The organism is Thermofilum pendens Hrk 5, from assembly GCF_000015225.1.
Lineage (GTDB): Archaea > Thermoproteota > Thermoprotei > Thermofilales > Thermofilaceae > Thermofilum > Thermofilum pendens.
Genome location: NC_008698.1, coordinates 718,024 through 774,912, shown reverse-complemented (window position 1 = coordinate 774,912; position 56,889 = coordinate 718,024). Strand labels below are relative to the sequence as shown.

Genomic DNA, 56,889 nt, shown 5'->3' with positions numbered 1-56,889 from the left:
TTCTTTGCGAGCTCTCTTCTCGTCGGGCTTACCTCGAACGCGATGACCTTGCCCGCGCCCGCGGCCTTCGCGAGAGCTATGGCTGCAAGCCCTATGGGGCCTGCGCCCCAGACCGCGACGTAGGCTCCCGGTTTGAAGCCGCCTGCCCTCGTGAACATGGCGTGGTAGGCTACGCTGGTAGGCTCTACGAGGCTCCCCGCCTCGAACGCTTTGTCCTCGCTACCGTACCTGTCGAGGAGCGAGTCTATCTTCCAGGCATACTTGGCCTTGACGACTACGTAGTCTGCCATCGCGCCGTCGTGCGTGAAGCCGAGCTCGCCGAACTCGAGGTCCGCCGGGTCGTTTAGCCGCAGGCAGTGGTTGAAGTCCACGCTTCTACACGCATCGCATTCCCCGCACCAGAACATCTCCTCGCTCGTCACCATGTCTCCCGGCTTGAACGTCTTGACGTTGGTTCCTACCTTCTCGACCACGCCGCTGAACTCGTGCCCGATAACCACGGGGAACCTCGTGAGGCCGGGGTAAAGGATATAGCCTTCGCTATCCGTCTCGAGGAAGTGTATATCGGACCCGCATATGCCTACCGCCTTGACGCGTATGAGTATCTCGTCGGGCTTCGGCTCCGGTACAGGGTAGTCTGTTCTCAGCACGAGCTTCGGGTTCCGCCAGACCTTCGCCCCCTCTCTCACCTTGTGGGTCCTTATCTCGTCCTGCGTGATCTTGTAGCCGGGTCTAGGCGCAAAGTCCGCGGTCACTAAGGCTGCTCTCATCGTGGTCATTTTCCTTCGCCAAAACCCCTCTACACAAATAACCCCTTATATGCGATCCGGAAAACGTTTAAAAAGCACGCTGGTTTCTCGATATTCACACGTGTTATTCACTTCGAAATTCGCGCGTAAGTATAAGTACTTCTTCATGGCATACCTAGGGGGTTGGCATGCCTGCACGTCTGTTCAAGCTCTCGATGGTTATCGCGAATCCTAAGGCTCGCTTCGACGCTGTAGCTAGGCTGGATCCCTCAACGGCTGTTAAAGCCCTCAGCGAGCTGGGCTACGACGGCGTAGAGATCTCCGTGTTAGAGCCCGTTGAGGTAGGGGAGCTGGCGCTCCTTGCGCGTGAGCATAGCCTCGAAGTCCCCGCGGTGGGTACAGGGCTAAACTACATCCACTACGGGTTAAGCCTGACGAGCCCCGACGCGGGTGTCAGGGAAAGGGCTAGAAGAAGGATTGAGGAGATAGTTTTCGAGGCTTCTCGGAGGGAGATAAAAGGCGTAATTGTAGGCCTCATACGCGGTAGGGGTGACGAGTGGGGGGACGTCGAGGGCGCTAGGAGGCTTCTGGTGGAAGAGCTTAGGGGGCTCGCCAGGAAGGCGGGCGAGCAAGGCGTATCGCTCTTCCTGGAGCCTCTGAACAGGTACGAGTCTAGGCTCGTGAACACGGTTGAAGAGGGACTTAGGGTTCTGGAGGAGGTGGGAGAGGACAACTTGCTCCTCTTGCTGGATACTTTCCACATGAACATAGAGGAGAGGGTTATCGAGGACTCTATCCGGCTGGCGTCCGGCAGGATAGGACACTTCCACGTGGCTGACAGCAACAGGCTGGCTCCCGGGATGGGACACCTCGACTTCGTGAGAATACTCCACGCGCTGCGCGACGCGGGCTACTCCGGCTTCGTCTCTGCAGAGATCCAGGTAAAGCCCGACTTCGAGGCAGCCGCACGGATAACTATGAACACGCTTTCAACAGCCATCTCCGTTGTTTCGCAACTAAGCTAGCGCGAAAACCCTTTTCAACGCGAGGTGCGGGAGAAAAGTGAAGTTATCCGGGGGAGAAAAGTTGGCTAGGGTAATTTTCCTGGGTACTGCCGGGAGCACGTTCTCCGGAAGGAATATGCCGCCCTCACTGCTCGTCGACGGTGGGGTGCTCCTGGACTGTCCCGCGGCGTGCCCCTACGTGCTCGCAACGATGGGGCGTCTCGACGAGGTTAGGATAATTTTGCTGTCGCACCTGCACCCGGATCACTCCCTAGGCGTAGTCGAGCTTTTGTGGCACCTGTGGATCCGCGGGTCTGGTAAAAGAGTAGAAGTAGTGGGCCCTCGCGGGACGCGTAGGTTTTTCGAGAGGATGCTGGAGGTGTTGCACCCGGAGAAGTTCGAGACCATACTTTCGCACGGAGTCTTCCGGGAAATAGGCCCAGGGGATACCGTGGGCAACGCGAAGGCGTTCGAGGCTCTACATACGGTCGAAGCCCTTGCGTATAGGTTGACGGTTAGCGACCGCTCTCTCTGCTACTCGGGGGACACCTCTCCCAGCGAAAAGCTGGTAGAAGGCTTCGCGGGTTGCGACCTCTTGGTGCACGAGGCGACGTACCCGCCCGGAATGGAGGACGCGGCGCTGAGGGATGGTCACTCCACTCCAGTGCACGCGGCGACGATAGCGCTACGAGCCGGCGCGCGGAGGCTCGCGCTGGTACATCTACCCTACGCGAGGCTAGGCGACGTGGACGAGGAGTACCTCAGGGCGGCCCGCGCTATATTCAAGAACACCTTCATCCCCAAACCCTTTGAGGAGGTCACGCTCTAGGTGCGTCAACGTGGACGTAAGGCTTAGGCGCGTCGAGCCGGGCGATCTCTACTACATCGTGGAGCTAGAGGAGAAAGCCTTCGGGCCCGACGCCTTCTCGCTCGACTACCTCTTCTACCTCTACAACAGGTGTAGAGACTACTTCTTCGTGGCGGACTACAAGGGGCTCGTAGTGGGCTACATTGTCTCGTGTAGGGAGGGGAGCCAGCTCCACGTTCACAGCGTGGCAGTCGTAGAGGAGCTGCGCGGCAGGGGTATCGGCAGGAAGCTTCTCGAAGAAACGATACGCATAGCCCGCGAAAACGGGCTTAAGGCAGTATACCTAGAGGTGAAGACGACGAATACCCCGGCGCTTCGGCTGTACGAAAAGCTCGGGTTTAAACGTATAGGAGTCAAGGAGAAGTACTACAACGACGGATCGGACGCTTACCTCTATGCTCTGAGCCTGGAGGAAAACACTCCCGGAAACCTGCAGAGCTAGTACGACTTAGCGACGTATACTATTAGGCGCGCGGGGGCTCCGCACCAGGCGCAACGCCCGTAGTCTCCCTCCTTGAAGTCTATCTCGGTACCCCTGACCTTCCCGCCGTCGGTAGCTTCCTTCAAGTCGTCTGCGCACTCCTCCCGTCCACAGAAAGGCATTTTGACCATCTTTCCCGAGCGTAACGCCTCCTCGACTTCCTCTCTGCGCGTCGCCGTGACTATCCTGCTTTCGAAGAACTCCTTCGCCCTCCTCTTCAGCTCCTCGAGAATGTCGTTCTCGAGCTTGCGGATGTGGCTTATCAGCTCGCTGTCCGCGACCTTCTCCTTCACCCTCAAATCCCTCCTAAACACCGTGACCGTCCCTGTTTCGACCTCCCGTACCCCCACCTCTAGGCGCACGGGAACCCCCTTCAACTCCCAGTCGTTGAACTTCCAGCCCGGCGTGTACTCCTCCCTGGCGTCCAGGTAGACCCTGTAGCCAGCCTCCCTTATCATCGCCTCCAGCTTCCTGCATTTCTCGAGTACCCTCTCCTTGTCGGACTCCTTGTAGTATATGGGGACGATGACGACCTGTATCGGGGCCACGTTCATCGGGAGTACGAGCCCCTTGTCGTCGCCGTGTATCGCTATGAGTGCGGCGGTTATCCTCCAGATGCCGGGGCCGTAGCACGTCTGCCAAACGTACTTCCTCTTGCCGTCCTTGTCCAGGAAGGTAACGTTGAAAGCCTTCGCGAACCTCTGGCCGAGGTCATGCGTCGAGGATATCTGAAGCACCCTTCCATCCGGCATTATAGTGTCGGCGGCGTACGTGTCTTCAGCACCGCTGAACTTGTCCCAGGGAGGCCTCCTCAGGAACAAAAACGGGATCCCGAGCTTCTCCCAGATAACCTTCCTCGAGTTCTCCATGTCCTCGCGTATCTGGTTAAGCGCCTCCTCGTGCGTTGCGAACGCGTCGTGGGCCTCTATCCAGAGGAACTCCCTCCCCCGTATCAACGGCCTCGTATTCTTCTCGTTGCGGTACACGCTAACGCTCTGATAGAGTTTGAGGGGTAGGTCGCGCCAGCTCTGTATCCAGTAGGAGTACATGTAGTAGAAAGCGGTCTCGCTTGTCGGCCTAAGCGCCAGCCTCCGTTCAAGCTTCTCGTCGCCCGCTTGGGTAACCCAGAACACCTCCGGCTTGAAACCCTCGACGTGCTCCTTCTCCTTCTCGAAGTTCTCCTCCGGTATCACGAGGGGGAAGAGGACAGGCTCGTGCCCGGTCTTCTCCAGCTCCTCCTCGAAGAAGCGGTAAATAGCCTTTATGATGCGCATAAGCCAGGGCTTGTGGACAACGAAGCCTTGGACGTTGTAGCGTAGATCGACAAGCCCCGCCTTACTCAGTACCTGCGAGTACCACTCCGAGAAGTCCTCGGACTTGCTGACAGTGATCCCCTGCTCGCTCATAGCGCTGGTCGCGGAGACACAACAGTACAGCCTCTTGAAATTTTTTACGTCATAAGAATGAGAGTGCCAGGCAACCACCTCTCTCTTCGAGCACGCTCGCTACGACGTAGCTCTGCGAGAAACACTCCTTGACTTCACGAAGTACAAGGCCGAGCAGTAACCCAGAGCCTGGAAGCTCGCGAATCGCCTCGAAGAGCTGGGGGCAGAAGACTAAAGAGTAAGACCAGCAGGGAAAGGCGCCCGGCCCCCTCCTCCTAGCACTATGTGTCTAGACTTGTATTGCTCTAAGGCATCTCAGCTACTGGCCTCTCTACCGTGAGAAAAGCTTAAATCAGCCCCTTTCTTAACTTTTCTGGCAGGGCCGGTCGTCTAGTGGGAGGATGTCCGCTTGGCATGCGGGACACGCGCCTCTCTCGGGAGGCGCGGGCGCGAATGGTCCCGGGTTCGAATCCCGGCCGGTCCACCAGCTTCTCCCTAATCCTTATATCTGCGAGTAGAATGGTAGAGGGGGGTGACCTCTGTTGGAAGTCGATATTAGAAGGGTAGCCCTTAAACACGCGTTAGCCAACGCCGTTAAGTTCGGCGGAAAGGCTAGGGTGGACTCCGTTGTCAGCAAGGTGTTCGCCGAGGTTCCCGAGGCTCGCAAGGCGGCCAAGGAGGTCGTGGAGCTGGTCAAGGAGGTCGTAGAGGAGGTAAACTCCATGAGCCCCGAGTCTCAGGCCAGCCTACTCTCAGAGCTGTGGCCCGAGGCGCTCTCAGGTGAAAGGAAAGTAGAGGTGAAAAGGTTGCCTCCGCTTCCGGGAGCGGAAGAAGTGGGCGGGAAGGTCGTGACGAGGTTCGCGCCCAACCCTGACTTCGTCCTGCACCTTGGGAGCGCGAGACCAGCGATACTCAACTACTACTACGCCAAGAAGATGTACAACGGCAAGTTCATCCTGAGGTTCGAGGATACGGATCCGAGAACCAAGCGGCCTATGCCAGAGGCCTACGACCTTATACGCGAGGATCTCCGCTGGCTCGGAACGCCGTGGGACGAGGAGTACATTCAGAGCCAGCGCATGGAGGTTTACTACGAGGTGGCGGAGGCACTGATAAAGAGCGGAAACGCATACGTTTGCACGCATAGCCAAGACGAGATAAAGGCGTTCCGCGACGCCGGCAAGCCGGATCCCTGCTCGTTCCTCCCGCCAGAGGAACACATGGAGAGGTGGGAGAAGATGCTTTCTGGGGAGTACCCGGAGGGCGCCGCAGTGCTGAGGATAAAGACAGACCCCGCCCACCCCAACCCCTCTGTCAGGGACTGGATAGCCTTTAGAGTGCTCGACACCGAGAAAACACCCCACCCTCTAACGGGAGACAAGTACAGGGTTTGGCCTACGTACAACTTTGCCTGTGCTGTGGACGACCACATGCTGGGAGTGACCCACGTCCTGAGAGGCGAGGAGCACGCGGTCAACACCCTGAAGCAAGAGTACGTTTACAGGCACATGGGCTGGAAGCCTCCTGTAAGCATACACTTCGGGAGGATGAACTTGGAAGGCATGGTTCTCAGCAAGTCGGTCATTAGGAGGGGGATCGAAAAGGGGCTTTTCTCGTCTATAGACGATATACGCCTCGGAACTCTGAGGGCCTTGAGGCGTAGAGGGATACTGCCCGAGGCGATATGGGACTTGGTTCTGGAAGTCGGGATCAAGCCCTCCACGGCGCGGGTGAGTGTAGACAAGCTCCACGCTTTCAACAGGAAGTACCTAGAGCCGCGGGCCAACAGGTACATGTTCGTCCCAGAGCCCGCCAAGGTAGCCTCCATAGAGGGGCTGGAGGCCCCGATAACGGCGGAGGTCATAGTCCACCCCTCCTTCCCCGAGAGGGGCCGCCGGAGGATAACCTTCAGCAAGCCCGAGGTCTACCTACCCTCCGACGTGGCATCCTCCATGGTCAGGCTGATGGGGCTCGGGAACTTCGAGGTCGTCGACGGCGGTTCGAAGCTGAGATACCTGAACAACGACGTGAGCTTCGCGAAGAAGCACGAGCTACCCATAGTGCAGTGGGCCCCGGTAGAGAGCTCGGTGAGAGGCAGGGTGCTGAAAGCCGCGGGTACAAAGATCGAGGAAATCTCGGGCTACGGTGAGCCTAGCCTCGCCGAGCTCCCCCCGGGGGAGCAAGTCCAGTTCGTTAGGCTGGGGTTCGTCAGGGTAGAGGGGCCGGAGACGTATATATTCACGCACGATTAGAGGCCGAAGGGCTTGCCTTTCAGCACTTTTTCTGGTACCTTGTCCTTAACGGACTCGAGGAACTTTAGGTCTTCCTCCTTGTTGCGCATGTCGTCTGGAAGTATAACCGGTATCTCGTCCTTTATAGGCCACCATCTACCGCACTCAGGGCAGTAAAGCACACCCGTCGCCACTTCTACTTTAATGCACTCGTCGCACCCAGGGTCCTTGCCGTCGAGCTCGCTGACGTTTTTGCCCCTGAAGGCGCAGTAGAGCTCGCAGGCGGGTTTCCTGCGGAAAGTCACCTGCCTGTCCTTATACGTCCTCGTCTCTATGACGTAGAGCTCTAGTGGAAAGTGCTTGTCATACGGGCATGCGAGTAAATCCATGAGCCTGTACTTAATAGGCGATCACCAGCCTATGCCTACTCTAGCTCTCTATTTTAGGTTTATGCACAATCACTAGCTTTTTACAGCGGTGATCTTCGACCCTCGCGCGCGTGCACTTTATATACTAGTGTTAAACACGTGGTGGGTGCATAGTATGCCGACTATGAGAATAGCGGCCGTAGTACTCCCAGACCTTGAGAAGGCGCTTAAAGCTGGAGGAGCAGACATAGTCATAGCCGTGAACGACCCGAGAGAGGCTGAGAGGAGGATAGAGGAGATCGTTAGGGAGAAAGCCGCCGACTTAGTGCTCGTAGACGACGTTCTCGTCTCCATGATGGGGCGTGGAAAGCTTAAGGAGTTAAAGTACAGGTACCCCTACCCGGCGATAATAGAGCTTGAAACAAACAGGCTGAGAACGCCTATAGGGAGCTAGGCGCGCGCACGAGAAACCAGTTCGAGCACTTTAGGCTTGACGCTTTCCCTGACCTCCGCTATTTTCGCCTCCAGTGTAGCGTTGTAGATCTCCCTGCCGTCCCGCGAGACTATGACTACTCCCTCCGTGCAGCCAAGAGGATCCCCGATCTCCAGCCTGAGGCCGGGCTTGACCTTGGATAGCCTAGCCGCGACCGCCTCTACTACTTGCCCGACGATGCTAGCCGAGCCACGACAAGGGTGTACGACTAGGTCTGTTGAGGAGAGCGCGACTACTCCTTTCTCGAGGCTCTTCTCTAGGAACGTCCTCCGGTAATCGTCGTTGCCTAGGATTGTCTTCACAGCCTCCTCTATCGCCCTGTTCAAAGCCGACTCTATGAGCTCGTGCTTTTCCCTTATAGCTCGGTGCCTAAGCTCCAGCCTCTTCGGGGCTAGCTCAGCCATCGCTTTTTGCCGGTACTCGTTGAGCAACTGGTTAAGCTTCTCAGCCTTTATAGCCTCAGCCTTTTGAATAGCTTCCTCGACTATTTTCTGGGCCTCCTGCTCTGCCTCCTTTACTATCCGCCGAGACTCCTCCTCCGCTGCGCGTCTAAGCTCCTGGATTATGACTTCCAACAACGTTTTTTCCTCCGCCACGCCTCTCACCCGAGTATAGCCTCCAGTACGAGCCTCTTGATGGCTTCCTCGTTCTCCTCGAGGGCCCTTCTAAGCTCTTCCAGCTCAGAGGAGTACTTCTCCTCGAGTTGCTTAAGGAGCTCGCCCACTCTTCTCTGCTCCGACTCAATGAGCTCCTTAGCCTTGTCGTCGAGCTCGACGTTCTGCGCCTTCGAGAGTATTTCCCTAGCTTGAGCCCTCGCCCTTTCGAGTATTTCCTCAGCCCTCTTCTTCGCCTCCGCCACCCTCTGCTCGGCTTTCCTCTGTTCCTGTAGTATCACGCCGATGTCCAGCTCCTCCGCTAGCCTGGCGGGGTTTACTCCTCTTTTTTCGCCCACCTCAACCTCACCCCGAGAGCCATCGAAAGCTTGTTGTACAACTCCTCCAACCTACGGGTGGAGGCCTTCTCGGATGACGGAATCACTACCAAGAGCGGCGGCTCCTTAACGAAGCTCATCACCTGCCTAAGCCTCTCCGCCACGGAGGCGTAGACCTCGCTCTCCACTAGCGCTACCCGGCTTTCAAGTATCTTCGCTACAACCTCGTCCTCTTCCGCTTTTCCAAGCTTCTCCGGCACCCTGACGACCTCGAAGCCGAGCAACCTCAAAGAGTCCACGGTCGGCGACGACCCAATCACTACTACGCTCAAGGCCTCCACCCCCTGCTGACACCCCTCAAAGCCTCACTAAATATTAATAATTTTCTTTACGCCGAGCGTGCCGCGCTCAGAGCCCTCTCTATGTCTTCCCTTACGAGCTTCTCCAGCTTGTCGAGATCTTCCTTCGTGGAAGCCTCTATCGTTACCCGTATCACCGGCTCCGTGTTGCTAGCCCTCACGAGGAACCACCCGTAGTCGAGGTCTACCCTTACGCCGTCCGTCGTGTCGACTCTATCGTACTTGCCGGCGTAGTACGCCTTCAGGTACTCGACTGCCTTGAACTTAACCTCCTCGTTTACTTCGAGCTTTACCTTACGCATAAGCGGCATCGGCTCTACCAGCGCCGAGACGGGGCCGCCGAGCTTTTCGAAAGCCTCCAGGAACTGTAGCACAGCGAGTATCCCGTCGTCGAGGTTAAGCCCGCCGTACGGCACGTAGTGACCGCTACTCTCCACTCCCAGTACGAAGCTCGACTTCATCGACTCGAAGATCATGTGTATGCGGCCAACAGGTACCCTGACTACCCTCCCGCCCCTGCTGGCAACGTACTTCTCCACCATGCTCGAACACTCCACGTTGGCGATAACGTCCCCCGGCTGGGAGCCTTTCAGGATCACTACAGCCGCTTGCTCCGGGGCCAAGGGGTTGCCCTTCTCGTCGAAGAATATCGCCCTGTCGCCATCGCCGTCGAAAGACACGCCCAGGTCTGCCCTGAAGCGCAGTACAACGTCCTTGAGGTACGCGGTGGACTCGAGGGTAGGCTCCGAGCCCCTCACGGAGAACAGGGGATCAACGTCGCAGTTTATACCCACAACGTCGTAGCCGAGGCTTCTCAACAGCCGCGGCACGATTAGCGACGCTGCGCCATTCCCGCAGTCCACGACGACCCTGGTTCTACGGCTACTCGTCTTGCCCACCTTTAAGAGGAACTTGTAGTACTCGTAGAGAACGTCCCGGTGCGTGTACGCACCCTCACTGCCCGGCTTCGCCCACTCGAGGTTCCCGGCTGCAACCTCGCCCAGCTTTTTGAGGTCCTCCTCGCATATCGGGATGCCCCGCGGCTTGAAGAGCTTGATCCCGTTCCACTCCGGGGGGAGGTGGGACGCGGTTACGTAGGCGACGTGGTACTCCAGGTGCTTCGTAGCGTAGATCGCCATGCCTATTGGGCCCGTGCCTCCGTCAACTACGTTCGACCCGCTACCCGCCAGGCCGGCAGACAGCGCGGCTTTAAGTGCCGGCGAGCTCGACCTGGTATCGCTACACACGCAGTACTCGCCGGGGAAAAGCCTCGAGAGAGCGTTCCCGATGGCAACTGCGATGGCAGGGTTTAAGTCTACGCCGTAGACACCCCTTATGTCGTAAGCCCTGAAGATGTGAGCCGGAAAACTCACGGATCAAAGTCGGAGATGCTCACTATATATAGCTTTTTTTAGGGCGCACATGAGAAGTGGTGGACCGGCCGGGATTCGAACCCGGGACCTCCGCCGCTCTCGGGATCGAAGCCCCCTTACGCGACCCTTGCGAAGGCGGTTCGAGGGGAGAGGCAATCCTCCCACTAGACGACCGGCCCTGCCAGAAAAGATAAGAGAAGGGTTAATTTAAGCTTTTCTCGAGCGTCAGGAAAGACGGCTACACGCCGCTAGCAAGCTGTTGCGCGCAATAAGGAAATGCTTAAAGCGTGCTTAGAAGTCGATGCTTTGGACTCTCTTAAGCGCACGGTTGGGCGCGGCGTACGTATGCGTGTAAGGGATGTGCTGAGGGGTAAGATACCGGAGAACCTCCTACCCTTAGTGCCGTCCAGTTTCGACGTTGTTGGGTCTAGGGAGGCGGCGGTCGCGATAGTGGAGCTGCCGGACGAGTTGCTTCCCTACAAGGAGGCAATCGCGGAGGCCATACTCCAAGTTCACAAGAACGTTAAGGCCGTCTACAGGAAGCTGGGAGGACGCGTGGGCGAGTACAGGGTCCGAGAGCTCGAGCTCATAGGAGGCGAGCCTATAACCGAGGTTGTCCACAAGGAGCATGGGTACAGGTTGAAGCTCGACGTCACGAAAGTGTACTTTTCGCCGCGAGAGGCTACGGAGAGGCAGAGGATTGCCCGCCAGGTGAAGCCCGGCGAGACAGTCATGGTTATGTTCGCAGGCGTGGGTCCCTACGCCATAGCGATAGCGAAGGCCCAGCCCCGCGTGGAGAAGGTGATAGCAATCGAGCTGAACCCGGCGGCGTACGCTTACATGGTTGAAAACGTGAAGCTCAACAAGGTTGAGGGGCTCGTGGTGCCAGTACTGGGGGACGTGCGGGAAAAGGCGAGGGAGTGGTACGGTTCGTGCGACCGCGTAGTGATGCCGCTCCCCAGGGGGGCGTACATGTTCCTGGACGAGGCCGTAAGGTGCCTCAAGAGCGGGGGCGGGTGGATACACTTCTACTACTGGGACCGCGAGGACGACCTCTTCGCGAAGGCGTTCTCTCTGGTAAAAGAAGCCGCGGAGAAGCACGGGTTCAGGGCGGAGCTCAGAGGCGCCAGGATAGTATCCCCGTACTCGCCTCGAACATACAAGGTTGCAATTGACGTGTTGCTATCGAGCCCTTAAAGGCGTGAAGACGTACGTCCCGCTCATCAGCTGGTGATACGTGGCCTCCGGGTTGTTGTAGTAGTCGCGAACCACCCTGCTTACCTCCTCGTAGCGGCGTATATTGTTCCTGACGAGTGTCTCTATTATCGCCTTCCTCCTGGCGATCTCCTGGTATACGTCGCCCAGAGGTATGTACCTCTCCTCGGCTATCCTCCTCAGCATCTCGCTCTCGCCGGACCTCTCTATCCTGGCTGTGACAGGGTTGTACCTGAAGACTTCCCTGAAAACCACTGTTTTCGCGGACTCGTCTATGCCTAGGGCTTCCTGCACGCTCACAACCCTCCTGACTATTCGGTCCCCGATTTTTAACCTCTTGATGAGTATGTAGACGTTCATCATGGGTAGGAGGAAGAGCGGGACCTTCATGGGCTCCGATACGAGGCGCTTCACAGCGTAGTCTATGCTCTCGGCGTGGAGCGTGCTCATACCCGAGTGCCCTGTGGCTATCGCTTGGAAGAGCGTGAAGGCCTCCTCCCCTCTTATCTCGCCTATTATCAGGTAGTCGGGCCTCATCCTCATAGCGCTCTTCAAGAGGTCGAAGAGGTCGACGTTGCGAACCCACTCCTCGTGGCTGGGACGCGTTACCAGCGGTACCCAGTTCTCGTGGGGTAGCCTCAGCTCGGGCGTATCCTCTATCGTGACTATCTTCGCCTCCGGGCGTATGAATGTGGCTATAGCGTTCAGGGTCGTCGTCTTCCCGCCCGCGGTCGCGCCAACTACTAGCACGCTCCTATAGTTCTCCACGAGGTACCAGAGGTAGGCTGCGAGCTCCTCCGAAACTGTCCCCGCGGCTACGAGGTCGACTATGGTGAATGGAACTTCCCTGAACTTCCTTATAGTGAACGTCCCTCCCCTGCGGGATACCTCTTCCAGCGTCGCGTGGAGCCTAAAGCCCATCGGGAGAGAGCCCTCCACTATCGGTTGCGCGACGGATATCTGTCTCCCGGCGCGGAAGCTGAGCTTGAGTATAAGGCTGGCGAGCTCGCCGGGATCCTTGAACACTATGTTCGTGGGGAGCGACTCGTACCTCCTGTGCCAAACGTAGACGGGTGTACCTAGCCCGTCGCAGGATATATCCTCCAGCTCCACGTCCCTTAGAAGAGCGTCTATCCTCCCGTAGCCGAGCGTGTCCCTCTTGATGTAGTACATGTACTTGTCTAGGGCCTCGGGAGGCACGGGTATCTTGTGCTTCTTAATCACGTAGTTCACTTCGTCTTCGAGGTACTTCTCCGGGGCGCTACCCAGAGCGCCTAGAGCGGAGTCTACCTTCCTAGGAGCGTACTCCAGTAGAAGCCTCTTTATTCTTTCAAGCTTCTCCACGTCGTCGCTGGTAAGTGGGGGCTCCACGAGCCTGTACTCAAGGCTACCCCCACGCTTCTTCACGATCATAGCGTACGCGAAGGGGGGAGTCACGGGGTAGTACTCGACGAGCACCTCCCCCTCTTCAAGCCGAGGAAGACCTACCAGCTGAGACACGTTTGCCCGTAGTATAGCCGGTGCAACTTCTACTTAAAGCTCGCGCAACGAGCCTTCGGGTTTTTACACGCAGCCTCGGCGCCCCCTCACAGCTCTCTCCAGGCGTGTCTACAATAATAAAAACAAAGTTTATGTCTTCGCCGGCTTAACGATAATATTAGTGTTGTGTCATGGCTGGCGGTGGCACCGCGCGCCTGGAGGCTTCAGAAGTTGAGCTCCTGCGTAACCTTGCACGGGCGTTGCAGGATCTAGTTGTGTACCTCGTGGAGAGCAACCTAGGAGAGATAAGCATCGAAATCGGGAAAAAGGATCACCCGGTTAAGAGCATCGCCGACAAGTACAGAGTGCCGCTGGACACACTGCTAGAGGAGGGGGTGAAGAGGGGTTTCCTCAAAGCCTTCCCGGCTGACAAACTCGTCTTCTGCCCAAAGTGCGGAGGCTTCTCCTTCAAGGTCCGCTACGCATGCCCTAACTGCGGCTCGTTCGACGTGGAGCGGAACACCTTGTTTAGCCACGTGACCTGCGGCTTCATCGGGGTACTTGAAGAAGCCCCGAGAACGGTTACGGGGAAGGTTCAATGCCCGAAGTGCAAGCGCGAGCTAGTTAGAGAGGGGGACGACTGGGTCAAGCTAAGCTCCACGTGGAGGTGTAGGAGCTGCGGCACCAGCTTCAGCTACCCGGTTGCATCGCTGGAGTGCGCGTCCTGTGGGGAAAGGTTCGACGACAAGCGGGCCGAGTACAGGGCCGTTATGCGGTACTCGGTGGACAAGAAGGCGGTCTCCGAGGCCTTTTCCCAGATATTCAACAAGAGGGTAGCGGAGGTTCTAGCATCCCAGGGGTACGTCGTAAAGCCGGCCGCTGAGGCTACGGCTATGAGCGGAGTTACGCGGAAAGCCTCCCTTATAGCCGAGAAGAGGGGAGTGAGGCTCTACGTTCACAACATATTCCCTCGCGAAGGTAACGTCGAGAGCGCTAAAGACGAGGTCTTCAACGTCTACGGATCCGCTCTCGACGACGCCACGAGGAGGATAATCGTGGCTGTGAACACGCCGACCCAGGTGGCCAGGCGTCCCGAAAACGTGGAGACGATTGAGGGTAGGAGCCTCGAGGAGGCAATCCGGAAGCTACAAGAAAAGCTACGAGGGGAGAAGTAGCCGTGGAGGTCTTCTTTCCGGCTAGGAAGAGGTGGCTTAGAGGCAAGCATGCGCCCGCAAGGGTAACGGCTTCCGCTACGCCGTTATCGGGCGACGCGTACCTGGTAAGGGTTGTTAGCAACGGCGACGAGTACCTGCTACCCGTGGCTCGTTGCTCGTGTAGCGAGAAGTACGCGGTAATGCTTGAAGGCTCGATGTTCTGTGAGGCGGAGTACTGTCCGGGTTTCCTGGAGGAGCTCCTCTCGGGGCGCTTCGAGGCGGTAAAGCTTAGGTTGTTCGATGATTTCGAGGGGCGCGCCGTGCTCGTAGGCGCTGTAGCAGAGGACGCTACTAACCCGCACGTTGCGTACGAGATCGGGGGCCGGAAGGTGCTCTTAAAGGGCTACAGGCTACTGCGGCGCGATAACCCGGAGCCCCTGTTCCTGGAGTACCTTAGCGGTAGCGGCGTAGCGCCGAGGCTCTTTGCAGCCTACAGTTATGGGGGGTACACGCTCGGAGTGTTTATGGAGCTTGTAGAGGGGGCCGTCGACCCGGGCTCCGTGCTCTATGCTACAGCCGTCGATGTAGCGAAGGGGGTGGGAGACTCTGCCGCGCAACGGGACCTCCTCGGAAGCATAGGGGAAGCGGTCGCGGGCTTCCACTTAGCCATGGAGAGGTGCACCTCGGACTGGTGCGCGCCGTCACCCGTAGTCGAGAGCGACGTTGAGCTGTGGTACAGGAGAATGCTCTTCTACTTACAAAGCCTCGCAGAGGTTGTCCCGGGGGGCTGGCTCTCGGAGCTTAGACGCCGCGTCGAGGGGTCCCGGGAATACCTCCAGGGATTCGTAGGCTCCACGAAGCTAAGGATTCACCAGGACCTGCACTTTTCGCAGATGCTCTTCAAGCCCCCCGGAAGGGTCTACTTACTCGACTTCGAGGGAGAACCCGGAAGACCCCAGGAGTTCTCGACTGTTCTCGAGCCCGCCGCTCGGGACCTTGCATCCCTGGCGAGAAGCCTCTCATACATAGCTTTCTTCTCGTTAAAGGAGGCTGAGGAGCTGAGCAACGAGCGTGTGGTCGAGGAGTTCGTGTCGGGCAGCACCGGCGCCAGGAGGCTACTCGAATGGAGCCTCGAGGTGCTCGAACGCATACTTGGTTCCTACGCGTCCAGGGTTCACCGCAGGCTGTTCCCAGCCGACCCAGGATCCCGCCTGAGCCTGCTACACCCCTGGGTCTTAGAGCGCGCGCTCTACGAAGCCTACTACGAGAAGATGTACAGGCCTGAGAACGTCTACGTAGCCCTCTCCACCGCTATCGCGTACCTTCGCTCGGAGAAGTTCGGCGAGTAGCGTCGGCAGGCTACGCCATCGCCTTCTCCGCCAAGAGGAACGAGAAGGCCACGATGGCAACCTGTATGTCTGCGTGTATGAGCCCGGCGGAGGCCTTGCCGTGCCGCATCTTCCCCGCTATTAGCCCGCCGAAGAACGCTATCATCACTCCTGAGTAGTACATCACCGCTGCGTAGACGCCGGGGTTTATCTTACCCAGCGCCCCGGGTATCCCCTGTAGCCTGCTGAGCGGCATTACGAAGACGTAGAGGATTGTTAAGGAGAGGATTACGTAGAGTATCGTAGCCGCATAGATCGTTAAGACGTGGGGGTTTATCGTCGTGGCGCGTTCCTCCTCGTAGCTCCTGATGGCGCCGAATATCTGCGCCGAGGTTTCCAGGGCGTCTATTACCTTCCCACCGCTCTCGTACGCCGTTAAAAGTATGGATCCCAGGCGGTCTAGGCTCGGTAAGCGGTACCTCGAGAAAGCCCTGGCTATGGCTTCCTGGAACGTTACCCCCATCTCCGTCAGGAGAACGACCTGCCTCAGCATCTTCCCTACTTCTCCCCCGAGGGTTTCCGCCACGCTCGACAAGGCCTCCGGTAGCGTTAGCCCAGACCTCACGGCCTCAGCCAACCCCTTGAAGAGTTCCGGTAAAACGCTCTCAACAGAGCGCGTAAACGACCTGTTCAAGTAGTCAACGAAGGCGTACGGCAACGTGAAGAGAACAAGCGAAAACGTTACGAGTACGTTAACCCTGAGCGAAGTGACCAGGTAGACTCCCCCCGCGTTTTGGATGCTGGACAGCAACTCCCCCCTGAAAAGAGAAGCTACGAGAAACAGTGGCACCGCGCCGAGCATAGCCCCCACGGCCAACAACATAAGCCTTCGCTGAGGGGTCATCTCGATGTACGGCAAACAGGCACACCCATGTCCGTAATACCGCGCGCGTCAAAAACCTTTCTTTTAAAGCGGTAGACACTCTCAACCCGCGCCCGACAAGAGACTTTAACTCGCGCGCTACGCGAGTTTAGCGTGCGTTGCGAAGGAGGGGGCCCGGGCGCCTATTCCCTGCCGGTCTTACTCTTTAGTCTTCTGTCCCCAGCTTTTCGAGGCGATTCACGAGCTCCCAGGCTTTGGGGTACTGTTCGGCCTTGTACTTCGCGAAGGCTATCAGTGTTGCTCGCAGAGCCACGTCGTAACGGGCGTGCTCCATCAAAGAGGCATGTGTAACCTGGTAGTACTCCTCGCTTCCCATGTTAACCACCCGGACGTCCCAGCCCTGAGCGCGCGCCTCCTCCACCCAGCCCAAAGGCACAGCTTCGACCGCGATCCTCGCGTAGACATGATTCCTCGTAGAAATGTAGACTAGGTGTAGCCTAGCCCCCGCTATCTCGGCGTAGAACGGGTTCTTTCTCTGACCGTCTCTCATACCTCTCTTTTGCGGCAATCCGTAGCCGACGTAGAGGAAGTGTTTAATCTTGGCGCATCTCGTCACTAGTGATACGAACTTGGTGTACTCTGGTGCTAGCTCGACGGCAAGCCTAGCGTTGACAACGGCGCTCTCGGCTGGGAGGTAGAGAACCTCGTTGCCTATCCTGAAGAAGAGCACCCGAATCCTCAGAAAGAATGTGCGTAGCCCGTCTCCCAGGAAGGCTGTGTATAGAGCGACCGGGTCTCCCTGTAGCACCCTGCAAGCATCGATAAGCTGGCGGAACTCCGCTCGCTTCGCCTCGCCGATAAGCATGGAAGCCCAGCCTAGCTCATCAGCGTAGCCGTAGATGAGCACCTTCCACTCAATGCTCGTCCTAGTACTGCCGAGGACTCCTGCCGTGACACCTATGTCAACGTGGTGCTTGGAAAGGTTGCGAGCGTGGCTGGGAGTTGCCACGGTTGCGTCGTGGCGAAGCGCACGTCGCTGAAGCGCCCATGAGGGGGTGTCACATCCGTAAGGATCCACCCCCTCTGCAGGCTTCTAAGCACGTCTGGCGATGTACTCACGAGTACCTCCGGGAACTCTGACTCAACTCAGTAGCCTTCCAGTGGTACGCGGACGGACCAGCCATGCGTAGGCTTCGAGACCCTCACATACCAGTTCTCGTGCGGCACGTATACGCGCCAGTGCTTTCCATGCTTCTCAGCTCTAAGACCGTCCTCGGTAGCGTCGACTATCGACTGTAGCCTATCGCGTAGCTCCATCGCCACACCTCCCTCTCTCGGCTTCTCGTCGTCTCCCAGTAGTAGGTACTTCCTCGCGTCGCAGTCAATGAACCTGTAGAACCCGGGTAGACTTCGTCCGGCACAACCGTGTAGCCGTTTACGAGGAACCTGGTGAAGTCCCAGTCGACCTCGGTCACAGTGTCGAAGAGGCCGCGGTAATGAACATTGCCCCTCTTCTTCTTACCCCTGGATCTCCTCTTATCCTCTGTTCTGGTGGCATACAAGCTTAGAGCCGCACGCCTCCACGTCTCCTCCCTAACAGTCTTCTCGATTTCCTCATACCCCATCATATCAACCATATTTCACCCCTCCTTAAATGGTGGAGGGGGCGCCCTACGCGGGCGCGGCATCAGGGGTCAGCGTGGCGGGAGGGAGGCGTGAGCGGTGAGCGCTACGGGTAGTGAGCTCTTCAAAATGAAGCACCGAAAGCTGTGGGCGTCCTGAGAGTTGCTCCGGGCGGGCCCGCTGGGGCTAGGTCCCGCCCGCATTGCCCGGCCTCCCGGGAAGGCCGGCGCTGCTCGCTAGGGGCGACCGTCACCTTCCGGCTCATCGTGTCGGGCTTCACGAATCAGCCCCTAGGCCGGTCTCTCCCCGGTTGGGGAGAGACGCCCCAGCCCGGGGCTGGGGCCCCAGAGCCCCGCCTCCCCCGCCGCCCCCGCGTGTCTAGAGCGCCTGGCCCGGGCCTCCCCGCGGACCACGCCCCCTCGCGCCCGGGAGGGCCACCCCACTCCGGGCGCTCCTCGGACCCCTCCCTGTCGGGGAGGGCCCCCATTGATGGGAGGGTGAGGAGACACGCGGGAAAAAAGATATTTTTGGCTAGCGGGGAGGGGCAGGGTTTCTCCCCTAGGCCTAGTCTTCGCTCGGCCCCCTCCTCTCCCATCCTCCCGCGGCCGGACTTCTGGGGGTCATCGCTCATTTTTGGGCCGCGGGGTTCACATGTGAGCGTACAGCCCAGGGGCTTTCTTGGTGTCGCCCCCGGGGTGTTAGCGCGGCTTCACTGCTTGGCCGCGACCGATTACTTCGTGGTAATTCCAGTATTTATTGCCTGCGTGTAGCCGCCGGTTTGCAAACCAGGGAGGATGTCGGGGTTCCGGGCCTTCCCCGGTTTACAAACCCGGGAGAGGGTTGAAGCCGCGGGGCTTCCCAGGTTTACAAACAGGGGTAAGTGTTGAAGCCGGGGCGTCCTCCCCGGTTTACAAACGCGGGGAATGAATACTCCCCGCTGAACGGTAATTGGGCGGCGTTTTCCCCGGCCGCCGCCTCGCTTGGTCTACTCGCGCGGGACCTCCACCGAGCTCGCCCGCCTTGTACTCTTCCTGCGCGCCACGCTTTGGGAAGTTCACGGTTGTAGTTGCGGCGGGCGCGGATACAAGGCTTGCCCAGTACTTGCTAGTAAATGCTAGCAGTGCTAGCAAACACTGGCCAGCTTTTGCTAGCAAACACTAGCAATGCTAGTAAATGCTGGCGCGCGCCTCTACGAGGCTAGGCTCGCAGAAGCCTTGGACGCGATAGAGGAGTTCCTAGCCTCCGTGCGAGGCATCCCGCAAGTCGAGGAAGACGAAGAGCTAGCGAGAGAGCTTGAGGAGGACGTCGAGGAGCTGAGAGAGCTAGGGCTAGCGTAAAAAACTCGCGCGCGTGAAAGCCGTGCTCGCCGCCTACAACTTCTTGGGCAAAGTCTTTCGCGATCAACGAAGAATGAGTTGAAAGCTATGCGGTGGAGGCGCCACCATCTTCAACCAGCGACAGTAATATATCGCTGGTTAACTCATGATTGGCTTGTGAGTATTGATCGTGTGCGCGACGAGGAAGGAGAGCCCGACGAGGTGGAGATAGTCGAGGTTGGAGAGGGGGATGTAGCGCTACTTCTGGCGGCACTGAAGAGACTAAACAACGGCGTGTACGCCCTAAAGGTTACTCTCGACTTTCTCAACACCAGGGTTGGAACTTTGCAGGGACAGATAAAGGAGCTTGAAGAAGCGTTGAAGTCCCACTTGGAGGCCTTCCAAGCTGAGAACTCCAGGCTCGCGGAGAGCGTCAACAGGGTTTCACGCGAGTTTAAGGAGGGGACGGACACTTTAACGAAAAACGTACAACTATCGCTGGACATGTTCCTGGAGAAGCTCTCCGGGGAGCTTACACGCTTAGAGGACACTTTGTCCACGATAACCCAGGACGTCTCGGCGGTAATGTCGAAGCTGAAGGAAGTCGAGCTCGTCTCTACGGACGCTGCTACCGCTGTAAAGTCGGACGTAAACTCCTTGAGGGGGAGTATGAGCAACGTTGAGCTCGCGTTAAACGAACTATCCCAGAGGGTTACCCGCCTAGAGGAGAGCCAGCTCGCCGCACTTAGACAATACTCGCTCGAACTCCAAGAGGTATCGCTTAAACTTACCCAGGTGAACCAGTTGCTACAGAAGCTCCTCGAGAAAGAATCTAAGGAGCCTACTGGCTAGGCGCCTCGACGCCCTGCCCCCTACCCAGAACCTCGGCGACAGCCTTTTCGAGCTTCTCCGCGTCTGTCTTCGCGAGCTCCTTCTTGGAGAGCGCGGCGGCGCCGCGCTTGCCCAGGGCGTAGAGCGGCTTGTAGAGTGTGAGGAAGCGCCCGCCAGCAGCGTAGAGAACCTTCACGTAGTCTTCCTCGGCGAGCTTTTGAAGAACCGCGTCAAGCTCCTTTGAGAAAGCAGCGTCTTGAGAGAAGCTAAACCCCATGTCGACGCCGTACTTCTCCTGGACAATCCTGACTAGCCTGTGTAAAGCCTTCCTGGAGATAGGTCTCCCATAGACCTGCAACAAGTAGAGGAGTTTTCTCTCCCTAGCGTCCAGCTTCGACGACACAGAAACCGCCTCCCCCCTCTCTGAGCTCTAATCTTTAAAAACTTTTTGATTTTGTGAGCTCTAACTTTTTAACCGGCGAGTACACCGGGAACTGGTGCGCGCGAGTGTGCGTATATGCGAAATATGCCTCGAAAAGCCCGGGACCCACACGTGCCCGGTGTGTGGAAGGAGGGTTTGCGAGGAACACTTCGATGCAAAGCTGGGAGTTTGTAAGGCGTGTTCTGAGACGATGTGCCAGGTCTGCGGGCAACGCTTATCCATAGGTAACTGCAAGTACTGCGGAAGACTCGTATGCCATAAGTGCTCCGTAGAGGAGGGAGCGGCGTTGGTTTGCGTGGAGTGCGCTCGTAACAAGCGCCAAGACCGCGGGCTTCCTCGACGATGAGTACGATTCGCGAAGAAAGCGGGGTAACAGCCTTTAGGCAGTTACTTGTAGGTAAGCTTGTGCATGCCCTTACTTGAACCCACCTGCTTCAACGGAGAGTAATCGTTGAAGTAAAGCTTGAATGTGACCTGCGATGGGTCCATACCTGCCTTTCTCAGCTCGCCGCGTAGCTTGGAGAGAGCGTTCTCGGCGGCTTTCTTCAGGAGTTCTCCGTGCTTCTCCACATCGCTCCTCCTCTCCATGTACACCCTTCTAACGGACACGCCGACGTAGAGCTTTCCGATGTAGGAAGCATTCAGTATTATCAGCGAGGCTAGCAGGACCAGGTAAGACAGCACTATGTTGACGTTTAGCAACATTAGTATCAAGGCGGTTAGGGAAGCCACGAAGGAAGCTACGAACATGTAGGTTGAAATCCTGTCGGCGCGCTCTATCTTCCTGAAGTCTGGGTGATTAACGAGTATAAGCGCTATCTCGCGTAGAGAGGACTTAGTCTTCTCCCAGAGCTCGTCTTCGAGGCCCGCCCGGGATATTAGTCTTATGGTATCGCTTGTATTGAAGAGCCGTAGCGCGCGTATGGCGTCGAGGTCCTCGACTATCCTTTTCAATAGCTTAGCTCTTTTCTGCGCCTTCTCGCGAGGAGACTCGTACGACATTGCGGTAGATACTGGGCACTCACTCAGATAAAGATTCTCCGCGCGCTACAACAGTACCGGCAGGGCTAATAGTAGGGTATCAGAAGCAGAGGCACTCTCTCTTCACTCACTCTGCTCGTCTCTTCCTCATCATCAGGGGAATGAATCTCACGCAACGTAATAAGTCTGACGAGCACGCGCGAGTCACATGTGAGTTATCCGAGCCATGAGTCCAGCGTCCTCTGGCCGCCTCCCTCTAGGAGCCCTCTTAGGAAGCGGAAGTCTTCTTCGAGAACTTTCCTCATGGCCGGGTTGTAGAGCGCGGCTGCCGGGTGTAGTGTCGGAAACACCGTTACCTGTCCCCACTCCGCGTTAACCGTGTAGGCTTTACCCCTAACGCTCATTATCGAGTCGACGCTCATACCGCGCATTCTCAGAATGGTTTTCGTGCTGTGCTTCCCAAGCGTCACTATGAGCCTCGGCTTAATAGCTCTGAGCTGGGCGAGGAGGTAGGGGAGGCAAGCCGCGATCTCCTCCTCTCTGGGCTCCCGGTTGTTGGGAGGCCTGCACTTCACGACATTCGTTATGAAGACCTCTTCCCTCGAAAGCCCCGCGAGGGAGATGAGCTCCGTGAGCAAGGCGCCGGCCGCGCCGACGAATGGTCTTCCCTGGAGGTCCTCGTTCCTCCCCGGAGCCTCCCCTATGAAGACTACTCCCGAGCAGGGGTTCCCCTCTCCGGGCACTGTGTGCGTTCTAGACCTGCTGAGAGGGCATTTCTCGCACTTCGCTATCTCTCCGGCTATCTCTTCGAGCGCTCTTAACACATCCCCGCACGAGGCGTTGCTACCGGCAGGCTTCTTCCCGCTCATCGGGTACCCTCGCTTCCGCCGCTCTCCAAGATCTCGAGTCGAGCGTCGCTCCTGGTCACCGTTAACCTGGCGGTCCTACCGCTCAGTAGCTCGCTTACAGCGTCTAACCGTGCGCCGGACATCATCGGTATGTTGCTTATCAGGCACCCGATAACGGTCACCTCGTCGGCCGAGGACGTCACTATGCCGGCCGGGGCGAGCCCCCTCTTCGACAGTCTTAACAGGATGTACGACCCGACAGTGCTTCCCTTGCTGTAGGGGAACACCAGGATCTTTCCCGAAACGCTTTGGCCGTAGAGCGGGTGTCCTTTCTCGACCACCAGCCCCGTGAACGGGTCAACGCCTCCGAGGAACGTTATGGGGGTGCGTGACACGAGGAGAGGTGCTTCAGCGTTCCCCTCAACCACAGGTCTACCCGTTACTATCGTGCCGGCTCACCCCTGGACGAGCATCTCCAGTAGCTTCCTCCTGGGCAGGAGCGCGACACTGTAGCCCTTCGACGCTAGGTAGAAGGCAGCCTTCCCGGAATCCGTCGCGACGCTCCGCGAGGCGTACGCCCCTAGGTTGGAAACCACCATGCACGTATCGGCGAACAAGTGTATATTCAGCTTTTCTAGGCGGTCGCTTCGAAGCCTCGAGGCAACCTCCCTGCTCGTGTAGAGGTACACCCGGGACCTGGGCCTACCTTTTCTCTCGAACCATTCAATGATAGACGCAACCTCCTCGTAGCTCAGATGTGGGCACCCGAGCACGACTGCATCCCACCCGGAGCCCCCGTACTTCTCTAACTCCGCCTTGACGTCGTCCACGCCGATTTTCTCAACCTCTCCTGGCATGTCCCCGGGGGCTTCGGGCGAAACTCCATCTATGAGAACCATCCCGGTCCCCCCGGTGGCTCCGACTGCCGCCAGAAAGAGCTTTAATTCCTCTACGTCTTTTCTCTGTAGGCCGAGCCCGCGGACCAGGGGGACACGGTTCCCGGCGAGCCTGCCCACGATGAGCCCGGCGACGGAGAAAAGTCCGTTTTCCGCGATGTACCTCGAGCTCTCCGAGAAGTCCACCACGAGGGACGGTCTCCTGTTCTCGTCGAGGTGCAACCCCGAGAGGGGTGCCCGCCCGGCTATAGCCTCCATCAGTGCTAGTGGTCCCCCATCCCTGTTCGTCCTGGCGCCGATAACGCTGTTCGCGAAGAGCACCGCGTTGCTTTCAGACCACGCGAGGTGGTCACCCGGGGAAATGTCCTCGTAGAGGTAGGGGGTGCACGTCAAGGTAACCTTCGCCCCCATCCTTCTAAACGCGCCCACTATCCTGAGCTGTTTCTCCACATACGACTCGTCTACGCCCATCTTCCTCCACAGTTCCAGGTCTACAGCGCCGGGATTCACGGTTGTAGGGACGGAGAATCTCCCGCCCTTAGCGGCGAGCCCCTCCAAGAACTCTAACCCCTCGTCTCCTATGTTCTCGTAGGAAACCCCGGAGACGTGTGCATGCTTAATCTTCACGAGCCTTTCGGCGGAGAAGATCTCCGCAATCTTCACAACTATCCTCATAGCGAGGGCTACAGCCTCTCCGAGCTCACCTTCGAGCATCCTCTCCTCGAACTTATCGAGGTACATTCGATGCCACCGCGCATCCTCCGTCACTTTAACGCGCGGGGATATTACGCTTTTTGCGTTATTTCTGCTATTCGCGCGCGGGCTTTTAACGTGGAAACCGGGGGAAGGCTCCCCTCTCGCGGCGTACAACCACGCGCGCATAAACGTTAAGTACCCGGTTCTCTTTTGGTGAGTTGTGCGTGTAGAGAGGGGTTTAGCGTATTCGAGGGTCTTCGCGCTTCTAGCTGTGTTACTCTTTCTCGCATACGCTGCCGTGGTTCTAGCGGAGCCTTACGAGAAGTGGGTTTTAGCCGGGAGGATTCTGGGTAACTCCTGGAGCCTTGACAAAGCCGTGGTGAGCCCCGGGGGGAAGTTCTTAGCGGTAGTGTACCGCGAGTCGGGAAAAACGAAGATAGGGTTGTTCACGTCCGACTTGGCGCCTGTAGGCACGCTAGACCTGTCGTACATCTACGGGGCAGACGCGTTCTTCATTAATGACACGCACTTACTCGTAGCCAAGAACTACAATAACAACGCAGGCGTGCCCGAAGCCTCGCTGACCCTCTACGACGTTACGAAGGGTAGGGCAACGCTCCAGGTAGTTCTTCCCGGGACACAGCTATCCGGCATAGGGAAAGCCTTCGTCGCGGGAAGGGTTCTCTACGTTTTAACCCCCAAGTACATACTGGGCATAGACGTTCCGACCTCTAGGCTCTCGTTCATCGAGTCCCCGATAAACAGGGCTCTCCAGCTCTTAACCGTAAACCAGAGCGTAGTCTCCTTGACTATCGAGACTCTCTGCCACGTTTGCCTCTCGCTGAACGAGAAGGTTGTAAGCATACTCCGGGGAACATCTAAGGAGAACTACACATACTGTCACGTCTTATCTCTGGTTCGTGTGGGCGAGTACCTGGGGATAGTCTTCGACAACAACACGATAGGTGTCTATAGGATTGACCCTAAGTTCTCCTATGTAAAGTCTATTCGCTCAGAGATCGTGAGTGCCTCCGTATCGGCCCCGGAGTACATGTATATCTACAAGGTCCAAGCGCCAGACCTCAAGGTAAGGTTAACAGTCTTCGACCCGCAGAAAGCGGCGGTTTACGAGGTCCTCCTTCCGCTTAACTACAGCAAAGGGGACGAGCTACGCTTTGCGGTACTCGACAGCGGTTTCTTTGTAGTCGCCAACGGAAGGCAGTTCGTTGCGGGGAACTTCACCAGCGGTAGAGTATCCCAGGCTATCTACTCGAGCCTCTCCTCGATACAGGATTTGTCTGTAGCACCCGGTGTCATCGTTGTACGCGACTACAGGGGGCTCGAAGTGTACAAACTGCTTCAAGAGCCGCGTAACAGTACCCTGATGCTGGAAGTCGTAAACGAGGAGGGCGAACGCGTAGACTCCTTCACGGTGAAGGTTAATAACACAGAGTACAGGGGGCGTGGGGGTACCTTTAACCTGTCCCTGCCAAGAGCTGTGTACTCTGTAACCGTGGAGGCTCAGGGCTACGTGCCGAGTACGTTCACCGTTAACCTTTCCTCCAACGAGTACCGCAGGGTCGTGCTGGAAAAAAGAAAGGTCACGGTCAGGGTGCATGGCGAGTCGAATGCTGGCCAACCGGAGTTGTACCTTCTCAGCGGCGCCCGGGAGGTTGCGAGAGGTGTCGGGTATCTCGAGGCGAGGGTCGTGCCGGGCGTGTACACGCTGAGGGTTATCTTCCTGAACCAGACCCGCGAGTGGACGGTAACAATCACTAACGACACGGAATTCTTTTTCTTCGGCTTCAGCCAGGTAGCCGCGCCGAAGCCCAGCGAGCAGTTCTCGAACGCTACAAGCGGAGGCAACAAACCGCTACTCGTCGTCGTTTATGGGTCTGACGCTTGCCAGGAGTGCAGGCTTACGAAGCAACAGCTGAGCAGGCTGGGAGTCAACTACACCTACAAGGAGACTTCCGACAGGAAAGTGCTGGAGGAGTACAAGGAGCTGTACGACGCCTCGGTGAAGGGGTACCAGTACTCCATACCGTTCACGCTCGTATTCAAGGGTCAATGCCTAGTAGCGGTAGTCGTGGGGGCCCAGAGCGACGACGCGTGGAGAAACATACTGAACCTCGAGTGCTCCAATACAACCCTCGTGGTGTACGGGGAGAGCAGGACGAGAATCCCCCTCAACTCGACCTTCTTCTACGCGGTCGTCACGAAGGGCCTTGTAGCCCCCCTTAACCACTCGGCGGAGTCTCAGGCCAGCGTGTCGCAGACAGCCCTGCTAGCCCTGGTCGTCGCGCTGGCGGCTCTAGACTCCGTAAACCCGTGTACTTTCATGGTCTTCTCCGCCCTGCTACTAGCGGCCTCGGCGTTCTCTGGGAGGAGGAAGGCTGCTACAACCGCCGCAGCATTCATACTGGCCGTCTACCTGTGCTACTTCCTGCTGGGCCTCGGCCTCGTAAGGGTAGTTGCGAGCCTACCAGTGCTTAGGTTCCTTCTCGTAGCCCTCACGGCACTCATGGGGGTATACATGCTACTTAAAAGCCTAGGGATTCAAGGCTTCGTTGCCGGGGCGTTGACCCCCCTTACTTCCATCAAGCCTCTTCGAAGTCTCTCCGAGAGAGTGAATACCATTCAGAAAGTCCTACTCGAGGAAGCCCGCAAGGGGAGTATAGCGCTGGGCTTCGCCGCGGGAGCGCTTGTCAGCTTCACGTTGCTTCCCTGTAGTAGCGGCCCCTACCTCGTAGCCAGCGTGTTGCTCGCAAGGCTTCCAGCGCTCACTGGGCTCGCTCTCCTTGCTGTGTACAACCTAGTGTTCGTGCTACCACTAGTAGCGATAGCCGCCGCCGTGATACTCGGAGGTCGCCTCCTCCTGGCCTTAGAGTCCTCCACTCTGAAGATAAACCTGGCGAGAAGGCTTCTCGACGCGTTGCTCGGGGTAGCGCTCCTCCTACTCTCGGCGTGGATACTCTACGGAAGCATTTTTATATATTCCTAGCGCGTAACTAGTCATATGAGCGTTATCGAAAAAGTCAAGACGGGCATCCCGGGGTTCGACGAGCTTCTCTACGGGGGGATACCCAAGCGCAACATAGTCCTGCTCTCCGGGGGACCCGGGACCGGAAAAACCATTTTCAGCCAGCAGTACCTGTTCTACGGGCTTCAGAACAACGAGCCCGGAGTCCTCGTAGCGCTCGAGGAGCACCCGGTACAAATACGCAGGAACATGGCTTCGTTCGGGTGGGACGTCAGGAAGTACGAGGAGAGCGGGCAGTTCGCCATAGTGGACGCGTTCACAGGCGGCATCGGGGAAGCGGCTAAGAGGGAGAGGTACGTCGTCACGTCTGTAGACGACGTCGGGGAGCTCGTAGATGTGGTGAAGGCGGCGATCAGGGACGTGAAGGCCGAGCGGGCGGTCATAGACTCGGTCTCAACGCTCTACATGACGAAACCCGCGATGGCGCGCTCCATACTTATGCAGCTAAAACGTGTCCTCTCGGGCCTCGGCGCGACCTCTATTTTCGTCTCCCAGGTTAGTGTGACGGAGCGGGGGTTCGGTGGCCCCGGAGTAGAGCACGCGGCCGACGGTATCGTGCGGCTCGACCTCGACGAAGTAAATGGAGAGCTCGTAAGATCTCTCATTGTTTGGAAGATGCGCGGAACGAAGCACGACATGAAGAGGAGGCCCTTCGAAATAACTGACAAGGGAATAGTGGTGTATCCAGACAAGGTTATAAGGATAGGCAGAGAATACTATCAGGGGTGAAGGCCATGGAGGTTCCACTGAAACCTGTGGGAAAGGAGGACACTAGGAAGCTGGAGCTTGCGTTGATCTTAGGCACCCTGATGAGGAGCGATGTGCTGGAAAAGATCAGGATCGCGGAGGACAAGATAACGTGGCTGGACTCGCTTGTCATCGCGGCGGGCGCCTTGGCTCGCGAGAGAGCAGGGTACCCCGTGACTAAGATCGCAGAGGAGCTTGGGAGGACCGAGGCGACGATAAGGAACCACCTGCAAGGCAAGACCGAGGCAGGCAAGATTGTGCGCGAGACGTACGAAGCCTTCGTCAAGAGCGGCGGAAAGGTCGAGCTAGTACTGCCGGGCGGCGAGGAGCTGGAAAGGCTGAGGAGGGAGAACGAGGAACTCAAAAAGAAGCTAGAAAGCGTCAAATCGGCTCTACAGAGTCTCCTGTCCTCCCTCTAGCAACTCTCTGTAGATAGAATCTGCCGTCCTCGCGGAGGCCGCCCACGAGAAGTGTTTTTCAACCCTGTCCACGCAGTTCTTCCTGAGAATCTCGCCCGCGTCCGGGTACTCTTCGAGCATGCGCCTCAGCGTCTTGTTCTCTATTTTGCCCGCGTACCACTCAATCCTGCCCGTGTTCGAAGCCTCCATGAAGGCGAGGAGGTCTCTCAGCGCCTCTGCGAGCTCGTAGGGGTCGTCGGGTCTTACGAGGATCCCTGTACCCCTCTCTGCGTACACGTTTACGTCCAGCACTATCTCCTTCAACCCCCCGGTCCTCGAAGCCACGAGGGGGTTCCCGGTTGACATGGCTTCCAGAGCCATTATCCCGAAGGGCTCCCACCTCGAAGGAGCGAAGAACACATCGGAGGCGAGGTGCGCCAGCTTGTATATCGAGGGCGCTACGCCGAAGACTGCGCGCACGTTCTCGGGGTACTCGCGCTGGAGGTCTGCAAGCTGGTACACGTAGTCCTCCCCGCCCCAGACGGGTAGCACGAGGAAGACGAACTTAGCCTCCCCGAGCTCCCTCAGCACTCTCGGCACAGCCTCTACCATCAAGTCAAAGCCTTTCTGCCTGGCAAGCCTCCCGGTCGTTATGGCTAGGGGGCCGTCAAACATGAAGGGTTCAACCTTGCCTTGACCGCGCATGGGTGGATCCGCCAGGTCGTAGACGAGCTTCTTTATCCTCTCGTCCGGTACCTCGGGCTCGCCTTCCTCGAGCTCTCCAAGTGCCCTCAGCAGGAAGTACTTCCTTATCTCGGTCCTCCTGAAGCCCTCGCTACGCCCAGCGAAGGAGCGTAGCCTTTGCCCGTGCTTGCCGAGTACCTCCTCCAAGGCCCCCCTCAGGCTCCATGTGGTGGCGTTGTAGATTACCCTAGACTTGCCGCGGAACTCGCCTCCCACGAACGGGAGCACGTCGTCCAGAAGGTAGGACTCGCTCACCGTTACTAGCCGGTCGGCCTCGAGGGCTCCTATCTTCTCGGCGATACCCCCTGAAACTCTCAGCACGTCGCCTAGGGTTAGGTCCATGGATCTACCGTTAACCCTCACCTCGTGCCTCCAGCCGAGGGGTACCCCTAGTTGCTCGAAAATCGAGGGGTCTACGTGCTTCTTCACGAGCAGGTGGACATGGAACAGCGTCCGAGCCTTCCTCTGCTGGAAGTCGTGCTTCACCTTCACGAGCGCATACACGCTGTGCCAGTCGTGGAAGTGTATGACGTCCGGGAACACTACGCCGTACTTCTCAGCGTTCAGCAGTAGGAGGGATAGCCCGTACGAGAAGAGCTTCACCTTTTGGTCCATTACCTCGCCGGCGTACACCCTCTCGTCGCTCAGCGCGGATCCCGAGAAGAGCAGGTACGTGACGCCGCCCCAGGAAGCCCTGCCAACGAAGACTTCTCCTAGAGGCGTCGCGAAGCGGGCCACTGGCTCCTCCCCCCTCCTGCCCGGAGGCGCGTGCGACGGCAAGGCGAGGTAGGCTCTCCACCCTAGGGCGACCAGCTCCTTCGCCAGGTTGCTCGGAACCTCCGCGAGGCCGCCGACCTTCACGAAGGGCGTTGCTTCGAACGCTACCATTAAGACCGTTCTATCCGGGTTCACCAAGACAGGGACACCTCCGTTTCGAAGGTTTCCCCTGGGTTTAGCGCTACCGCGTAGTTAAAGGAAACGGCTAGCCCCTGGTACTCGCTCCGCAACCCCTTCTCCGTCCTGTACCAGCTGAGGATGGGGGATACCCATACCTCTGCGTGCCTCGAGCTCTCAACGGTGACCGTCGGGAAGGCCGGCGACTCTACCCTCACCGTCCTGGCCCAGGGAGAGGAGAAGCCCTCCCTCACGCTCAACCTCTGCGAGCCGTCCACGGTGTACGTAGGGTCGGAGTCCTCCTCGTAGCTCAGCCTGGGGAACAGGCTGACCTCCACCGAGAGCTTGGGGTCTATGAACCTTCTCTCCATGTTGCGCCACCTGTAGCGCACCCTGACAGTCCTCTGGGAGCCCAGCACCTCGTAGGTCTTCACGAGGTGTATCCGCGCCGGCCTCCTCCTGTCGCTCCAGTCCCTACCCGTAAAGGAGAGCACTAGCTTGTTGCCCTCTACAGCCTCTACGATGTAGTTGCCCAGGGCGAAGTCGCTCACGTCTACGAACGGCGTGTTGTTAATCCAGTCGGCGCTCGAGGCGTCCTTGCGCCAGATGTGCTCCCTGAAGGCGACGCGCCTGTACCAGTCGGGGACAACCGATTTCTGATCCTCTAGGTACGGCTCCCTGTACCTCGACATCGTGGCGAGAAGGTTGTGCTCCTTCCCCGGCATCTTTACGTCTAGCTCGAAGAGAGAGCCTCCGTCGCTCGGCTTTACGTAGGCGTTGACCTCTTTCTCCTCGATGAGCACCTCGTCCACGCCATCGAAGTCGAAGTCCAGGCTTCTAACGACGGAGGAGTTCCCCAGGTAGTAGCCGGACTCCTCCTCGGCTAAGCGCTCCGCCCTTACCAAGTGTTCGAACACCGCCTGCCTGAGGAACGGTATGTAGACTCCTCCGAACAGCCCGTGCCAGTAAGCGTCGTTGCACTGCGCCTTGAGGTACTCCTCCCACGCCTCCCTCGACGCCTTGAGAAGGGATAGCTTTCCCCTCACGTACAGCATCTTCTTGTGCATGTTGTTAGTCTCCCTGTACTTCCTCAGGAAGTTGGGGAAGTAGCCTCCACTCCACTCCATCATCTTGTCGTAGCTCCCCGGGGCGAGGTACGCGAGCCCCTGGTACCCGTGCCTCAGGATGTACTCGGACGGCGTTAGGAGCGCCACGGACGAGTCCCCCTTAAGCATGCCGAAGAACGTGCGTAGCCACTGCTCGGCGGCCCTCGCGTCCCACCACTCTCCGAACTTCTCGGCGTCGGAGCCCCACAGCACGTAGAGTCGCCCGTCCTCCGTGGCGAAGGATCTTATGTAGCCTAGAACCTCTCCGGGTGCTTTCCACGGCAGTATGTACCTCACGGGCCCGTCGATAAAGAGCACTCCCACCCTCCTCCCGCTGTACTCCGTCAAGACGGCCCTGTGGACGTCGTCTTTCCAAAGACCAGACCTATACCCGACCTCGTCGTCTACTATCACATAGCTGTACCCAGCCTCGCTTATCGCGGGGGGAAGCGTGGGGTCCCAGACCCTCTCGGGGATCCAGAGACCCCGGGGAGAGACCCCCAAGGTCTCCTCTACCAGCTCGCGCCCCTTCTTGAGCTGCAAGACCCTGTCCTCCCACGGAAGCAGCGACAGCACGCTTTCAGAGTACGTACCGCCGAGAACCTCGAACTCGCTCCTCGAGACAGTCTCTCTAAGCCTAGCGAGGAAGTCGGGGTAAAGCTCACGCCAGTACATCAAGAGAGGACCACTAAAGTGGAGAGTCAAGTGGAGGTCCCGGTGCTCTTGGAGTATCCGTAGGAGTAGCTCGTACGAGTTACGCTGTATACGTTCCAATACCCTGAGGCTTTGCCCTACGGGTTGGTGGAAGTGCAGTACGAAGATGAACGAGGCTCGTTGCGACACGTAAAATAGGTTTTCTCGCTCTAAAATAAATCTCGCGCCGCGCGTTGGAGCCCCGGCCGGGATTTGAACCCGGGACCTTCGGCTTTCTCGAACCCCGCGCAGCCTCCCTTACGAGGCCGACGCTCCACCCGCTGAGCTACCGGGGCTAAAGACCATCGGAAAGTGAGGAACAAGGATACATAAACTTTTCGTCGAGCTTCTCTGACTTGCTTGTGCACGTGGAAACTCAGGGAATTTCCTGGTTTACAAACACGGGAGAAATCTGAAACCGCGAGCTCCCGCGTTTACAAAACCAGGGAAAAAGGAGTTTTACGCTAGCCCTAGCCCTCTCAGCCCCTCGATATCCTCCTCCAGCTCCCTTGCTAGCTCTTTGTCTTCCTCGACTTGCGGGGTCGCGCTTCCCACAGAGGCTAGAAACTCTTCGATTGCGTCTAACACCTCTACTAGGCGCGCCTCGTAGAGGCGCGCGCCTAAGAGTGCTCGCCAGAAGACGCAAAAGCGCGCTTATCGCCCGCACGGTAACCCTCGGGTCGCTCATCAACCACCGCTGACCCCTGATGCCGCGCCCGCGTAGGGCGCCCCCTCCACCATTTAAGGAGGGGTGAAATATGGTTGATATGATGGGGTATGAGGAAATCGAGAAGACTGTTAGGGAGGAGACGTGGAGGCGTGCGGCTCTAAGCTTGTATGCCACCAGAACAGAGGATAAGAGGAGGGGCAGGACGCACTACCGCGGCCTCTTCGACACTGTGACCGAGGTCGACTGGGACTTCACCAGGTTCCTCGTAAACGGCTACACGGTTGTGCCGGACGAGGCTTACCCCAGGTTCAGCAAGCTGTTCGACTACGACGCCCGCCAGTATCTCTTGTTGAACGACGACGAGAGGCCGAGGGAGGGAGGCGCAGTCATAGAGCTCAGAGGAAGGTTGCAAGCAATCGTCGACGCCGGCGCCGATGGTCTTAGAGCCGAGAGGCATGGAAGGCACTGGCGCGTGTACGTGCCACACGAGAACTGGCACGTCGTCGTGAGCAAGCCTACTAACGGCTGGTCCGTACACGTACCGCTGGAGGGCTACTGGACTGAGACTAGTTTCCCGGAGGTTCTCGTGAGGACATCGCCAGACGTGCTTAGAAGCCTGCAGAGGGGGTGGATCCTGACGGATGTGACACCCCCTCATGGGCGCCACAGCGATGTACGTTTCAGCACAACGCAACCGTGGCAGTTGCCAGCCACGCTCGCGGCCTTTCCTAGTGGCAATATCCGCTTGGGCGTCACGGCGGGCATTCTTGGCAGTACCAGGCTAAGCATCGAGTGGCATGTACTCGTCTACGGCTACGAGGAGGAGCTGGGCTGGGCTTCAAGGCTTGTCGGCGAAGTTAAACGTGTAGAGTATCGCAGGCTGGTCGAGGAGTGCAAGGCGCTTAACGGCGATTCCGTGGCGCTACTGACTGCGTATGAAGGAGACGGCATACTCGCGTATTTCCTGAGAATGAGAGAGCTTTACTTCAGAATTAGACATGAGATAGTTTACCTGCCAGCTGAGAGCGCCATTGTCAATGCCCGCTTAGCTGTGGAGAGGGCTAGCGAGTACACAAAGTTCGTCTCATTGGTGACGAAATGCGCCAAGATTAAACACTTCTTGTTCGTCGGCTACGGGATACCGCAGAAGAGGGGTAGGAAGAACGGGCAGAAAAACAACCCGTTCTACGCCGAGATAGCGGGGGCTAAGCTACACGTAGTCTACTACACGGCTGATAACCGTATTTACGCGAGGATCGTGGTTGATGCTGTGCCTCTAGGCTGGGTGGAGGAGGCGCGTGCTCAGGGCTGGGACGTCCGGGTGGTTCGCATGGGGAGCAAGGAATACTACCAGGTGACTCACAATTCTCTCTTTGAACACGCGCGTAGCGACGCAAAGCTACGCGCAACGCTCCTCGCCTTCACAAGGTACAAGGCCACACAGTACCCCAAGGCGCAGAGCCTTGTAAAGCTCTTAGAAGAGCTGGGGACAGAAGACTAAAGAGTAAGACCGGCAGGGAAAGGCGCCCGGCCCTCTCCTCCCTCCGCATAGCGAGTCGCGCGCGCAACATCTCTTCCATGAATCACGTGCAAGCGTGGACCCCGCGTATATATTGATCGATACCTAATTATAGCTAAGTCGTGCATATGCTAACAGGTGTAGGGGATGGCATTTTTCAGAGGAAAAAAGGAGGAAAAAGGGATGACGATTGAGGAGCTCAGCGAAGAGATAAAGGCGATGATGTCCACCATTGACCGCAGGATATCCACGTTGCCGGACACACTCCAAGAGCCTATAAGAGCGAGCATCAGGACGTCTCTCACGCAGCTCTCAGCCTCCCTGGAGGAGCTCAGAGCCTCCCTGGCAGACGTCTTAGACTTACTTCAAAGGACAGCTACCAGTAGCCAGGTAGACGAGCTACAGAAACAGATAACCGATGAGTTCACATCTTTGGAGGAAAAAGTAGAGACAATACATGCAATCGCTGAGCAGATTCAAAAAATCAGCGAGGAAATACAAAAAATTGACAGTATCCTAGACGGCTTAAAGGAAATTACTGCGCGCACAGACCTCATCGATGGTAAGGTAACGGAATACTCGACCAAGTTGCTCGAAGCCATAGATGCCGCTCGGAAAGAACTTGGCAGAGTAAACCTTGAAGAACTAAACAAAGTCGTTGAAAGTTTAAGAGGAATATCTGAGACGCACACGCTCCTCCAGGACTCGCTGGACAATATAGCGAAGCTGATCGAGTCGCTCAGCGGAAGCCTGTCTTCCGTGGACGAAACAGCTAAAGAACTGCGAGAAAACGCGGAGAAATACGCCAAAATGGTTGAGGAGTACACGCAACTCTCTGCCAAAGCCGAGGCGTTAACAAGACAAATAAAGGAGCTAGAAGAGAGAAAACAACTGCTGGAAGAGCAGGCTAAGAAACTTGAAGAAAAGGAGAAAGAGCTAATCGAGAGAGAAAAATCCATGACAACTCTTCTCGAGAATCTTAACAAGGCCGTCTCCAAGATACCCGAGGTAGGCGATTTAGTGAAGTATATAGAGTTTCTAAGGCAAAAAGAACAAGAACTAATCGCTAAGCAGATAGAGCTTGAACGCCGCGAGGCAGAGCTAAAAAGCTTTTCCAGCAAGATTGCCTCCGACGCCGAAGAGGCTAGAAAGCTGAGAATAGAGCTTCAGGAGCTCGAGCAGAAGCTTAAAAAGTGGGAGAGCGAGCTAGCGGCAAGGGAGAAAGCTCTCCTAGAGAAAGCCCAAGCGATGGAGAGAGAGATTTTAGAGAAAACTCAGGCTCTCGTTCAGCGCGAAAAGGAGGTTGCGCAGAGGGAGGCGAAGACGGAGAAGCTAGAGTACCTCTTAAAGCAGATAGAGGAGAAGGAGGGGTACCTGCGCAAACTGAGGGCTGAAATAGAGGAGAAGGAGAGAATCCTTAAAGAGGAGCTCCTGCCAGCCAAGGAAAGACTGCTGAAGGAGCAGGAGGAGCTTGCCCAGTGGGAGAAGCGCCTGCTGGAGAGGGAGAGGGAGCTCACGGGCTACCAGAGGATGCTGGCATCGAAGGAGAGCGCGCTCGTCGAGCTTAGAGAGAGGCTTGAAGCTAGGGAAGCTGAGTTGAAGTCACGCGAAAAAGCACTCGAAGAGAAGCTGAAGAGGCTGGCAGAGCTTGAGGCTCGGGTAGCGAGCCTGGAGAAGGAGAACGCGTCCTTGAAGGAAGAGCTCAGGCGCTGCGAAGAACGATTAAAAGCACTATAGATTACGCACTGTAGTAACCTTCTCTATTTACTGGGGGCCTCAGCACATTTCCGAGTTACGCTATCCTCATGAAGTAGATGAATACTACCAGCAAGGCGAACATCACGGATACGAGGACCCAGAGGATATTAAGAGCCTGTATCAGCTTGAAGGGGAGCTTGCTCCCCCACTCCGGCTCCTCATCTTTCGACATAGTATAGCCTATGAAAGAGACGAAAACCGCGAGCACAAGCATAACCAGCGATCCAACAGCGTAGACTAGCGGCGGGAAGAACCTGGGCTTCACGTTGAAGCCCTCGGTGACCATCCACACGGCGCCGTCCAGAAGTACCGGTATCATCGTCACCACTATGAGAAGCTTGCTGGGCTTAGTCTTCTCACCCATGTACCCCACTCTCCCCACCTCTTTGAAGTCAGTCACACCTTCAGCGTCTACTCTCTATTAAGCTTGTCGCAAGCTTCTCGCGAGCGTGTACGAAGGAGACGAGAAGACGAGAGACGAGCATGCGCTTCCCTGGTGGTTTTCCGCTTTCAGTTTTCTGTCCTCAATGGAGAAAGGGTGCTATCTCTCTACGAGTCTGCGAAGCCTGTTAATTACAAAGTCTCTGTCAAGCATCCCGAGGTAAGGCGCTATCCTCGGGCCCGAGGGTCTTCCGAAGAACGATAGGTAGAGGACTTGGAACAGCTTCTTTTCCTCCTCCTTGGTACGCTCGATGGAAACCATCGCCTTCTTGATCTCTTCCTCGTTCCAGACCTCGAGCCTCTGGAGAGAGTCGAGCAATGCTGCCAGGAGCTGGGAAATCCTCTCGTCCATGACCTTCTCTATCTCTGTGAGCGGGGGCTCCTCCACTACTGTTATCCGGTAGTACTCCGGCGCGTACAGCTCTAGCCAGCGCCTCGCCAATCTTATTCTCCTCTTGATCCTCTCTACGTCGTACTCCGTTAGCTCCCGGGTTAGCTGCTTAGTGGACTTCAACCGTTCCACTACTTCGCCGAGGTCCTCCCCTTTGCTCGGCAGAACCTGGGTCAGGATCATGGCGTTCAGGTAGCGGAGCTGGAATGGCGGCTCAGAGGGGGGCTTCGCCAGCAGGGCGAGTTCGTAGGACTCTGCCGCCTCCTTGTCTCCCTCTTCCAGCCCGTAGTAAACTCTTTCTGCCTTGTCGAATGTGTCGTAGTACGACGGAACCTCTTCTAGGCTCAGGACTATCCGCCTCATGGGCGGGGCTGAGAGGTAGATGTACCTCAGTACCTCCCCCTCGGCGACCTCGAGCCACTGACGGGGGGAGAAGCCTATGAAGTCGCTCGAACCCATGTCTCCCATGTCTTTTCCCTGCTTCCTGTAGCCCACCCACTCGTATGCGAGCCCCAGCGGGGGGTTGAAGCCGTAAACCTTCTCCGCCAGCTCGTTGCAACTATCCCGGGAGCCGCCCGGAGTCGCGTGATCCTTCCCGTAGGGCTCGAAGTCTACTCCGAGCGCGTACCAGACGCCTACCCACTCGACTCGCCAGTTGAGCTTCCCCTTCGCGAGGCTCTGCCACCCCTCGTGCCCGCAGTGCCTACACACGTACCTAACTCTGTAGTTCGCCGCGTCGACTTCCAGTGCTTCGGTGGTGTCGACGCGCCCACACTTCTCGCAGATAGGCTGGAACGGTATGTAGCCGGGCTGGAGCTTTTTCTCGCCCCTGTACTTGTTTATCGTCTCTACAACCTTTTCCCTGAGGTCCGTCACGGAGAGGAGGACGAACTTCTTCATCCGCTCGTCGCTCTCGTACAGCTCCTTCGTTGTCACGACGTCCACTTTCTCCGCGAAGGAGCCCAGGTGGCTTCCGAACTCGTCCCAGTAGTGCTCCACCCAGTTGGCGTGGCAGCCGTGGGGGTCTGGCACCATGTAGAGGGGGCGCCCCGTGTAGGCCCTCGCCTCCTCGGGATCCCCGAACTGGCTACGCTGGGCTTCCTTACCCTTCCACGCATCTACGGTGTAAAGCGTCAGCTTGTGAACGGCGTCGTAACCCTCCCTGCGTAGAAGCCTGACGACCGTGTCGACCACAGTGATCTCTCCCCTCAGCCTGCCGACGTGCTGCAACCCTGAGACCGATAAGCCACCGTTTGCAACTACTACCCCCTTCTCTCGAGCCCTCGAAGCCACGCTCTCCGCTACGCCTTTAACCCAGTGCATTCCGAGCCCTCACCCTTCATCGAGCCCGGCTCTTAATTACCTTTTCTCAGCGCGTTACCTTCTTATGCATGTTGCGAACACAGTCTGCGGGGTCTGGCTTGAGGAGAGAGCACTGGTCGACGTTTCTGCTGTGTTTTCTCTTGCTGGTTCCAGCGCTCCGCGCTGCGCCCATCGCAGAGCACTACTACGTGGAGGTCCTAGAGTACGTGGCTGGAGCTTGGAAGAGTAGGTACGTGCCCGTCAACGTCAATTCCCCCTCGCTGACGGTTCAAACAGTTGCAAGCGTGCTCGTCGTGCGCTCGGATCCCTCGTCCGGCCTGCAACCCGTATCCGTAAGTGTCGACGGCTCCAGGTACAGCGTTGTGAACGGGACGGGCGTTCTGTGGTTCGCGGCGTCCGTGGCGCTAGACGGGAAAATGCACGTGGTGGAGGTAAGGTTCCAGAAGGTCAGCCCGGGGCCCGTAGTTTCCGGAGTTATAGGGGTGCAGTCAAGCCTTCCGTCGTCGCCTAGCTTCAACGTGTCGGTACCGCCGCTTCCCGGCTTCGTCGCCGCCGGCGTGAGGTTGGAGCTTTTACTCCTGTCGCCCGGCGACGTGTTCAAAGTCCTCGACAAGCCATTCTTCGTGCTAAATTCCTCTTCGATAAGAGTCTTAGGGCAGGATATATTCGTCGCGGACGTAGTCGTGCCTTTCCTCAACGTGTCGCTACGACCCGGTGCTATCAGCGTGAAGGCGTGGTACCTCTACTTTATACCTCCGAGCGACGACGAGGTGGTGTACCCGCCTTACAGCTTCAGGCTATTCTTCGCAAACCACCCCTCGCTCCCGGGAGTCGAGGAAAACGCTCTAGCCGGGCGGCCACCCCACGTATTGCTACGTTTCGCGAGGGACCTCTCGGAGAAGGCTGGGCTACGGAGCTACAACGTTAGCGTGACCGTAGCTAAGCCTGAGAGCCTCTGTGGGGTCAAGGACTACTCGTACAGGGTTATTCCCCCCGAGGGAGGCGTGTTGGAAGGCTCTAGAGTAATCCTGGGCGCCAACACTACCATCACTGTGAGGTTTTTCTCCGCCGGCATCTCCCTGGGAGACGTCGTCGTCTACACGCCGCCCCCCGAGCTACTCGTACAGCCGCCTATCTACAGCCTCTCGTTGAAATTCACTGATATCGCGGGCTACCCGTTAAACAACACATACTTCGTAGTGTACAGGGCCGGCGTCCCCGTGTACTCGGGCATCGCCAGGGGAGGGGAAGCCGTGGTCTGCCCCCTAGCCGCGGGTACCTACGACGTCGTAGCATACGTAGCGTCTAGGGTCGTGGGGAGGGGGCGCGTGACGCTCCTAGGCGACTCGGCCGCAGAAATACTCACGAACACCACGACTGTGAGCTTCCAGTTCGTGCGGCAAGGAGCCGGCGAAGTGCTCACCTCTTACAAGGCTGTCCTCAAAGGAGCTGTTGAGCTCGTCGCGAACAGTTCCGCGGAGGGCCTAGCCGTGTTCCACGGAGTCCCCCCGGGTACCTACTCGCTCGAGGTGTACTGGAACAACACTAGGCTTGCGAGGTACTCAGTCGAGGTAGACTTGAAGGGCGGCAGGAGCGTTCTCTCGATACAGGCATACAGGCTTCAAGTGTTGGTGAGAAACCTCCTGGACCAACCGGTGAAGGGTGCCGTGGTTTTCCTCGAGGGAGGAGGCTTCTCGTCTACCAGGCTCACAGACGAGGCTGGAAGGGCGGACTTCGGGCTAGTACCGGCGGGGAACTACACGTTGATAGTAGAGGGGGCCCAGCCCCAAACCGTCCGGCTGATCTCCGACACGTTCAGAGTCGTACAGGTAGACGAGATCGTGAAAATAGGCGGTTTCACGGTGACCGGTAAAGTCGCGCTTTACGCATTGGTGGCAACAGTCTTCCTCGCAGCAATCGTTGCGGTTAGGCGAGCTTTGAAACGGAGGGAAAAGGGTATAGAGGAGGTAGACTTTGCGCGATGAATATATAGGCGCTCGAGTTGGGAGAGTAGGGTGAGCACTTGACCGAGGCGGATTGGAAGGTCGGCGTTGCCGGCGAGATGGGCCTTACACCCGTGCGCGAGCCGTCCCTCGACGACTTCGTCCTTCTACTCCTGTACCTTGACGGGCGGACGCCTATCTACGGCGAGGAGATAATTCACTTTATACTGGCAATCTACCCCTTCGTCTCTCTGCGTCTCTCGCCGTCCCTCTACCTGCCCTACTTCGAGGCTGTAAGCGAGGCTCTGAGAAGGCTGGAGGAGAGAGGTTTCATTTTCAGGAGCCGGCAGGCATACAGAGACGGTGAAAGGAGAGTTGTAAGGCTTACGGAGACAGGCTCCGACGAGGCGAGAAAAATCTTCAAAGCTTTCAGCGAGAGCTGGCTCCTCATGCGGGGGGTTGCCCTCAGGAGGGGCTCCGAGGTTCTCGGCGAGCTCGAAGCTTTGAAGAAGACCTACAACGGGAAAGGGCTCGTGGAGCTTGCGAGACTACTGGCATCCAAGGTTGAGGGGGACGGCGCATCCGCTCTGAACCACTTGGAGGGGGTGAGCAAGGAGTGGGTAGAGTACTTCGTTTACCTGTTAAAGCGGCTCAGCAAGGAATTGAAGCCTACCTCTAGGCAGGTCTTCTAGCCCTCACGCCGGGGAGGGGCTTGGACGTACTCGTACTGGGCGGGGGCCCTGCCGGTTTGCAGCTGGCCAGGTTCCTCAAGGGCTACGGCGACGGCGATGTATACGTCTACGAGGAGCACGAAAGGGTCGGGCTACCCCAGCACTGCACCGGGCTTGTCAGCATAGAGGGACTTAGGAAGTGGATAGGTGTCGGCGAGCGGGGGCTCGTCCTAAACAGGTTTAGGGGCGCGCGCTTCGTCTCCCCCTCCGGGAAAGTTTTCCTGGCAAGGCGGGGCTCCGAGGTTGCTGCTATAATCGAGAGGAAGCTTTTAGAGGAAAAGCTTTACGAGGAGGCAGTATCGGCCGGTGCCCGGGTACTTCTAGGCGCGCGGCAAACGCTGGGAGGCTTCGCGCTTTCCGTGAGGAAGAGGGGGGCGATAGGGGTTATCGCCGGCGGTACGGGCTTCTTGTCGGTACTGCACGGTGAGAAAAGAGAGTTCCTGCTACCGGCGCTGCAGCTCGATGTACGCGTGGAGGACGAGGTTGGGGATACAGACCATCTCTACGTGTTTCTGGGCGAGAAGTTCTCCCGAGGGCTATTCGCGTGGGCAATCCCGCTCGAGGACGGAACCTACAGGGTAGGCCTTGCTAGTAGGGGCAACGTCCTCCTAAGGCTGAAGTACTTGATGCTCGCGCTGTCGCGTGTAGGCGTGAAGGTGGTGAAAAGGCTGAGAGTGTTCGGCGGCGCCGTCTATACGGGCGGAATGGTCGACGTCTACGCCGGGGACAGGCTTTTCTTACTGGGAGACTCGGCTGGGCAGACGAAGCCCACGACTGGGGGTGGTCTCGTGTACCTTTCGATCGCGGCGCGTGCACTGTCGGATGCGATACTGAGTGATAGACCGGAGGCTTACGGAGAGGCTGTTAAGCGGGCCTTGGGCAGGGAGATGCACGTACAGTTGCTCGTTAGGAAAGCCTTGAACTCTCTTTCGGACGCAGAGCTGGACGAGCTCTTCCAGGCGCTGAAAGAAGTGGGAGGAGAAGAGATCGTGGCCAGCGAGGGCTCCATGGACGTTCAATCGGCGGTGGCGCTGAAGCTCTCCGCGAAACTTTTCCTCTCGCGCCCAACCCTCCTCGCAAGCGCAGCTCTAAAGTCGCTGGCCTTCTAGTTGCTCCTGCGCGGCTGTATAGCCTAGCTTAAGGGCTTCGAGGTTCATCTCCAGCACCTTGCCCTTGAAGCGCGACCTTAAAACGTCCGCGGCGTCCTCTAGGGTTAAGTCGATCCTACCGGTACCTATTAGGGCGCCCAGCATAACCATGTTCACAGTGATCGGGGACCCCGCCTTCAGGGCCAACTCGTCCGCCTCTAAAAGCACGACCCTCGCGCCCAGCCCCTTCAAGGCGTTCAGCACCGCGCTCCTGCTAGGGGACTTCGCGGCGGGCGGGGGTAAGAAGAAGTTGTTAGCGAGCACGACCCCCTCCTTTGAGAGCAACGGCACCCTACGCAACGTCTCTATGAGCTCTAGCCCTAGGAGCACGTCCGCTTCTCCCTGATCCACGATGGGCGATAACGGGCCCTGCCCGTACTTGAGGAAGACCACGACGGAGCCTCCCCTCTGGCTCAGGCCGTGAACCTCTCCCACCCTGACGCTGTACCCCTTCCTTATCAGTGCTTGGGCAACCACTGTTCCTATCGTGATGAGACCTTGCCCGCCAACCCCTGCTATAACGATGCTCTTACCCGCCACGCTCTCACCCCGAAGACCCGCCTACAGGGTGTATAGCCTTCGCGGGGCATATCGTTGCGCACACACCGCACCCGACACAGACCTCCGGGAGGATAACTACCCTGCCGTCCTCCTCGCGGACAATAGCCGGGCACGAGAACTTGTCCACGCATATACCGCACCTCACGCACCTCTCCTGGTCTACGTAGTAGGGCACGACCCTCTCCCCGCTCAGCCGCTTCCTCCTAAGCTCCATCAGGGCACAAGGCCTCCTGGAGACCACGACAGCCGGCCTACTCTTCTCTACCACGTACCTGATAGCCCTCTCTACCGCATCCCTGACCGCCGGCACGTCGTAGGCATCCACCACCTCTACGAACTCGACGCCCACAGCCTTGGCTATGTCCTCTATCTTCACGACGGGCCTCGGCTCCCCGGCGGGGCCGAACCCGCTACCAGGGTGGGGCTGATGCCCGGTCATGGCTGTTATCCCGTTATCCATGACGACGACCACCAGTGGTATCCTGTTGTAAACCGCGTTTATGAGCCCGGGTATGCCCGCGTGGTAGAACGTAGAGTCGCCTATGAAAGCGATGACGGGTTCCTTGCTGAACTTGGATATACCCATCCCTATCCCGAGCGCCGATCCCATGCTCCACGTGAAGTCCGCCATCTCGAAGGGCGGGTAGAAGCCTAGCGTGTAGCAACCTATGTCGTTCGCGTAGACCGGCTTCACCCTAGCCCTCGCAGCCGCGAGCTTCACCGCGTAGTACGTCGACCTGTGGCCGCAACCTGCGCATAGAACGGGGGGCCTCCTGGGCAACTCCACGCCGGGTGTGTACGTCCTCGGCGGCTCGTAGGGAACTCCGAGGAACTTCGCAATGGCTTGCGCAACAAGCGCCGTGGAGAGCTCCCCTACTCTCGGCAGGAGATCCTTGCCATGTATTTCGGGCTTCATGCCCTCCTCGAAGGCTATCACCTTCAGCTCCTTCTCGACGAACGGCTCCAGCTCCTCTACCACCAGCAACCTCTCGTAGGAGAGAGCCTTAACGGCGAACCCCCTCGGGACCGGGTACGTGGATGAAAGCTTGAAAATGGTCGGTTTCACCCCGAGCTTGGAGACAGCCTCCTTGACGTACGCGTAGGTAGCCCCTACTGCCACTACGGCGACCATGCTGTCGCCCGGCTCGACCCAGTTGTACTTAAAGCTGGAGAGGTCTTCCTCTAGCCTCTTGATCCTGTTAACGGCCTCGCGGTGCTTCACAAGATTGTAGGGCGGCAGCAACGCCCACCGCTCTGGGTCCCTGTGGAAACGGGGCTCCCTACCCGCGCCCCGCAACTCCCCCAGAGTCACTTCACCCCTGCTGTGGGACAGCCTCGTAGTTGTTCTCAGAAAGACGGCGGTGGAGTACTTCTCCGAGAGATCGTAGAGATCTCTCACCATGTCCTTAGCCTCCTGGGGCGATGAAGGCTCGAAAACGGGGATATACGAGTGAAGCCCGTAGATCCTGTTGTCCTGCTCGTTCTGGCTACTGTGTGCGTTCGGATCATCCGCCGTGACTATGACGAGCCCCCCAACGACTCCGGTGTACCCTAAGCTCATCAAGGGGTCCGAGGCCACGTTCACGCCGACGTGCTTCATCGCTGTTAACGCTCTAAGGCCCATCATGGACGCGCCGATGGCTATCTCTAGTGCTACCTTCTCGTTCGTGCTCCACTCAACGTAGACGCCGTACCTCTCGCCGACCTCTGCCAGTGTCTCCACGATCTCTGTGGACGGCGTCCCGGGGTAAGCCGTTGCAACCGAGATGCCGGCCTCCAGGGCACCCCTCGCTATAGCCTCGTTACCCAGGAGAAGCTTCACCTCTCCCGGGGACCCTTCGATTACGCTCATCATTAACTATTTTTGCCTCAAAGTACTTAAGGCTTAGTATGAAGGTGTCCCTTACCTACACGTATATCCACGCTGAGAAACTCTCAGAGCCCACCGGTGCGCAGATAAACGTTAACGTGCAACTCACCTTTCCAACCTCAATGAACATTGTAGGCGGCGAGCTGGTCGCAGAGTTCCTCGCGAATGTTACGAGCGTGCCGGCGTTCTTCACTGTGTCGCTGAAGGGTAGGATAAGCGTCTCCGCTTCGGAGGGGGAGCTTAAAGAGCTACAGGAGGGGCTGAAGAACGGGCGCCCAGACCCCCAGATAATCCAGATGCTCTCCTCGAATGTACTTTTCGAGACGATGCTCCTCCTGAGAGAGCTGGGGATACCTCCGTCGCTCCCCCTCCCGCCGCCTCCCCAACCGCAGAGGAGCGAGGATGGCAGACACTATTTCGCGTGACTAGCGATGAGCGTCGAGGTACGCTACGGGCGGGAGGGTTGCCCGGAGGACTCGTTCCAGGTTCTGCCCTCCTGCGAGGAAAGACCCGGCGTCGTAGCCCCCGACCACGTACTGGCACTGGCGCTACGCGAGGATGGCTTCGTGCGTAGCCACCACGCGGTTGCGTTCCTGCTGAGGACGGCGCCGGGCCCTAACACTGTTGCTAAGGCCGCCGCCGTCTCCCCTGAGGGCTGGAGGGAGCTACTCTACCTGTCGATGCACGTAGAAGACCAGCCATCCAGTAGTCGCTGCGCGTGCCTTTTGCCTTTCGCGCCATCGACTTCAACCCTCGCCGCTCTTGGGAAAAGCGAGGTCTGCCTAGATGCGAGTAGCCTCGGCGCAGTCTTCCTAGCAAGCTTCGTCCACGTAGCGCTCTCAATGGGTGCTCGGAGGATAATCCTCCTGAACCCGCCGTACCTCGACTACTGGGAGAGGTTGAAGCTAAGCGGTCTTCCCGGCTATAGGCGCGCATTGATAGAGAGAATGCCTAGAGCCTTGAGGGTGAGGGCCGCCGTCGACATCAACGTTGATCTATCGAAGAACGAGATCTACGAAAAGGTACCGTTCAGCTTCAAGCTACCCCAGCCGAGAAAGCCTCCGAGCCTCCTCAGGTTCGCGTTCCAGGAGAAGGAAGGGCTTGCGCTGGAACTACTCAGGGAGGTCGAAGCCTCAGGGCTCGTCACGAGCTACAAGGCTTTCCTCGAGGCGGCGAGAGAACTGAATCCCGGAGAAGGAGTCGCCGTGGCGAGAAGGCTGTTCCTCTACGGCTACGTCTCTATCCGCCAGGGACAGGTCGAAGCCACGGAGAAGGCCATTTACGCGCTCGGAGCAGGGTGGTTCGAGTGAAGATAGCGTTCGTTAACGCCTTCGTACCCTGGAGTCCCGGCTCGGACTCCGTGGTTTACTCGCCTTCTTCCGGCATAGTCTTCGTCGGGAGCGAGAGCGCGGCCCTGAAGACAGGGGCGGACCTCGTCGTGGACGTCGAGGGTAGAGTCGTGGTGCCGGGGCTCGTGGACGCGCACATGCACCTGTACTCCACCGCGTTGAGCCTCGGTAGGTTGGACCTCAGGGGCGTCAGCTCCTTGGAGGAAATCAGAGAGGTCTTGAAGGCAGCGGTAAAGGAGGCTCCTCCCGGTTCGTGGATAGTCGGTAGGGGGTGGGACCAGGAGAAGTTGAAGGAGAGGAGGATGCCTACCCGCTTTGACATTGACGACGTGACCGGGGACAACCCGGTCGTCCTTATACGCGTCTGTGGACACGTAGCCCTCCTCAACACTCTCGCCTTGAGGAAGATGGGCCTCCTCGACAGCGAGAGAGGCTTCGGCGCCCTGCTGGAGAAGGAGGGGGGCGTGCCCACGGGGATAGTCTACGAGGACCTCGTAGACTACGTGGTGTCGAGGATCCCGCCGCCCCCGCCTGAGCTCCTAAAGTCGTGGATACTGAGAGTACTCTCGGAGTACGTGTCCCTAGGTGTAACCGAGCTTCACTCGATGTCCGTCAGCCTGGAAGAGCTCGAAGCCGTCCAGAGGGTGCTGACAACGCTTCCCATCGGGTACCGGGCATACGTGGATCCGGGTATCGCGGAGCTCGCCGCTAGGGAGTACAAAGGACTCGTACACGGGGTGAAGATATTCGCTGACGGTAGCTTCGGGGCTAGAACCGCCGCTCTACGCGAGAAGTACTCCGACGCCGAGACGAGGGGGGTGCTCCGCATCTCGTCGGAGGGTATCCTCTCAGTGGCCAGGAGGGCGTTGTCCCTCGGGCTGCAGACAGCCGTGCATGCCATCGGAGACCTCGCTGTAGCGGAGGCGCTTAAAGCCGCTGAGCAACTCCCGCGGGGCTCCTTGAGGATAGAGCACGCTTCTTTGACTCCGCCAGACATCCTGGAAAAGATAGGGGCGGTGAAACCCGAGATAGCGGTGCAACCGCACTTCATCCTGAGCGATACGTGGATAACTGAGAGGCTCGGAGAGAGGGCGGAGTGGGTCTATGCGTTCAAGTCGCTCCAAGCCCGTACGCGCGTTTACGGCTCCTCGGATGCACCGGTCGAGCCGATTAACCCCTGGCTCGGCGTCTACGCCGCCGTGGAGAGAGGGTGCCCCGAGGGGCTACCCGTATGCCGCTACACTTACGGGGAGAAGATGAGCTTCGTGGAGGCTCTCAGGCTCTACACATCGTACGATCAACGGAGACCTTCGATCGTCGTGCTCAACTCTACGAGGCTCCCGACGTCGAAGAAGGAGTACGAAGCTCTGAGGGCGTACGCGGTGCTAGTAGGAGGGAAAACGGTGTACAGAGCACCAGGAGCCCGCGTACCCGACCTTCTCGCATAAGCTTGCAGGGAAAAGGCCTCGCGCGAGGTTTATTATTCGTGTTGTGGCACTTTATTGGGTATGGTTAGAAGCGAGCGGTTGCTCCGCCTCTACATCCAGTCGACGCTCGGGGCTTTCGAGAAGTACTACGTTAAGGCGGGCTTCGAGACCCCGTTCTCCCTCTACGTCTCCTACCTTTCCAGGGCTTTGGTGGCCGTGGGAGCCGCTGTCTTCGCGGCGAGCCTAGCTGTACACCTCTTCCTGCTCAGGTTCGCTGTACCCTTGGCGTTCGCCGCCTCGGTGACGCTCACAGTGCTCGCCGAAGTGCTCGTAGTATTCGTTGCGCTCTATTACCCTGTCTACAGGGTCTATTCCCGGAGGATCACGATAGAGAAAGACCTGCCGTTCACCGCGTCCTACATGGCGGCACTCTCCTCCTCGGGCATGGGGCTCGAGCGCCTGCTGGAGAGAGCGGTTCTTTACGAAAGCAACAAGGAGATAAAGAGGGAGATCGCGCTCATCCTCAGGGACATAAAGGCGTACGGGCTGGATACCCTAACAGCGCTGTCGAGAGCAGCTCTCAGGTCGCCCAGCAGGTCGCTGGCGATGCTCTGGCTGGGACTACGGGAAACCTACATTACGAGTGGGAACTTCAAAAGCTACCTTTCGCACTTCTCCGGCGTCCTCCTCTCCGAGAAAACGCAGAGCCTCAGGCGGGTAACGAACACTATCTCAATGATGGCAGAAGTGTACACAACGCTGATGGTTGCCGCGCCACTCATGTTCGTAACCATGCTGGTGATCATGGATATGCTCGGCGGAACCGTCTTCGGATTATCGCCGGGCATTCTGGTGCTTGTGCTAACGTTCGTAGTCGTACCGTTTTCCGCGCTGGGCGTCTACGTAGCTATCGACGGAATACTGTCCAGGGTTTAAACGCATACGAGTGCATTCGACAGTAGTTAAGGATTTTAATGCCAAAAGGCTAAAATGCCGCGGTGTAAAGATGTCGCACAACAGCTGGGCTTCCGACCCCGCGATAAGGGAAATCGCGTCAAAAATAGCTGGTGAAATTATTATTAGTGACAACCCGGGTCTCGAAATGCGTAAATGGCGGGAAAAGTTCAACGTCACGCAGGTCGAGCTCGCATCGATAATGAACGTCTCAGCGTCTGTGATCAGCGACTACGAGAGCGGGCGTAGGAAGAGCCCGGGCGCCCGCTTCATCAGGAAGTTTGTGAAGAGCTTGATCATGAAAGACTTGGAGCGGGGAGGCATAGTCCTCTCGGGGCTGAGGCGCATACTGCTGGGCTCCGACCTGCTGAGAGAAGCAGTACTGGACATGCGCGAGTTCAGCATCCCGATCTCGATCTCCAGGTTCTGCGAGGCGATAGACGCCGACCTAATCGTTGGACAATCGTACGCGGCTACGCCGCTTCTCGGCTACACGGTCGTGGACAGCATTAAGCTCGTGCTGGACGTCCCTAGTTACGATTACGTAAAGCTCTACGGGGCCACTACGCAGAGAGCAGCTATCTTCACGCGCGTCGCGTACGGTAGAAGCCCCATGGTCGCTGTGAAGTCCATGCAGGCCGGTATGGGAGGTTTGCGCCCAGCCCTCGTCGTTTTACACGGAGTAAAGAAGGTAGACGAGCTTGGGCTTGAGATAGCGAAACGGGAGAACATACCCTTAGCGGTAACGAGGGTCGATACCGTCGAAAACCTTATCGAGAAGCTCCGGGCCATCAAGTAGCGCTACTCGACCTTTACTCTTACTCTCTGCACCTTGAGAGGAACCGTTACCTCGAGCATACCCTTCCTAAAGGATGCTTTTATATTTTCAACGTCCGCGTTGCTGGGCAACGGGATTTCCAGCTTGTACTTCGTTATCCCCTCCCTGAAGAACACCAAGCCCTCGAAGAGGAGCGGCTTACTGAGCCTTGCCTCGATCCTAAGGACGTTCCCCTCGACGTATACATCTACGTCTTCCTTGCGCTTAACGCCTGCCAGATCAGCGTATATCGTGAGGCAGTCCGACGACCTTCTAACCTCGTAGAGCGGTACCTGCACTCTTTCTTCCGGGGCTAGCGGCCTGAACACTTCTTCCTCGATCCTGCTAATCTCCTCTCTAACTCTCTTAAACTCTCTGAGCATCTCCTCAATCTCCCTCCTAATCCACTCCTCCATGTCGCCCCACCTCAAACGTAGAGAGCCGGAACGGTGTACTCGTACTCTTTACCCGCACCGCGCATGCTCTCCATGGTCCTCTTCATGAGCTCGCGGAGCTTGACTCTGATCTCCTCCTCCTGCTCCAACAGTTGTTTAACGTCCACGTCGTGCCCGAGGATTTTCGCGAGAGCCTGCAGGGCGGAGGCGGAGGCTCCCGGGTCGGGGTAGTTGAGGAAGCACTCGGCGAGCAAGGCTATCACGCTGAGTTTCCTCTTGTAGCCCTCCTTCAGGAACTGCGCGTAAGCCCCGCCTATGAAGCCCTCCTTCAGTAGCTCTATGCCCTTCTCCTGGGCGTACCTCAGGCTCTCCGCGTCGATTGAAGCGGCGTACGTCTTCGGGGTCTCGATGTTCAGCCTGTTCTGCACCGCTATCCCGCCGAGTAGGACCACCCTCCTGGCTGACTTCCTGAAGAGCGACTCCGTGAGAAACGAGGCCATGCTCGGTACGAGCTCTGGCGGTATAGCGATATCCGAGTGCAGGACGACTACGTAGTCGTTCTTCTTGTACCCCCCGTAGAACCTTATGGGAAACAGCGGGCTGTACTCGTGGAACAGTATCACGGGTGGAAGGCTCGCAGAGTCGAGGTACCCTATCTCCCTAAGCTCCCACTGCTTGACGAGGTGAGAGGTCGATATAGGTCCAACGAGCCCGACGTCCGGTAGACCGACGATGAACACCGAGTCTTTCGGGGGCTCCTCCTTTAGGAAAAAGGACCACTCCTGGTCGCTCATACTCCCTCGAAAAACTAAGAAGAAAACGAGAAATATTAATTTTCGCGCGCGCGACGTACTACTTCGAGTACTTCTTTAGAACCTCTATCACGGGGAGAGTGCCCTTGATAAGGTACTCGATTAGCGCTCCGCCACCCGTGCTCACGTGGGATAGCTTGTCCGCGAAGCCCAGCTTAGAAGCGGCCGCTATCGTGTGACCTCCGCCTATAAGCGTGAACGCCTTGGAGGACGCCATAGCCTCGAAGACCTTCTTCGTGCCCAGGCTGAACTTTTCGTCCTCGAAGACCCCCATCGGGCCGTTCATTACGACTGTTCTAGCTTCCGAGATTATCCTGGCATACTCCTCCGCCGTCCTAGAGCCTATGTCCTTTATCGGGAGGTTCGGTACGGAGTCTACTCCGACCTCCACCCTCTTCCCGCTCTCCTCGACCGCTAAGTCGACCGGGAGAACTATCCTGTCCCCGTACTTGTCGAGGAGCTTCTTTAGCTCCGGCTCGAGGTCCAGGAATCCCTTCTCCTTCAGCACGGAGACGTTAACGTCTCCGATCTTCTTCCCGGAGGAGTGTAGGAGGAGGTTCGCGGCTAACCCTCCTGTGAGCACCTTGTCGGCGATGTTGTTTCCAAGGACGCTCGAAATGATCTCGGCGGTGTCCTCCGCCTTAGCGCCACCGATCACGTAGACGCATGGGCGCTCCGGGTTGTTCCTCACCCTGTAGAGAGCTTGGAGCTCCCGCTCCATCACCCGTCCCGCCACGAAGTGCTTCACTACGGGTGCAAAGCCGACCAGGGATGCATGCGGCCTATGCGCAGCGGAGAAAGCGTCCACCACGTAGACCTCCAGGAGCGGTGCCAGCGCTTGTACGAGGGGGGTCTTCGCGTGCTCCTCCGGGGACGCGTTCTTCGCTTCTCCGTCCCACATCCTCACGTTCTCAAGTACCAGAACCTCTCCCGGCGATAGAGCTTTGATCTCCTTTACGGCCTTTTCGCCGAAGATGTCGTCTACGAACTTTACGCGCGCCGGGACAAGCCTCGAGAGAACCTCCGCGTGCTCGCGTAGGCTGGTGAAGTCCGGGTCTCCCTTACGGCCCTGGTGCGACAGAACCACGACCTTCGCTTTCTTCTCTACGAGCTCCCTTATGGTCGTCTCGGCATGGGCGCGTATACGCGTGTCGTCCAGAAGCCTCTTCGTCTGGGGGTCTACCGGGGAGTTAAAGTCGACGCGAACGCCGACAGTCTTCCCGCGAACGTCCACGTCGTCGAGGGTCTTTATACCCAGTCCTTCGATCATTTTTACTCGTAGTATGTTGCACGCCTCGAAGCTTTAAACCTTCATTTTAACGTTTAATTATTAGCATTAAGCCGCTAGGGCGGCAACAATAGCTATCAGGGATAGCTGTAGCAACACTGATGCGAGGGTCTCTACAGGGGAGACTCTACGCCTCCTGAAGAAGGCGTATGTTAGCATCAAACCCTCCGCTGTTGCAAGCACCAGCGCAACCCACTCGATGAGCGAGTAAGCCTCCAGAGTGCCTGTAGCCTCTTCCAGCCCGGCGACCTGCAACGCTTTGTCCATGTAGCCGCTGTAGAATGAGATGTAGGCCGCCGTTACAGGGCCGATAACCGGCGTGTTGCACACTAGTATGACTAGAGACTCGTTAACGAACACTCCGAACGCCACCGCGTCAGGGTCTTTGATGCGCCTTGCACCCTCGATGTAGCCCTTGTATTCCTGAGCTACTCTCCGGGCTTCCTCCGGCGTTATGTTCTGTGCGAAGCCCAACACGTAGGAGGCTACGAGTAGGAATACAGCTACAAGGGTTAAAGCAAGCCTAGGGTTCGCCGTCGCTCTGGCAGCTCCGCTCAAAGCACCTTCCCGTGCAACCATGCTGTATACCTCGCACTCTTCAAGGATACCGTGGTTTTAAAAAGTCACGCGTGGTATGGCGTACGGCGTGCACTGTGCGTTAGTCTTAATACTCTGCTGTACGATTACTGCGTACATGGAGGGGCGTATCGATCTGCGCATTACCGAGAAGGGGGTAATCGCTGTTCTCCCGCCTAGGAGAGGGAAGCTACTGGAAGAGATCCTGTCGCGCGGGCTGGGAGAACTCCTCGCAGACGACACTGTGCTCCTGAGGGCTGAAAGCTTGGAGGACGCCGTCGCTATGCTTATAGAGCTAGGCGTTCGAGAGGACGAATTAGCCGTTGAGGGGAAAAGCGTGGGCTTCAAGGCAGAGGTAACGCGTAAGCACGGCGTCCTCGTATGCCCGAACTGCGGTTCCCCCGATCTCGAGAGAATCGGCATTCCCGGGCTTACCCCTACGCTCTACGTCTGCAGGAAGTGCGGCTTCGCTACGTACCTCCCGCTAGAAGTGCTTCCCGAGTAGGCCTTACCTCACTGTACGCTCATAGACTCCTCTAACGTACTCCTTTAGAGCCGCGACTTCGCCTGCAAGCATCCCGGGTTCTTCCACGGGGCTTTTCTCGTACGATATGGTAAGCGTTCCCTCGAAGCCCCCCTCGACGAGCCTCCTTACAAGCAGGGGATTGTTGTACTTCTTCGGAGCCATTATTGGCGCTGGCCGTCCGTCGGCATCGTAGTTCGAAAGGGTCACGTTGCGGGTAATGCCCAGGTAGGCTAGAACTGTTTTCAGAAAGCTCTCGGTCGACGGGTAGTTCTCCTCCACGTGGGAAAAGCCCACAATGCCGCCTATAAGTCTCTTCACGAGCCCGTAAAGCCTAGAAGCCTCTACGCCGGAGCTTGGCTCGAGCAACGCCCGTACCTTGTATGTAGCGCATAGGTCGGCGATTCTTCTCAGCCCTCCCATAGAGAGAGCCGCCACGTCTCGTAGTATGATAGTCTTGCCCTCCGTCTCCTCTGCGACCATCACCAGTTTTTCGAGTAGGAAAGCATCTACTCGGAGCGGGTAGGGCACTCTGATCGCCGACACGCTTACCCCGGAGTCGTGAAAGGGGTCTAGGATCTCTCCGACGCCGAGAGACTCTATCAAGCTCCACTCTGTTGAAAGTTGTACGGGGACGTCGAGCGAGGAAATAGCGCCCAGAGATGCCTGCACGCTCTCAAACGACTCCTCACTGTAGGCACGCAACGCCACAGCCACTCTAAGCTCAGACATTAATTCCTCAACAACTTCTCAACCCTCCCTAGGTATTAATGTTTCGACGAACCATTACAAAACCATGTAATGAAGGGAGCTTGTAGTGCGCGCTAACATTATTAACCCTGAGGATAGGTTAGAGGGTCTAGTGAGCTATGCGAGGCGATGTTTCCACCGACGCTTTGGAGTACGAGAAGGTATACGAGATACTCGGTAACCCCTTGAAGCGATCAATCCTTAGAATTCTCGGAGAGAGGGGGGAGGCTTCTTTTACGGAGTTAAAATCTTCCCTTAAAACGAGCACCGGAAACCTCTACTACAACCTGGACGGGATGGAGGGTTTCGTGACCAAGAACGAGAAGAGAAGGTACACGTTAACGGAGAAGGGCATACGCCTCTACAGGTTCATGCTGGAGGAAGACGCTCGGCTCCGCAACATAGTCGCGGAAAAGAGGGGCTTCGCGGCGCTAGTCGAGAAGTATTTCTTGCCCGTCATCGTCCCGGAAAGCCTAGCCGCCGCCTTCTACCACGAGCGCTCGCTGAGCCTTGTGATTCTTGGAGCCTCCCTACTTCTCGGCGCGTTGCCATCCGCGCTGGGCGCGCAGGTAGTGTTCATGATGGACCAGCTCGCGTTGCCGTATCGGTTGATACCTCTCGGCTTTTTCTTCTTTGTCCTCGGAGCGCTGGTGCTCCTATTAGTGGTAGAGCTTGTCCAACGGGTGCTCGGAGGCCACGGTGGCTACAGCGTTGACTACCTCGGAGCTTTTTTCGCGTCCCTTCTCCCAGTCTACGCCTTCAACGTTCTTCAAGCTGCGCTACCCTGGGATCCCTTCACGCTCAGCTTGCTGTACAGGCTGGTCCAGGTGCCCACGCTGGGTCTTCTCACAGCAACCCTTGCCGTTTACAAGAGGTTACCCAGAGACCGGGCGTTCATAGCTTCCTTCGTAGCATACTACTCTAGCTACATGGCTTCAATGATGCTTCAACGAATACTCTAGGCGTGGGAGACCCGCTTTGAGTAGCTCCGAAGCCTTTCTAGAGGATCTCACGCCTAAAACGTTCAGAGCGGCCTCCCTGGTTGTAGAGAGGGTTCAGCGCTGGAAGGCTTCCCTCGACTACTCGTTCCAGTCTGTGAGAAAAGAGTTCAACCTGAGCAAGCCGGAGGCTAGGACTGTGTACGCGTTGGCAAGGCTTACTCTCCTCAACGTCGGCGTAGCGATACTGGCTTTGAAGAAGCTCGGGAGATCCGGAATCCCTCTGAGGAGAAAAAGCGCTTTCTACGTAGCTGTAGCGCTCGTACTCAAGTACCCGGGCTTCGAGAAGAGGGTAGAGTCTCTGCGCGGCGGGCTAGTGAGCAACGTGCTACTGTCGAGCATCACTCCGCGTTTTCTCGAAAGGCTGATCGAGGAAGCCAGGGAGCTCGGATGTCGCGACAGGATCGCGTACCTCTACTCGGTACCTCCCCTCGTCTCAGAGGTCCTCGTCGAGAACCTGGGGTGCGCGAGGGCAGAAGAAGTCGCCAGGTCCTTCGAGAGGAGGTTTGTGTGGCTGAGGGCTGTCGGCGAGAAGGGGCGGGAGAAACTCGAGGAATTCCTAGTAGGCCTCGGCATCAGGTTTAGGCGAGACCCCGAGATCGACGGCCTCTACGAGCTACTCCTCCCAAGCTACGAGCCCCTACCCGAGGTGAGCCCGGAGCTCGCGGTGTACCAGGATAAGGCGAGCGTAGCGGTGGTTATGGAGCTGGTAAAGCTGGGAGAGACATGCGTCTCTACGTGCATCGACGCGGCGGCGGCTCCCTTCATGAAGACATCCCTGTACTGCGATGCTAGGCGTTGCTGCGACGAGATACTAGCGGTCGACATTTCTTTCAACCGTATAAGGGACTCTAGAGGCGTGCTACTGGGTTGCCGCAAGATTGTCCACATCGTTAACTCGGACTCGAGGTTTCTAGCAACTCGTACGCTCTTCGATGAGGGATTGGTGGATGCTCCGTGCACGAACAGCGGAGCAATAGGGAAGGACCCGGGGCTGAGGCTATCCCTCTGGGAGCTCGACAGGGAAGAGGTAGCCCTGTACTCCACCAGGCAGAGGGAAATACTGAGGAACGTTCTTAGGCACATGAAACATGGAGGTAGAGTAGCATACTCCACGTGCTCAGTCCTCCCGGAGGAGGGAGAGGAGGTTGTAAAGGACGTCGCCGCGGACGGGGAGTCCTCCCTGCTGAGACCTCCCTTATTCTTCGACGAGGCTTACCCTAGGTACGGCTTGAGGGGGGTTGCGACGAGGACTTTCCCAGATAAGCATAGGTCCGAGGCCTTCTTCATAGCGCTTCTCGAAAAGAAGTAGCAACTACTCCTGGACTACGAGCATAAACGACGGCGGGCGTATCCTCTCGCTCTTGCAGACTGGACACCTGCTCGGCAAACGTGCCTTCTCAAGCTCCCTGAAGACATACCCGCAACTGGCACACATGGGAGGCTTCATCATCAGCAGCATTTTCCCGTTGCTCTTCCTGCGTATAGTCTTTGCCACATGGTTTATGTTTTCCAGAACCTCCTTGTAGTCGGAGGGCCTAAGCCCTAGTTCTCTGGTGAGCTGGTAGAGGTCGATCTCCGAGCCTGGGTTCTCCAAGAAAAACCTGAACAATTTTTCACGGGTCGTTAGCTCGTAGCCCAAAGGTTACCACGTCCTCGGCCTGAACTTGATGCCGTACTCTATTATCCCCTGTTGCCCCTGCTCCCTGTACTTCCTGAAAACCGCCTCTACCTCCATTCCCTCGTGAACCTCGTCCGGATCCACGTCGGTTATCTGCGCTGGTACGAGCGTGCCGTCCTCCAGCCGGACGAGCGCTACCACGTATGGTGCCTGCCAGGCGAAGTCCGAGGGAGGGCTCCTTACCACGGTGAAAACCTCCACTACACCCCTCTCTGGAAGCTTTACCTCCTCCACGTTCTCCGACCCGCAAGCCGGGCACACCTGCCTGTAGGGGTAGAAGCTCTTGCCGCAATCCTTGCACTTACCCCCTATCAGCTGGTACTTGATCTTTCTCTCCCTCCAAGCCCTTGGAACACTCCTCATGTACGCCATCTTTACCTCACCCTCTTCAGGATATTAACGGAGACTGTTCCCCCGACACCACCCACGTTCTGCGCGAGGCCCACCTCCGCCCCGTCAACCTGGTTCTTGCCGGCTTCCCCCCTCAGCTGTACCGCTATGTCGTATATCTGGTAGATACCCGTGGCGCCAACCGGGTGTCCGCGAGCCTTCAGACCCCCCATAGTGTTCGTCGGCAGATCCCCGTCCTTCTCCAGCTGGCCCTCCTTGAGGAGCTTCCAGCCTGCCCCTTTCTCCGCGAAGCCGAGGTCTTCGAGGTGTATCACGCCGAGTACTGTGAAAGCGTCGTGGACTTCGAGCACGTCCACGTCTTTCGGCTCGATACCAGCCATCGCGTAAGCCTTCCTCGAGGCCTTCACCGTAGCGGAAAGCGTTGTCAGATCAGCCCTGTCGTGTAGGCTCAGCACGTCCGTTGCGAGCGCGCTCCCAACAACCTCTATCACCACGTCCTTCTCAACTTCTTTTAGTTTCTTCTCTGAACACAACAGTGCAGCCGCCGCGCCGTCGCCTAGCGGAGCGCTCTCCAGAAGCCTCAGCGGGTCTGCTACCATGGGCGAGCTGAGAACCTCTTCGAGCGTGACTGCTCTCGGGTACTGCGCCAAGGGGTTGTTAACAGCGTACTTGTGGTCGTGGACCGCGAAGAGCGCTATGTCTTCCTGCTTGGCGCCGTACTTCTTCATGTACGCCTTATACACGAGGGCGTTTAGAGCCACGAAGGAGAAGCCGGCGAAAGCCACGTACTCCTGGTCCTCCGCCATTATGAGCGCGCTCGTAGCATCTGGCGTCGTCGCGTCTGTAAGCTTCTCAACGCCCACCGCCAAGACGCAGTCGTAGAGGCCCGACTTCACAGCCAGGAAAGCGTTGTGGAAAGCCGCCCCGCCGCTCCCGCACGCCGCCTCCACCTTGTTTGCCGCAACCCCGGGTACGCCGAGCCACGTCGCGAGAAGAGAGCCTAGGTGCTCCTGCCCCTGGAGGTACCCCGACGACATGTTCCCGACGAATATAG

At 57.8% G+C, this 56,889-nt stretch carries 54 protein-coding genes, 3 tRNA genes and 2 pseudogenes (2 of these 59 cut by a window edge); 27 read left to right on the top strand and 32 right to left on the bottom strand.

Annotation, left to right across the window (positions count from 1 at the left end):
- Positions 1–779 carry the 5' portion of a scyllo-inosose 3-dehydrogenase gene (gene iolM, locus TPEN_RS04240; RefSeq protein ID WP_052885132.1) on the bottom strand. It extends 427 nt beyond the left edge of the window, so the window shows 779 of its 1,206 coding nt (coding positions 1–779); the start codon lies at positions 777–779; its stop codon lies beyond the left edge, outside the window.
- 158 nt (positions 780–937) lie between these two features.
- On the opposite strand from iolM, the gene TPEN_RS04235 reads away from it, so the two are divergent.
- From TPEN_RS04235 to rimI, 3 genes are all read left to right on the top strand, one after another.
- The gene (locus TPEN_RS04235; RefSeq protein ID WP_011752486.1) at positions 938–1,774 is read left to right on the top strand and encodes a sugar phosphate isomerase/epimerase family protein; all 837 of its coding nucleotides are present in this window, start codon (positions 938–940) and stop codon (positions 1,772–1,774) included.
- 61 nt (positions 1,775–1,835) lie between these two features.
- Positions 1,836–2,582 (top strand): MBL fold metallo-hydrolase, encoded by a 747-nt coding sequence (locus TPEN_RS04230; protein WP_148677936.1) that lies wholly within the window; start codon positions 1,836–1,838, stop codon positions 2,580–2,582.
- A 10-nt stretch (positions 2,583–2,592) separates the two neighbouring features.
- Positions 2,593–3,063, top strand: a complete 471-nt coding sequence (gene rimI, locus TPEN_RS04225) for a ribosomal protein S18-alanine N-acetyltransferase (protein WP_011752484.1) — start codon at positions 2,593–2,595, stop codon at positions 3,061–3,063.
- Here the strand turns inward: rimI and proS are convergent.
- A complete protein-coding gene (gene proS, locus TPEN_RS04220) occupies positions 3,060–4,508 on the bottom strand; it encodes a proline--tRNA ligase (protein WP_011752483.1) in 1,449 nt (482 codons plus the stop codon). The two genes, rimI and proS, sit on opposite strands and share 4 nt — an antisense overlap.
- A gap of 358 nt (positions 4,509–4,866) precedes the next feature.
- On the opposite strand from proS, the gene TPEN_RS04215 reads away from it, so the two are divergent.
- A tRNA-Ala gene (locus tag TPEN_RS04215) sits at positions 4,867–4,974 on the top strand.
- 55 nt (positions 4,975–5,029) lie between these two features.
- A complete protein-coding gene (locus TPEN_RS04210; RefSeq protein ID WP_011752482.1) occupies positions 5,030–6,739 on the top strand; it encodes a glutamate--tRNA ligase in 1,710 nt (569 codons plus the stop codon).
- Here the strand turns inward: TPEN_RS04210 and TPEN_RS04205 are convergent.
- Positions 6,736–7,122, bottom strand: a complete 387-nt coding sequence (locus tag TPEN_RS04205; protein ID WP_148677934.1) for a Trm112 family protein — start codon at positions 7,120–7,122, stop codon at positions 6,736–6,738. The genes TPEN_RS04210 and TPEN_RS04205 overlap by 4 nt on opposite strands.
- Before the next feature lie 139 nt (positions 7,123–7,261).
- Here TPEN_RS04205 and TPEN_RS04200 point away from each other — a divergent pair, with 139 nt between their 5' ends.
- Positions 7,262–7,540, top strand: a complete 279-nt coding sequence (locus TPEN_RS04200; RefSeq protein ID WP_011752480.1) for a hypothetical protein — start codon at positions 7,262–7,264, stop codon at positions 7,538–7,540.
- Here TPEN_RS04200 and TPEN_RS04195 read toward each other — a convergent pair.
- The 5 genes from TPEN_RS04195 to TPEN_RS09830 all read right to left on the bottom strand — a co-directional run bounded on the left by TPEN_RS04195 (position 7,537) and on the right by TPEN_RS09830 (position 10,421).
- The gene (locus tag TPEN_RS04195) at positions 7,537–8,175 is read right to left on the bottom strand and encodes a V-type ATP synthase subunit E (RefSeq protein ID WP_187146357.1); all 639 of its coding nucleotides are present in this window, start codon (positions 8,173–8,175) and stop codon (positions 7,537–7,539) included. The two genes, TPEN_RS04200 and TPEN_RS04195, sit on opposite strands and share 4 nt — an antisense overlap.
- Before the next feature lie 5 nt (positions 8,176–8,180).
- Positions 8,181–8,531, bottom strand: coding sequence for a hypothetical protein (locus TPEN_RS04190; protein ID WP_011752478.1), 351 nt, complete (start codon positions 8,529–8,531; stop codon positions 8,181–8,183).
- Positions 8,510–8,842, bottom strand: a complete 333-nt coding sequence (locus TPEN_RS04185) for a V-type ATP synthase subunit F (RefSeq protein WP_187146356.1) — start codon at positions 8,840–8,842, stop codon at positions 8,510–8,512. Before TPEN_RS04185 ends, TPEN_RS04190 begins: the two co-directional genes overlap by 22 nt.
- 56 nt (positions 8,843–8,898) lie before the next feature.
- Complete coding sequence (locus tag TPEN_RS04180; RefSeq protein ID WP_011752476.1) at positions 8,899–10,242, bottom strand: phosphomannomutase/phosphoglucomutase; 1,344 nt, start codon at positions 10,240–10,242, stop codon at positions 8,899–8,901.
- Between the two features lie 57 nt (positions 10,243–10,299).
- Positions 10,300–10,421, bottom strand: a tRNA-Ala gene (locus TPEN_RS09830).
- A 166-nt stretch (positions 10,422–10,587) separates the two neighbouring features.
- Here TPEN_RS09830 and TPEN_RS04175 point away from each other — a divergent pair.
- Positions 10,588–11,439, top strand: coding sequence for a class I SAM-dependent methyltransferase (locus TPEN_RS04175; RefSeq protein ID WP_011752475.1), 852 nt, complete (start codon positions 10,588–10,590; stop codon positions 11,437–11,439).
- Here TPEN_RS04175 and TPEN_RS04170 read toward each other — a convergent pair.
- The gene (locus TPEN_RS04170; protein ID WP_011752474.1) at positions 11,425–12,957 is read right to left on the bottom strand and encodes a type II/IV secretion system ATPase subunit; all 1,533 of its coding nucleotides are present in this window, start codon (positions 12,955–12,957) and stop codon (positions 11,425–11,427) included. The two genes, TPEN_RS04175 and TPEN_RS04170, sit on opposite strands and share 15 nt — an antisense overlap.
- A gap of 170 nt (positions 12,958–13,127) precedes the next feature.
- Here TPEN_RS04170 and TPEN_RS04165 point away from each other — a divergent pair, with 170 nt between their 5' ends.
- Positions 13,128–14,111, top strand: coding sequence for a TackOD1 domain-containing metal-binding protein (locus TPEN_RS04165; protein ID WP_011752473.1), 984 nt, complete (start codon positions 13,128–13,130; stop codon positions 14,109–14,111).
- A 2-nt stretch (positions 14,112–14,113) separates the two neighbouring features.
- A complete protein-coding gene (locus TPEN_RS04160) occupies positions 14,114–15,439 on the top strand; it encodes a hypothetical protein (RefSeq protein ID WP_011752472.1) in 1,326 nt (441 codons plus the stop codon).
- Between the two features lie 10 nt (positions 15,440–15,449).
- On the opposite strand, the gene TPEN_RS04155 is transcribed toward TPEN_RS04160, so the two are convergent.
- Both TPEN_RS04155 and TPEN_RS09825 read right to left on the bottom strand, forming a co-directional pair.
- Entirely contained in the window at positions 15,450–16,337 is an 888-nt protein-coding gene (locus TPEN_RS04155; RefSeq protein WP_011752471.1) for a type II secretion system F family protein, read from the bottom strand.
- Between the two features lie 169 nt (positions 16,338–16,506).
- A pseudogene (locus TPEN_RS09825) lies at positions 16,507–17,938 on the bottom strand (hypothetical protein).
- A 1,149-nt stretch (positions 17,939–19,087) separates the two neighbouring features.
- Between TPEN_RS09825 and TPEN_RS09960 the strand changes: the two are divergent.
- Together TPEN_RS09960 and TPEN_RS04140 are read left to right on the top strand one after the other, a co-directional pair.
- Positions 19,088–19,261, top strand: a complete 174-nt coding sequence (locus TPEN_RS09960) for a hypothetical protein (protein ID WP_011752469.1) — start codon at positions 19,088–19,090, stop codon at positions 19,259–19,261.
- A 156-nt stretch (positions 19,262–19,417) separates the two neighbouring features.
- Positions 19,418–20,092: a hypothetical protein gene (locus TPEN_RS04140; protein ID WP_148677933.1), complete on the top strand. Its 675-nt coding sequence runs from the start codon at positions 19,418–19,420 to the stop codon at positions 20,090–20,092.
- Here TPEN_RS04140 and TPEN_RS04135 read toward each other — a convergent pair.
- The 5 genes from TPEN_RS04135 to TPEN_RS04115 all read right to left on the bottom strand — a co-directional run bounded on the left by TPEN_RS04135 (position 20,082) and on the right by TPEN_RS04115 (position 23,979).
- Positions 20,082–20,474 (bottom strand): hypothetical protein, encoded by a 393-nt coding sequence (locus TPEN_RS04135; protein WP_011752467.1) that lies wholly within the window; start codon positions 20,472–20,474, stop codon positions 20,082–20,084. The two genes, TPEN_RS04140 and TPEN_RS04135, sit on opposite strands and share 11 nt — an antisense overlap.
- Positions 20,475–20,900: 426 nt before the next feature.
- Positions 20,901–21,515 carry a hypothetical protein gene (locus TPEN_RS04130; protein WP_011752466.1) on the bottom strand — a complete coding sequence of 205 codons (615 nt, stop codon included), beginning with the start codon at positions 21,513–21,515 and terminating at the stop codon, positions 20,901–20,903.
- A gap of 194 nt (positions 21,516–21,709) precedes the next feature.
- Entirely contained in the window at positions 21,710–22,363 is a 654-nt protein-coding gene (udg, locus tag TPEN_RS04125) for a type-4 uracil-DNA glycosylase (protein ID WP_011752465.1), read from the bottom strand.
- Entirely contained in the window at positions 22,360–22,770 is a 411-nt protein-coding gene (locus TPEN_RS04120; RefSeq protein ID WP_011752464.1) for an aconitase X swivel domain-containing protein, read from the bottom strand. The genes udg and TPEN_RS04120 overlap by 4 nt, the downstream gene beginning before the upstream one ends.
- A gap of 27 nt (positions 22,771–22,797) precedes the next feature.
- Positions 22,798–23,979 carry an aconitase X catalytic domain-containing protein gene (locus TPEN_RS04115; RefSeq protein ID WP_011752463.1) on the bottom strand — a complete coding sequence of 394 codons (1,182 nt, stop codon included), beginning with the start codon at positions 23,977–23,979 and terminating at the stop codon, positions 22,798–22,800.
- Positions 23,980–24,154: 175 nt separating this feature from the next.
- Here TPEN_RS04115 and TPEN_RS04110 point away from each other — a divergent pair, with 175 nt between their 5' ends.
- The 3 genes from TPEN_RS04110 to TPEN_RS04100 are packed head-to-tail and all read left to right on the top strand — an operon-like array spanning position 24,155 to position 28,143.
- Positions 24,155–26,938 carry a cytochrome c biogenesis protein gene (locus TPEN_RS04110; protein ID WP_011752462.1) on the top strand — a complete coding sequence of 928 codons (2,784 nt, stop codon included), beginning with the start codon at positions 24,155–24,157 and terminating at the stop codon, positions 26,936–26,938.
- A gap of 15 nt (positions 26,939–26,953) precedes the next feature.
- Positions 26,954–27,706, top strand: coding sequence for a KaiC domain-containing protein (locus TPEN_RS04105; protein ID WP_011752461.1), 753 nt, complete (start codon positions 26,954–26,956; stop codon positions 27,704–27,706).
- 5 nt (positions 27,707–27,711) lie between these two features.
- A complete protein-coding gene (locus TPEN_RS04100) occupies positions 27,712–28,143 on the top strand; it encodes a transcriptional regulator (RefSeq protein ID WP_011752460.1) in 432 nt (143 codons plus the stop codon).
- Here the strand turns inward: TPEN_RS04100 and TPEN_RS04095 are convergent.
- The 4 genes and pseudogenes from TPEN_RS04095 to TPEN_RS09815 all read right to left on the bottom strand — a co-directional run bounded on the left by TPEN_RS04095 (position 28,117) and on the right by TPEN_RS09815 (position 32,247).
- Positions 28,117–29,778 (bottom strand): glycogen synthase, encoded by a 1,662-nt coding sequence (locus tag TPEN_RS04095; protein WP_011752459.1) that lies wholly within the window; start codon positions 29,776–29,778, stop codon positions 28,117–28,119. The two genes, TPEN_RS04100 and TPEN_RS04095, sit on opposite strands and share 27 nt — an antisense overlap.
- Positions 29,775–31,709: an alpha-amylase/4-alpha-glucanotransferase domain-containing protein gene (locus TPEN_RS04090; protein ID WP_052885128.1), complete on the bottom strand. Its 1,935-nt coding sequence runs from the start codon at positions 31,707–31,709 to the stop codon at positions 29,775–29,777. The genes TPEN_RS04095 and TPEN_RS04090 overlap by 4 nt, the downstream gene beginning before the upstream one ends.
- Positions 31,710–31,754: 45 nt before the next feature.
- Positions 31,755–31,855 (bottom strand) — tRNA-Thr (locus TPEN_RS04085).
- A 163-nt stretch (positions 31,856–32,018) separates the two neighbouring features.
- A pseudogene (locus tag TPEN_RS09815) lies at positions 32,019–32,247 on the bottom strand (hypothetical protein).
- 70 nt (positions 32,248–32,317) lie between these two features.
- On the opposite strand from TPEN_RS09815, the gene TPEN_RS04080 reads away from it, so the two are divergent.
- The gene (locus TPEN_RS04080) at positions 32,318–33,730 is read left to right on the top strand and encodes a hypothetical protein (protein WP_011752456.1); all 1,413 of its coding nucleotides are present in this window, start codon (positions 32,318–32,320) and stop codon (positions 33,728–33,730) included.
- 201 nt (positions 33,731–33,931) lie between these two features.
- Positions 33,932–35,485 carry a hypothetical protein gene (locus TPEN_RS04075; RefSeq protein ID WP_187146355.1) on the top strand — a complete coding sequence of 518 codons (1,554 nt, stop codon included), beginning with the start codon at positions 33,932–33,934 and terminating at the stop codon, positions 35,483–35,485.
- A 55-nt stretch (positions 35,486–35,540) separates the two neighbouring features.
- Here the strand turns inward: TPEN_RS04075 and TPEN_RS04070 are convergent, their stop codons facing one another.
- Both TPEN_RS04070 and lysS read right to left on the bottom strand, forming a co-directional pair.
- Positions 35,541–35,879 (bottom strand): hypothetical protein, encoded by a 339-nt coding sequence (locus TPEN_RS04070; protein ID WP_148677929.1) that lies wholly within the window; start codon positions 35,877–35,879, stop codon positions 35,541–35,543.
- 168 nt (positions 35,880–36,047) lie between these two features.
- The gene (gene lysS / locus TPEN_RS04065) at positions 36,048–37,661 is read right to left on the bottom strand and encodes a lysine--tRNA ligase (protein WP_011752453.1); all 1,614 of its coding nucleotides are present in this window, start codon (positions 37,659–37,661) and stop codon (positions 36,048–36,050) included.
- A 98-nt stretch (positions 37,662–37,759) separates the two neighbouring features.
- Here lysS and TPEN_RS04060 point away from each other — a divergent pair, with 98 nt between their 5' ends.
- The 3 genes from TPEN_RS04060 to TPEN_RS04050 are packed head-to-tail and all read left to right on the top strand — an operon-like array spanning position 37,760 to position 41,444.
- Positions 37,760–39,646, top strand: coding sequence for a carboxypeptidase-like regulatory domain-containing protein (locus tag TPEN_RS04060; protein ID WP_011752452.1), 1,887 nt, complete (start codon positions 37,760–37,762; stop codon positions 39,644–39,646).
- A 38-nt stretch (positions 39,647–39,684) separates the two neighbouring features.
- The gene (locus TPEN_RS04055) at positions 39,685–40,296 is read left to right on the top strand and encodes a helix-turn-helix domain-containing protein (RefSeq protein ID WP_011752451.1); all 612 of its coding nucleotides are present in this window, start codon (positions 39,685–39,687) and stop codon (positions 40,294–40,296) included.
- A 20-nt stretch (positions 40,297–40,316) separates the two neighbouring features.
- Positions 40,317–41,444 (top strand): geranylgeranyl reductase family protein, encoded by a 1,128-nt coding sequence (locus TPEN_RS04050; protein WP_011752450.1) that lies wholly within the window; start codon positions 40,317–40,319, stop codon positions 41,442–41,444.
- Here TPEN_RS04050 and TPEN_RS04045 read toward each other — a convergent pair.
- A complete protein-coding gene (locus TPEN_RS04045) occupies positions 41,424–42,023 on the bottom strand; it encodes an indolepyruvate oxidoreductase subunit beta (RefSeq protein ID WP_011752449.1) in 600 nt (199 codons plus the stop codon). The genes TPEN_RS04050 and TPEN_RS04045 overlap by 21 nt on opposite strands.
- A 4-nt stretch (positions 42,024–42,027) precedes the next feature.
- Positions 42,028–43,899, bottom strand: coding sequence for an indolepyruvate ferredoxin oxidoreductase subunit alpha (gene iorA / locus TPEN_RS04040; protein WP_011752448.1), 1,872 nt, complete (start codon positions 43,897–43,899; stop codon positions 42,028–42,030).
- Positions 43,900–43,934: 35 nt separating this feature from the next.
- Here iorA and TPEN_RS04035 point away from each other — a divergent pair, with 35 nt between their 5' ends.
- The 5 genes from TPEN_RS04035 (at position 43,935) to TPEN_RS04015 (ending at position 48,443) form a co-directional block, all read left to right on the top strand.
- Entirely contained in the window at positions 43,935–44,339 is a 405-nt protein-coding gene (locus TPEN_RS04035; RefSeq protein ID WP_011752447.1) for a hypothetical protein, read from the top strand.
- Positions 44,340–44,345: 6 nt separating this feature from the next.
- The gene (locus TPEN_RS09955; protein ID WP_011752446.1) at positions 44,346–45,224 is read left to right on the top strand and encodes a hypothetical protein; all 879 of its coding nucleotides are present in this window, start codon (positions 44,346–44,348) and stop codon (positions 45,222–45,224) included.
- Positions 45,221–46,711, top strand: a complete 1,491-nt coding sequence (locus TPEN_RS04025; RefSeq protein ID WP_052885126.1) for an amidohydrolase — start codon at positions 45,221–45,223, stop codon at positions 46,709–46,711. The genes TPEN_RS09955 and TPEN_RS04025 overlap by 4 nt, the downstream gene beginning before the upstream one ends.
- A gap of 60 nt (positions 46,712–46,771) precedes the next feature.
- Complete coding sequence (locus tag TPEN_RS04020) at positions 46,772–47,626, top strand: type II secretion system F family protein (protein WP_011752444.1); 855 nt, start codon at positions 46,772–46,774, stop codon at positions 47,624–47,626.
- A gap of 70 nt (positions 47,627–47,696) precedes the next feature.
- Complete coding sequence (locus TPEN_RS04015) at positions 47,697–48,443, top strand: helix-turn-helix domain-containing protein (protein WP_011752443.1); 747 nt, start codon at positions 47,697–47,699, stop codon at positions 48,441–48,443.
- A gap of 2 nt (positions 48,444–48,445) precedes the next feature.
- Here TPEN_RS04015 and TPEN_RS04010 read toward each other — a convergent pair whose 3' ends face one another.
- The 4 genes from TPEN_RS04010 to TPEN_RS03995 all read right to left on the bottom strand — a co-directional run bounded on the left by TPEN_RS04010 (position 48,446) and on the right by TPEN_RS03995 (position 51,535).
- On the bottom strand, positions 48,446–48,877 hold the full coding sequence (locus TPEN_RS04010; RefSeq protein WP_011752442.1) for an Hsp20/alpha crystallin family protein: 432 nt from the start codon (positions 48,875–48,877) through the stop codon (positions 48,446–48,448).
- A gap of 11 nt (positions 48,878–48,888) precedes the next feature.
- Positions 48,889–49,650 carry a proteasome assembly chaperone family protein gene (locus tag TPEN_RS04005; RefSeq protein WP_011752441.1) on the bottom strand — a complete coding sequence of 254 codons (762 nt, stop codon included), beginning with the start codon at positions 49,648–49,650 and terminating at the stop codon, positions 48,889–48,891.
- 58 nt (positions 49,651–49,708) lie between these two features.
- The gene (locus TPEN_RS04000; RefSeq protein WP_011752440.1) at positions 49,709–50,938 is read right to left on the bottom strand and encodes a phosphoglycerate kinase; all 1,230 of its coding nucleotides are present in this window, start codon (positions 50,936–50,938) and stop codon (positions 49,709–49,711) included.
- A 66-nt stretch (positions 50,939–51,004) separates the two neighbouring features.
- Positions 51,005–51,535, bottom strand: coding sequence for a hypothetical protein (locus tag TPEN_RS03995; protein ID WP_011752439.1), 531 nt, complete (start codon positions 51,533–51,535; stop codon positions 51,005–51,007).
- A 115-nt stretch (positions 51,536–51,650) separates the two neighbouring features.
- On the opposite strand from TPEN_RS03995, the gene TPEN_RS03990 reads away from it, so the two are divergent.
- Complete coding sequence (locus tag TPEN_RS03990; RefSeq protein ID WP_052885124.1) at positions 51,651–52,037, top strand: eL43 family ribosomal protein; 387 nt, start codon at positions 51,651–51,653, stop codon at positions 52,035–52,037.
- Between the two features lie 3 nt (positions 52,038–52,040).
- On the opposite strand, the gene TPEN_RS03985 is transcribed toward TPEN_RS03990, so the two are convergent.
- Positions 52,041–52,787 (bottom strand): hypothetical protein, encoded by a 747-nt coding sequence (locus TPEN_RS03985; RefSeq protein ID WP_011752437.1) that lies wholly within the window; start codon positions 52,785–52,787, stop codon positions 52,041–52,043.
- 137 nt (positions 52,788–52,924) lie between these two features.
- On the opposite strand from TPEN_RS03985, the gene TPEN_RS03980 reads away from it, so the two are divergent.
- Positions 52,925–53,767: a DUF7347 domain-containing protein gene (locus tag TPEN_RS03980; protein ID WP_011752436.1), complete on the top strand. Its 843-nt coding sequence runs from the start codon at positions 52,925–52,927 to the stop codon at positions 53,765–53,767.
- A gap of 16 nt (positions 53,768–53,783) precedes the next feature.
- Positions 53,784–55,115, top strand: coding sequence for an RsmB/NOP family class I SAM-dependent RNA methyltransferase (locus TPEN_RS03975; RefSeq protein WP_011752435.1), 1,332 nt, complete (start codon positions 53,784–53,786; stop codon positions 55,113–55,115).
- 3 nt (positions 55,116–55,118) lie between these two features.
- Here TPEN_RS03975 and TPEN_RS03970 read toward each other — a convergent pair whose 3' ends face one another.
- The 3 genes in view from TPEN_RS03970 to TPEN_RS03960 are tightly spaced (at most 3 nt apart) and all read right to left on the bottom strand, a layout consistent with a single transcriptional unit that may run on beyond the window.
- A complete protein-coding gene (locus TPEN_RS03970) occupies positions 55,119–55,445 on the bottom strand; it encodes a hypothetical protein (RefSeq protein ID WP_011752434.1) in 327 nt (108 codons plus the stop codon).
- A 3-nt stretch (positions 55,446–55,448) separates the two neighbouring features.
- A complete protein-coding gene (locus tag TPEN_RS03965) occupies positions 55,449–55,856 on the bottom strand; it encodes a Zn-ribbon domain-containing OB-fold protein (protein ID WP_011752433.1) in 408 nt (135 codons plus the stop codon).
- Between the two features lie 2 nt (positions 55,857–55,858).
- On the bottom strand, positions 55,859–56,889 hold the 3' portion of the coding sequence (locus tag TPEN_RS03960; RefSeq protein WP_011752432.1) for a thiolase domain-containing protein. 136 nt of this gene lie beyond the right edge of the window; 1,031 of the gene's 1,167 nt are visible here — the last part of the coding sequence; its start codon lies beyond the right edge, outside the window; it ends in the stop codon at positions 55,859–55,861.

Bases quoted from the DNA above. Each gene is read 5' to 3' on its own strand.
- TPEN_RS04105 (WP_011752461.1), top strand. From the start codon at position 26,954: ATGAGCGTTATCGAAAAAGTCAAGACGGGCATCCCGGGGTTCGACGAG.
- TPEN_RS03980 (WP_011752436.1), top strand. From the start codon at position 52,925: ATGCGAGGCGATGTTTCCACCGACGCTTTGGAGTACGAGAAGGTATAC.
- TPEN_RS04175 (WP_011752475.1), top strand. From the start codon at position 10,588: ATGCGTGTAAGGGATGTGCTGAGGGGTAAGATACCGGAGAACCTCCTA.
- udg (WP_011752465.1), bottom strand. From the start codon at position 22,363: ATGAGCGGGAAGAAGCCTGCCGGTAGCAACGCCTCGTGCGGGGATGTG.
- TPEN_RS04005 (WP_011752441.1), bottom strand. From the start codon at position 49,650: ATGAGCGACCAGGAGTGGTCCTTTTTCCTAAAGGAGGAGCCCCCGAAA.
- lysS (WP_011752453.1), bottom strand. From the start codon at position 37,661: ATGCACTGGGTTAAAGGCGTAGCGGAGAGCGTGGCTTCGAGGGCTCGA.
- TPEN_RS04200 (WP_011752480.1), top strand. From the start codon at position 7,262: ATGCCGACTATGAGAATAGCGGCCGTAGTACTCCCAGACCTTGAGAAG.
- TPEN_RS04100 (WP_011752460.1), top strand. From the start codon at position 27,712: ATGGAGGTTCCACTGAAACCTGTGGGAAAGGAGGACACTAGGAAGCTG.
- TPEN_RS04035 (WP_011752447.1), top strand. From the start codon at position 43,935: ATGAAGGTGTCCCTTACCTACACGTATATCCACGCTGAGAAACTCTCA.
- TPEN_RS03985 (WP_011752437.1), bottom strand. From the start codon at position 52,787: ATGTCTGAGCTTAGAGTGGCTGTGGCGTTGCGTGCCTACAGTGAGGAG.
- TPEN_RS04080 (WP_011752456.1), top strand. From the start codon at position 32,318: ATGGTTGATATGATGGGGTATGAGGAAATCGAGAAGACTGTTAGGGAG.
- TPEN_RS09960 (WP_011752469.1), top strand. From the start codon at position 19,088: ATGCTAGTAAATGCTGGCGCGCGCCTCTACGAGGCTAGGCTCGCAGAA.
- iorA (WP_011752448.1), bottom strand. From the start codon at position 43,899: ATGATGAGCGTAATCGAAGGGTCCCCGGGAGAGGTGAAGCTTCTCCTG.
- TPEN_RS09955 (WP_011752446.1), top strand. From the start codon at position 44,346: ATGAGCGTCGAGGTACGCTACGGGCGGGAGGGTTGCCCGGAGGACTCG.
- TPEN_RS03995 (WP_011752439.1), bottom strand. From the start codon at position 51,535: ATGGTTGCACGGGAAGGTGCTTTGAGCGGAGCTGCCAGAGCGACGGCG.
- proS (WP_011752483.1), bottom strand. From the start codon at position 4,508: ATGAGCGAGCAGGGGATCACTGTCAGCAAGTCCGAGGACTTCTCGGAG.
- TPEN_RS04000 (WP_011752440.1), bottom strand. From the start codon at position 50,938: ATGATCGAAGGACTGGGTATAAAGACCCTCGACGACGTGGACGTTCGC.
- TPEN_RS03990 (WP_052885124.1), top strand. From the start codon at position 51,651: ATGGAGGGGCGTATCGATCTGCGCATTACCGAGAAGGGGGTAATCGCT.
- TPEN_RS04020 (WP_011752444.1), top strand. From the start codon at position 46,772: ATGGTTAGAAGCGAGCGGTTGCTCCGCCTCTACATCCAGTCGACGCTC.
- TPEN_RS04130 (WP_011752466.1), bottom strand. From the start codon at position 21,515: ATGTCGTACGAGTCTCCTCGCGAGAAGGCGCAGAAAAGAGCTAAGCTA.
- TPEN_RS04165 (WP_011752473.1), top strand. From the start codon at position 13,128: ATGGCTGGCGGTGGCACCGCGCGCCTGGAGGCTTCAGAAGTTGAGCTC.
- TPEN_RS04015 (WP_011752443.1), top strand. From the start codon at position 47,697: ATGTCGCACAACAGCTGGGCTTCCGACCCCGCGATAAGGGAAATCGCG.
- TPEN_RS04075 (WP_187146355.1), top strand. From the start codon at position 33,932: ATGACGATTGAGGAGCTCAGCGAAGAGATAAAGGCGATGATGTCCACC.
- TPEN_RS04235 (WP_011752486.1), top strand. From the start codon at position 938: ATGCCTGCACGTCTGTTCAAGCTCTCGATGGTTATCGCGAATCCTAAG.
- TPEN_RS03965 (WP_011752433.1), bottom strand. From the start codon at position 55,856: ATGGCGTACATGAGGAGTGTTCCAAGGGCTTGGAGGGAGAGAAAGATC.
- TPEN_RS04115 (WP_011752463.1), bottom strand. From the start codon at position 23,979: ATGTACCTCGATAAGTTCGAGGAGAGGATGCTCGAAGGTGAGCTCGGA.
- TPEN_RS04010 (WP_011752442.1), bottom strand. From the start codon at position 48,877: ATGGAGGAGTGGATTAGGAGGGAGATTGAGGAGATGCTCAGAGAGTTT.